Source organism: Ruminococcus bromii (assembly GCF_002834225.1).
Classification (GTDB): Bacteria; Bacillota; Clostridia; order Oscillospirales; family Acutalibacteraceae; genus Ruminococcoides; species Ruminococcoides bromii.
In genome coordinates, this window is sequence record NZ_NNSR01000028.1 from 1 (window position 1) to 56,379 (window position 56,379).

At 40.7% G+C, this 56,379-nt stretch carries 61 protein-coding genes, 1 other RNA gene, 2 pseudogenes and 3 riboswitches (1 of these 67 only partly in view); of the genes and pseudogenes, 12 read left to right on the plus strand and 52 right to left on the minus strand.

The window, feature by feature from the left end:
* Window positions 1-124: 124 nt before the first annotated feature.
* The 24 genes and pseudogenes from tnpA to RBATCC27255_RS02475 all read right to left on the minus strand — a co-directional run bounded on the left by tnpA (window position 125) and on the right by RBATCC27255_RS02475 (window position 23,028).
* Window positions 125-586: pseudogene (gene tnpA / locus RBATCC27255_RS02360) on the minus strand (IS200/IS605 family transposase).
* 333 nt (window positions 587-919) lie between these two features.
* The gene (locus tag RBATCC27255_RS02365) at window positions 920-2,032 is read right to left on the minus strand and encodes an Mbeg1-like protein (protein ID WP_101028568.1); all 1,113 of its coding nucleotides are present in this window, start codon (window positions 2,030-2,032) and stop codon (window positions 920-922) included.
* A 130-nt stretch (window positions 2,033-2,162) separates the two neighbouring features.
* Window positions 2,163-3,968 carry a DNA helicase RecQ gene (recQ, locus tag RBATCC27255_RS02370; protein ID WP_242958553.1) on the minus strand — a complete coding sequence of 602 codons (1,806 nt, stop codon included), beginning with the start codon at window positions 3,966-3,968 and terminating at the stop codon, window positions 2,163-2,165.
* Window positions 3,969-3,985: 17 nt separating this feature from the next.
* Window positions 3,986-4,360, minus strand: coding sequence for a DUF4186 domain-containing protein (locus RBATCC27255_RS02375; protein ID WP_101028569.1), 375 nt, complete (start codon window positions 4,358-4,360; stop codon window positions 3,986-3,988).
* 160 nt (window positions 4,361-4,520) lie between these two features.
* On the minus strand, window positions 4,521-4,880 hold the full coding sequence (locus RBATCC27255_RS02380; protein ID WP_147639949.1) for a hypothetical protein: 360 nt from the start codon (window positions 4,878-4,880) through the stop codon (window positions 4,521-4,523).
* 74 nt (window positions 4,881-4,954) lie between these two features.
* Window positions 4,955-6,127, minus strand: coding sequence for a DUF4428 domain-containing protein (locus RBATCC27255_RS02385; protein ID WP_101028571.1), 1,173 nt, complete (start codon window positions 6,125-6,127; stop codon window positions 4,955-4,957).
* A 12-nt stretch (window positions 6,128-6,139) separates the two neighbouring features.
* Complete coding sequence (locus RBATCC27255_RS02390) at window positions 6,140-7,696, minus strand: dockerin type I repeat-containing protein (protein ID WP_101028572.1); 1,557 nt, start codon at window positions 7,694-7,696, stop codon at window positions 6,140-6,142.
* Window positions 7,697-7,709: 13 nt separating this feature from the next.
* A complete protein-coding gene (locus tag RBATCC27255_RS02395) occupies window positions 7,710-8,294 on the minus strand; it encodes a DUF6935 domain-containing protein (RefSeq protein WP_101028573.1) in 585 nt (194 codons plus the stop codon).
* A gap of 16 nt (window positions 8,295-8,310) precedes the next feature.
* On the minus strand, window positions 8,311-8,697 hold the full coding sequence (locus tag RBATCC27255_RS02400) for a response regulator (RefSeq protein WP_101028574.1): 387 nt from the start codon (window positions 8,695-8,697) through the stop codon (window positions 8,311-8,313).
* Between the two features lie 191 nt (window positions 8,698-8,888).
* Window positions 8,889-9,290, minus strand: a complete 402-nt coding sequence (locus RBATCC27255_RS02405) for a hypothetical protein (RefSeq protein ID WP_101028575.1) — start codon at window positions 9,288-9,290, stop codon at window positions 8,889-8,891.
* A 183-nt stretch (window positions 9,291-9,473) separates the two neighbouring features.
* Window positions 9,474-10,112, minus strand: a complete 639-nt coding sequence (locus RBATCC27255_RS02410) for a response regulator transcription factor (protein WP_101028576.1) — start codon at window positions 10,110-10,112, stop codon at window positions 9,474-9,476.
* Window positions 10,090-11,397 carry a sensor histidine kinase gene (locus RBATCC27255_RS02415; protein ID WP_101028577.1) on the minus strand — a complete coding sequence of 436 codons (1,308 nt, stop codon included), beginning with the start codon at window positions 11,395-11,397 and terminating at the stop codon, window positions 10,090-10,092. The genes RBATCC27255_RS02410 and RBATCC27255_RS02415 overlap by 23 nt, the downstream gene beginning before the upstream one ends.
* Window positions 11,394-13,061, minus strand: coding sequence for a histidine kinase N-terminal 7TM domain-containing protein (locus tag RBATCC27255_RS02420; RefSeq protein WP_101028578.1), 1,668 nt, complete (start codon window positions 13,059-13,061; stop codon window positions 11,394-11,396). The genes RBATCC27255_RS02415 and RBATCC27255_RS02420 overlap by 4 nt, the downstream gene beginning before the upstream one ends.
* Before the next feature lie 291 nt (window positions 13,062-13,352).
* The gene (locus RBATCC27255_RS02425) at window positions 13,353-14,099 is read right to left on the minus strand and encodes an Ig-like domain-containing protein (protein WP_101028579.1); all 747 of its coding nucleotides are present in this window, start codon (window positions 14,097-14,099) and stop codon (window positions 13,353-13,355) included.
* A 414-nt stretch (window positions 14,100-14,513) separates the two neighbouring features.
* Entirely contained in the window at window positions 14,514-15,116 is a 603-nt protein-coding gene (gene recR / locus RBATCC27255_RS02430; RefSeq protein ID WP_101028580.1) for a recombination mediator RecR, read from the minus strand.
* 2 nt (window positions 15,117-15,118) lie between these two features.
* Window positions 15,119-15,469, minus strand: a complete 351-nt coding sequence (locus RBATCC27255_RS02435) for a YbaB/EbfC family nucleoid-associated protein (RefSeq protein WP_101028581.1) — start codon at window positions 15,467-15,469, stop codon at window positions 15,119-15,121.
* Between the two features lie 19 nt (window positions 15,470-15,488).
* Window positions 15,489-17,222 carry a DNA polymerase III subunit gamma/tau gene (gene dnaX / locus RBATCC27255_RS02440; RefSeq protein ID WP_101028582.1) on the minus strand — a complete coding sequence of 578 codons (1,734 nt, stop codon included), beginning with the start codon at window positions 17,220-17,222 and terminating at the stop codon, window positions 15,489-15,491.
* 68 nt (window positions 17,223-17,290) lie between these two features.
* Window positions 17,291-17,389, minus strand: an RNA gene (ffs, locus tag RBATCC27255_RS02445) — signal recognition particle sRNA small type.
* A 440-nt stretch (window positions 17,390-17,829) separates the two neighbouring features.
* The gene (locus RBATCC27255_RS02450) at window positions 17,830-19,212 is read right to left on the minus strand and encodes an NAD(P)/FAD-dependent oxidoreductase (RefSeq protein ID WP_015524211.1); all 1,383 of its coding nucleotides are present in this window, start codon (window positions 19,210-19,212) and stop codon (window positions 17,830-17,832) included.
* A gap of 70 nt (window positions 19,213-19,282) precedes the next feature.
* Window positions 19,283-19,380: riboswitch (purine riboswitch) on the minus strand.
* A gap of 156 nt (window positions 19,381-19,536) precedes the next feature.
* Window positions 19,537-20,211: an acyltransferase gene (locus tag RBATCC27255_RS02455; RefSeq protein ID WP_101028583.1), complete on the minus strand. Its 675-nt coding sequence runs from the start codon at window positions 20,209-20,211 to the stop codon at window positions 19,537-19,539.
* Between the two features lie 51 nt (window positions 20,212-20,262).
* Window positions 20,263-20,484, minus strand: coding sequence for a hypothetical protein (locus RBATCC27255_RS02460; protein WP_101028584.1), 222 nt, complete (start codon window positions 20,482-20,484; stop codon window positions 20,263-20,265).
* A gap of 4 nt (window positions 20,485-20,488) precedes the next feature.
* Window positions 20,489-21,094 (minus strand): phosphatase PAP2 family protein, encoded by a 606-nt coding sequence (locus RBATCC27255_RS02465; protein ID WP_101028585.1) that lies wholly within the window; start codon window positions 21,092-21,094, stop codon window positions 20,489-20,491.
* A gap of 66 nt (window positions 21,095-21,160) precedes the next feature.
* Window positions 21,161-22,411 (minus strand): GTPase HflX, encoded by a 1,251-nt coding sequence (hflX, locus tag RBATCC27255_RS02470; RefSeq protein WP_021884055.1) that lies wholly within the window; start codon window positions 22,409-22,411, stop codon window positions 21,161-21,163.
* A gap of 17 nt (window positions 22,412-22,428) precedes the next feature.
* Window positions 22,429-23,028, minus strand: coding sequence for a sugar O-acetyltransferase (locus RBATCC27255_RS02475; protein WP_101028586.1), 600 nt, complete (start codon window positions 23,026-23,028; stop codon window positions 22,429-22,431).
* Window positions 23,029-23,284: 256 nt separating this feature from the next.
* Here RBATCC27255_RS02475 and RBATCC27255_RS02480 point away from each other — a divergent pair, with 256 nt between their 5' ends.
* Window positions 23,285-23,479: a hypothetical protein gene (locus tag RBATCC27255_RS02480; RefSeq protein WP_101028587.1), complete on the plus strand. Its 195-nt coding sequence runs from the start codon at window positions 23,285-23,287 to the stop codon at window positions 23,477-23,479.
* A 49-nt stretch (window positions 23,480-23,528) separates the two neighbouring features.
* Here the strand turns inward: RBATCC27255_RS02480 and RBATCC27255_RS02485 are convergent, their stop codons facing one another.
* The gene (locus tag RBATCC27255_RS02485) at window positions 23,529-23,945 is read right to left on the minus strand and encodes a GNAT family N-acetyltransferase (protein WP_101028588.1); all 417 of its coding nucleotides are present in this window, start codon (window positions 23,943-23,945) and stop codon (window positions 23,529-23,531) included.
* 187 nt (window positions 23,946-24,132) lie between these two features.
* On the opposite strand from RBATCC27255_RS02485, the gene RBATCC27255_RS02490 reads away from it, so the two are divergent.
* A complete protein-coding gene (locus RBATCC27255_RS02490) occupies window positions 24,133-24,576 on the plus strand; it encodes a KH domain-containing protein (RefSeq protein ID WP_101028589.1) in 444 nt (147 codons plus the stop codon).
* A 51-nt stretch (window positions 24,577-24,627) separates the two neighbouring features.
* On the opposite strand, the gene RBATCC27255_RS02495 is transcribed toward RBATCC27255_RS02490, so the two are convergent.
* The 3 genes from RBATCC27255_RS02495 to RBATCC27255_RS02505 form a co-directional block, all read right to left on the minus strand.
* On the minus strand, window positions 24,628-24,849 hold the full coding sequence (locus tag RBATCC27255_RS02495; protein WP_101028590.1) for a hypothetical protein: 222 nt from the start codon (window positions 24,847-24,849) through the stop codon (window positions 24,628-24,630).
* 82 nt (window positions 24,850-24,931) lie between these two features.
* Window positions 24,932-25,264 (minus strand): cupin domain-containing protein, encoded by a 333-nt coding sequence (locus RBATCC27255_RS02500; RefSeq protein WP_101028591.1) that lies wholly within the window; start codon window positions 25,262-25,264, stop codon window positions 24,932-24,934.
* 30 nt (window positions 25,265-25,294) lie between these two features.
* Window positions 25,295-25,783, minus strand: coding sequence for a GNAT family N-acetyltransferase (locus tag RBATCC27255_RS02505; RefSeq protein WP_101028592.1), 489 nt, complete (start codon window positions 25,781-25,783; stop codon window positions 25,295-25,297).
* A gap of 156 nt (window positions 25,784-25,939) precedes the next feature.
* Window positions 25,940-26,036, plus strand: a riboswitch (SAM riboswitch).
* 54 nt (window positions 26,037-26,090) lie between these two features.
* Here RBATCC27255_RS02505 and metK point away from each other — a divergent pair.
* The gene (gene metK, locus RBATCC27255_RS02510; protein WP_101028593.1) at window positions 26,091-27,272 is read left to right on the plus strand and encodes a methionine adenosyltransferase; all 1,182 of its coding nucleotides are present in this window, start codon (window positions 26,091-26,093) and stop codon (window positions 27,270-27,272) included.
* A 318-nt stretch (window positions 27,273-27,590) separates the two neighbouring features.
* Here the strand turns inward: metK and RBATCC27255_RS02515 are convergent, their stop codons facing one another.
* From RBATCC27255_RS02515 to RBATCC27255_RS02560, 10 genes are all read right to left on the minus strand, one after another.
* On the minus strand, window positions 27,591-27,962 hold the full coding sequence (locus RBATCC27255_RS02515) for a RidA family protein (protein ID WP_015523593.1): 372 nt from the start codon (window positions 27,960-27,962) through the stop codon (window positions 27,591-27,593).
* Window positions 27,963-27,999: 37 nt separating this feature from the next.
* Window positions 28,000-29,193 (minus strand): threonine ammonia-lyase, encoded by a 1,194-nt coding sequence (ilvA, locus tag RBATCC27255_RS02520; RefSeq protein ID WP_101028595.1) that lies wholly within the window; start codon window positions 29,191-29,193, stop codon window positions 28,000-28,002.
* A gap of 244 nt (window positions 29,194-29,437) precedes the next feature.
* Window positions 29,438-29,860, minus strand: a complete 423-nt coding sequence (locus tag RBATCC27255_RS02525) for a flavodoxin (RefSeq protein WP_015523591.1) — start codon at window positions 29,858-29,860, stop codon at window positions 29,438-29,440.
* 45 nt (window positions 29,861-29,905) lie between these two features.
* Window positions 29,906-30,460, minus strand: a complete 555-nt coding sequence (locus RBATCC27255_RS02530; protein WP_101028596.1) for a DUF3793 family protein — start codon at window positions 30,458-30,460, stop codon at window positions 29,906-29,908.
* Between the two features lie 422 nt (window positions 30,461-30,882).
* Complete coding sequence (locus tag RBATCC27255_RS02535; protein WP_101028597.1) at window positions 30,883-31,839, minus strand: helix-turn-helix domain-containing protein; 957 nt, start codon at window positions 31,837-31,839, stop codon at window positions 30,883-30,885.
* 28 nt (window positions 31,840-31,867) lie between these two features.
* Window positions 31,868-32,239, minus strand: coding sequence for a heavy-metal-associated domain-containing protein (locus RBATCC27255_RS02540; protein ID WP_101028598.1), 372 nt, complete (start codon window positions 32,237-32,239; stop codon window positions 31,868-31,870).
* Between the two features lie 144 nt (window positions 32,240-32,383).
* A complete protein-coding gene (locus RBATCC27255_RS02545) occupies window positions 32,384-32,557 on the minus strand; it encodes a FeoB-associated Cys-rich membrane protein (RefSeq protein ID WP_101028599.1) in 174 nt (57 codons plus the stop codon).
* A gap of 33 nt (window positions 32,558-32,590) precedes the next feature.
* Window positions 32,591-35,083, minus strand: a complete 2,493-nt coding sequence (gene feoB, locus RBATCC27255_RS02550; protein ID WP_101028600.1) for a ferrous iron transport protein B — start codon at window positions 35,081-35,083, stop codon at window positions 32,591-32,593.
* Between the two features lie 88 nt (window positions 35,084-35,171).
* Window positions 35,172-35,393, minus strand: coding sequence for a FeoA family protein (locus RBATCC27255_RS02555; protein WP_101028601.1), 222 nt, complete (start codon window positions 35,391-35,393; stop codon window positions 35,172-35,174).
* Between the two features lie 85 nt (window positions 35,394-35,478).
* Window positions 35,479-35,691: a FeoA family protein gene (locus RBATCC27255_RS02560; RefSeq protein WP_015523582.1), complete on the minus strand. Its 213-nt coding sequence runs from the start codon at window positions 35,689-35,691 to the stop codon at window positions 35,479-35,481.
* A 315-nt stretch (window positions 35,692-36,006) separates the two neighbouring features.
* Here RBATCC27255_RS02560 and RBATCC27255_RS02565 point away from each other — a divergent pair, with 315 nt between their 5' ends.
* Complete coding sequence (locus RBATCC27255_RS02565; RefSeq protein WP_242958554.1) at window positions 36,007-36,354, plus strand: metal-dependent transcriptional regulator; 348 nt, start codon at window positions 36,007-36,009, stop codon at window positions 36,352-36,354.
* A gap of 206 nt (window positions 36,355-36,560) precedes the next feature.
* Here the strand turns inward: RBATCC27255_RS02565 and RBATCC27255_RS02570 are convergent, their stop codons facing one another.
* The 3 genes from RBATCC27255_RS02570 to RBATCC27255_RS02580 form a co-directional block, all read right to left on the minus strand.
* Window positions 36,561-37,160 carry an alpha/beta hydrolase gene (locus tag RBATCC27255_RS02570; protein ID WP_101028602.1) on the minus strand — a complete coding sequence of 200 codons (600 nt, stop codon included), beginning with the start codon at window positions 37,158-37,160 and terminating at the stop codon, window positions 36,561-36,563.
* Between the two features lie 95 nt (window positions 37,161-37,255).
* Entirely contained in the window at window positions 37,256-39,403 is a 2,148-nt protein-coding gene (locus RBATCC27255_RS02575; protein ID WP_101028603.1) for a Tex family protein, read from the minus strand.
* Window positions 39,404-39,521: 118 nt separating this feature from the next.
* A complete protein-coding gene (locus RBATCC27255_RS02580; protein WP_101028604.1) occupies window positions 39,522-40,415 on the minus strand; it encodes a formate/nitrite transporter family protein in 894 nt (297 codons plus the stop codon).
* Window positions 40,416-40,603: 188 nt separating this feature from the next.
* A riboswitch (TPP riboswitch) is annotated at window positions 40,604-40,704 on the plus strand.
* 87 nt (window positions 40,705-40,791) lie between these two features.
* Here RBATCC27255_RS02580 and RBATCC27255_RS02585 point away from each other — a divergent pair.
* From RBATCC27255_RS02585 to RBATCC27255_RS02595, 4 genes and pseudogenes are all read left to right on the plus strand, one after another.
* Window positions 40,792-41,625: an energy-coupled thiamine transporter ThiT gene (locus RBATCC27255_RS02585; RefSeq protein WP_101028605.1), complete on the plus strand. Its 834-nt coding sequence runs from the start codon at window positions 40,792-40,794 to the stop codon at window positions 41,623-41,625.
* A 154-nt stretch (window positions 41,626-41,779) separates the two neighbouring features.
* Window positions 41,780-41,980: a spore coat associated protein CotJA gene (locus RBATCC27255_RS02590; protein ID WP_242956402.1), complete on the plus strand. Its 201-nt coding sequence runs from the start codon at window positions 41,780-41,782 to the stop codon at window positions 41,978-41,980.
* Window positions 41,973-42,227, plus strand: coding sequence for a spore coat protein CotJB (locus tag RBATCC27255_RS10385; RefSeq protein WP_169923212.1), 255 nt, complete (start codon window positions 41,973-41,975; stop codon window positions 42,225-42,227). Before RBATCC27255_RS02590 ends, RBATCC27255_RS10385 begins: the two co-directional genes overlap by 8 nt.
* Window positions 42,227-42,319: pseudogene (locus RBATCC27255_RS02595) on the plus strand (manganese catalase family protein); the annotation flags it as partial. The gene RBATCC27255_RS10385 and the pseudogene RBATCC27255_RS02595, both read left to right, overlap by 1 nt.
* Window positions 42,320-42,343: 24 nt before the next feature.
* Here the strand turns inward: RBATCC27255_RS02595 and RBATCC27255_RS02600 are convergent.
* Window positions 42,344-43,231, minus strand: coding sequence for a LysR family transcriptional regulator (locus tag RBATCC27255_RS02600; RefSeq protein ID WP_101028606.1), 888 nt, complete (start codon window positions 43,229-43,231; stop codon window positions 42,344-42,346).
* Between the two features lie 178 nt (window positions 43,232-43,409).
* Between RBATCC27255_RS02600 and RBATCC27255_RS02605 the strand changes: the two genes are divergently transcribed.
* Window positions 43,410-44,744, plus strand: a complete 1,335-nt coding sequence (locus tag RBATCC27255_RS02605; RefSeq protein WP_021883415.1) for a sodium-dependent transporter — start codon at window positions 43,410-43,412, stop codon at window positions 44,742-44,744.
* A gap of 61 nt (window positions 44,745-44,805) precedes the next feature.
* On the opposite strand, the gene RBATCC27255_RS02610 is transcribed toward RBATCC27255_RS02605, so the two are convergent.
* From RBATCC27255_RS02610 to RBATCC27255_RS02620, 3 genes are read right to left on the minus strand one after another with little or no spacing between them, the layout of a single operon-like run.
* Entirely contained in the window at window positions 44,806-45,084 is a 279-nt protein-coding gene (locus RBATCC27255_RS02610; RefSeq protein WP_101028607.1) for a GNAT family N-acetyltransferase, read from the minus strand.
* A gap of 19 nt (window positions 45,085-45,103) precedes the next feature.
* The gene (gene epsC / locus RBATCC27255_RS02615) at window positions 45,104-46,033 is read right to left on the minus strand and encodes a serine O-acetyltransferase EpsC (protein ID WP_101028608.1); all 930 of its coding nucleotides are present in this window, start codon (window positions 46,031-46,033) and stop codon (window positions 45,104-45,106) included.
* Window positions 46,026-46,589: a Maf family protein gene (locus RBATCC27255_RS02620; RefSeq protein WP_101028609.1), complete on the minus strand. Its 564-nt coding sequence runs from the start codon at window positions 46,587-46,589 to the stop codon at window positions 46,026-46,028. Before RBATCC27255_RS02620 ends, epsC begins: the two co-directional genes overlap by 8 nt.
* 218 nt (window positions 46,590-46,807) lie before the next feature.
* On the opposite strand from RBATCC27255_RS02620, the gene RBATCC27255_RS02625 reads away from it, so the two are divergent.
* Complete coding sequence (locus tag RBATCC27255_RS02625) at window positions 46,808-48,091, plus strand: GTP-binding protein (RefSeq protein ID WP_101028610.1); 1,284 nt, start codon at window positions 46,808-46,810, stop codon at window positions 48,089-48,091.
* Between the two features lie 114 nt (window positions 48,092-48,205).
* Here RBATCC27255_RS02625 and RBATCC27255_RS02630 read toward each other — a convergent pair whose 3' ends face one another.
* The 4 genes from RBATCC27255_RS02630 to RBATCC27255_RS02645 form a co-directional block, all read right to left on the minus strand.
* Window positions 48,206-48,595, minus strand: a complete 390-nt coding sequence (locus RBATCC27255_RS02630; protein WP_101028611.1) for a hypothetical protein — start codon at window positions 48,593-48,595, stop codon at window positions 48,206-48,208.
* A 171-nt stretch (window positions 48,596-48,766) separates the two neighbouring features.
* Window positions 48,767-49,564: an amino acid ABC transporter ATP-binding protein gene (locus RBATCC27255_RS02635; protein WP_101028612.1), complete on the minus strand. Its 798-nt coding sequence runs from the start codon at window positions 49,562-49,564 to the stop codon at window positions 48,767-48,769.
* A gap of 12 nt (window positions 49,565-49,576) precedes the next feature.
* Window positions 49,577-50,227 (minus strand): amino acid ABC transporter permease, encoded by a 651-nt coding sequence (locus RBATCC27255_RS02640; protein ID WP_021883421.1) that lies wholly within the window; start codon window positions 50,225-50,227, stop codon window positions 49,577-49,579.
* A gap of 142 nt (window positions 50,228-50,369) precedes the next feature.
* A complete protein-coding gene (locus tag RBATCC27255_RS02645) occupies window positions 50,370-51,182 on the minus strand; it encodes a transporter substrate-binding domain-containing protein (protein WP_101028613.1) in 813 nt (270 codons plus the stop codon).
* 180 nt (window positions 51,183-51,362) lie between these two features.
* On the opposite strand from RBATCC27255_RS02645, the gene RBATCC27255_RS02650 reads away from it, so the two are divergent.
* Entirely contained in the window at window positions 51,363-52,574 is a 1,212-nt protein-coding gene (locus tag RBATCC27255_RS02650) for a recombinase family protein (protein ID WP_101028614.1), read from the plus strand.
* Window positions 52,567-53,133 carry a manganese catalase family protein gene (locus RBATCC27255_RS02655; RefSeq protein ID WP_242958559.1) on the plus strand — a complete coding sequence of 189 codons (567 nt, stop codon included), beginning with the start codon at window positions 52,567-52,569 and terminating at the stop codon, window positions 53,131-53,133. Before RBATCC27255_RS02650 ends, RBATCC27255_RS02655 begins: the two co-directional genes overlap by 8 nt.
* Before the next feature lie 23 nt (window positions 53,134-53,156).
* Here RBATCC27255_RS02655 and RBATCC27255_RS02660 read toward each other — a convergent pair whose 3' ends face one another.
* From RBATCC27255_RS02660 to RBATCC27255_RS02670, 3 genes are all read right to left on the minus strand, one after another.
* A complete protein-coding gene (locus RBATCC27255_RS02660; RefSeq protein WP_101028616.1) occupies window positions 53,157-54,164 on the minus strand; it encodes a LicD family protein in 1,008 nt (335 codons plus the stop codon).
* A gap of 151 nt (window positions 54,165-54,315) precedes the next feature.
* Window positions 54,316-55,554 carry a nucleotide sugar dehydrogenase gene (locus RBATCC27255_RS02665; RefSeq protein ID WP_101028617.1) on the minus strand — a complete coding sequence of 413 codons (1,239 nt, stop codon included), beginning with the start codon at window positions 55,552-55,554 and terminating at the stop codon, window positions 54,316-54,318.
* A 7-nt stretch (window positions 55,555-55,561) separates the two neighbouring features.
* Window positions 55,562-56,379, minus strand: partial view of an oligosaccharide flippase family protein gene (locus RBATCC27255_RS02670; RefSeq protein WP_242958555.1) — the 3' portion only. 718 nt of this gene lie beyond the right edge of the window; the window shows 818 of its 1,536 coding nt (coding positions 719-1,536); the start codon falls outside the window, past its right edge; its stop codon occupies window positions 55,562-55,564.

The following is a 56,379-nucleotide window of genomic DNA, read 5'->3' on the forward strand; positions in this document are numbered from 1 at the left end:
CAACGGGTGGTTTGCTCTAGGGCTATAAGCCCATGCTACCGGCCAGCGTCTCAAGACGCTGGCTTTCACTTGGTTCAAGCCTATTGCCTTTGCCTCTTTCGCCACCCCTTAAAGGGTGTTTGTATTACTCGCCACCCTTAAAAGGGTCTTCATATTCTCGTACACTTAATTTATCTAGTGCTATATCATGCTTTTCTTGGTCTTCTATGTATTTCCTTATGGTTGCTTCATTTAGACCTACTGTACTCACATAATATCCTTCTGCCCAAAAGTGCCTATTTCCAAACTTATACTTCAGATTTGCGTGTTTCTCAAACATCATTAACGCACTTTTTCCTTTTAAATATCCCATAAAACTTGACACACTCATCTTCGGTGGTATACTTAAGAGCAAGTGTACATGATCTATCATCATATGCCCCTCTAGTATCTCCACTCCTTTGTACTGACATAACAATCTTATTATGTCTTGCAAACTCTGTCGATACTGTGCTTATATTATTTTTCTTCTATACTTTGGCACAAACACTACATGGTATTTGCACATCCATTTTGTGTGGGATAAACTATTTGTTTTATTTGCCATTAAAATCACCTTTCTTTTTTTACAATAGACTTGAACATTCTTATTGTAATACGATTGGTGATTTTTTTGTATAACTTTTTATGCACACCCGCATAGCGGGTGGTTGTTTGTGCCACGCAAGCGTGGCACTGGGTAAACCCATTAATAAAACCCCGACACAGCATACACCGTGTCGGGATTTTTTGTATATTATGAAAAATTTTCAAAGACTGACAATACAAATTTCAAAAGTGTCAATTGACAAAACGGGAATTTCGTCTTGACAAATGATTTTTTGCAAAGAAAATGCTCCGACGCTAAAAAGTATCGGAGCATATATGAGCTTTTTTATAATTAACTGACGGTAATTTTGTTTTGACCGCCTGTTATGTCGGAAAAATTGTTTTTAGCACTTTTAACGAATGCGAAGATTGTTTTCAGAAGCATATTTCTTGTTTTGCTGTCAAGACCTGCAAAGGATTTTAGGATTGTTCCCGTGTTTTTAAGCGGATTTTTCAGCATCTCATTAAAGGTTGCGGTTTCGGTCAGCGACAAAAGGGCAAAAACCTCTTTTGTGAACTCCCGTCTTTGAGCAATTGTCAGCGATTCAACAAATTCTTTCAGCGTGTGGTCAAAGAAAACGCTGAAATTTGTAGTGCTTTTCAGCCTGATAAGACTGTTCTGCTCAATCTCCCATGAATAGATATCGTGCTGAAGAAAACCTTTTTGATTGCTCTTTACAATGGTGTAGCTCTCCTCATGCTCAAATATCATGCCGAAAATGCTTGACTGCGGAACAAAGGTGTAGATTCTGTCGTCAATTTCATAAAATCCGCTGTCCCTGATTTTGTCAAGAGAAAACCCCGGTCCGTCAAAATTGTAAATATAATCAATATGATTTCTTGAATTTTCATCGGTAAAAGCACCGGCATAAACCGCAAGATTTCCGCCCTTTGAGTGACCGCCCAGAATAAATTTTCCGTTGAGCATACGGACTGCCTTTTCAAAATAATCAAGAGCCTTTTTCTGTGACGGCAACGGAAATGTGAAGAACATATTGAAGTCCTCCTGCCAGCCGACAAGAGAAAAGTCCGTTCCTCTGTATGAAATAAAATAATTCTTTTTGAGAAATTCAAAAGTGATTGCGGAAAACTGCATACTCACATCGGACTCAACCTCGTTTACATACCCCGAAACAAGAATTTTGCCGAATCTCTTGCTCTCTGCCGTTGCTTTCAAAAGGTCGGCGTCACCCTTCCACAATAGATTTTTCTCGTAATCATCGGTTGCAAACACACGCATTGCCGCCTGTTCAAGGGTAATTTCATCAAACAGACAGGACGATACCGCACCGTCAAAAGGAAGATATGAAAGCCGTGAAAGCACAAGTGCGTCAAGCTCGTTAAAACCATCCTGCTCAAATGTCAAATCGCCGCGCCAGCTTATGTAATCAAATATGTCAGCCATACAAATGCCTCCAATCTGTTTTCTCTCCGTAACTATTGTATCACTTTGTGCTAATTATTTCAATACAATTTCGATAATTGTAAAAGAAAAGGACAAACGGCTTGCGTTCATCCTTTAACAGTATATGAAGTTATCTGAATTTTGCGATTACTTCAAGAAATTCTTTTCCGAATTTTTCAAGCTTTGTTCTGCCCACACCTGAAACTTCAAGCATTTCATCGGGTGTTTCGGGGCATTTTTTGCACATATCAGTCAGCGTTGCATCGCTAAAAATAACATATGCGGGAACGCTCTTTTTGGACGCAATGCTTTTTCGCAAAGCCTTGAGTGCGTCAAGTAAATCGGCATCGACAGGCACTTCGGGGCGGTGCGTTTTGACAACCTTTTCGGAGTTTTCAACTTTCTTCATCACAAGCCGTTCCCGCCCGAAAAGCACATCTCTGCTCTTTGGCAAAAGTTTTAGAGCCTCGGTTTCATTGTCGGCTGAAATATACTCCTTTTCGGCAAGAAAGTCAATTGTGCCGAAAATATGCCTTGCCGTAACCTCTTTCATTATTCCGTAGGTTGACTGACTGTTAAGCTCAGCTTTTAGAATTTTCTCGCTTTTACTGCCCTTTAACACATCACAAATCACGGTTTTGCCGTATCTTTGTCCTGTTCTTGCAATGCAGGACATAATTTTTTGAGCGTCAATTGTGACATCAACAAGCTTGTGAACGGAAAGACAGTTGGAGCATTTTCCGCAGTAAGCCTTTTTATCACCGCCAAAATACCGCAGAATAAATCCACGCAGACAATCGTTTGTTGTGCTGTAAAAGGTCATATGCTTTAAGCGTTCAAAATCACGCTCACGAATTTGCTCGTTTTCTTCAATTGTAAGCTCATCGTTGCCCTCGGAATTTTCAATCATAAAGCGGTTCAATCGGACATCCTTCGGACTGTAGAGCAGAATACAATCAGCCTCACCGCCGTCACGGCCTGCCCGTCCTGCCTCTTGATAGTAGCTTTCAATGTTTTTCGGCATATTGTAATGAATTACATATGTAACATTTGACTTGTCAATTCCCATACCGAAAGCATTGGTTGCAACCATAATATTTTTTCGGTCAAAAACGAAATCCTCCTGATTTTTCCTGCGTTCGTATTCATCAAGTCCTGCGTGATATCTTGTAGCCCAAAAGCCGTTATCACAGAGCAATTCGCAGACAGATTCAACATTTTTTCGGGTTGCACAATAGACAATTCCCGACCTGTCGCCACGCTCTCGAATGAGGTCAATAAGCTTTTCGTCCTTTGACGATGACTTTATTACACCGAAGAAAAGGTTGGGGCGGTCAAATCCCGTTGTAATTTCAAACGGATTTTCAAGCCTGAGAATTTTCTTTATGTCTTCTTTTACATCATTCGTAGCCGTTGCTGTGAATGCTCCGACAATCGGACGATTTTCAAGGCTTTTAATAAATGAAACAATTTTGAGGTAACTCGGTCTGAAATCCTGTCCCCATTGTGAAACGCAATGAGCCTCGTCAACTGCAACCATTGAGATTTTTATCTTTTTGCAGGTGTCGAGAAATCCGTCAGTCAACAGCCTTTCGGGTGCAACATAGATGATTTTGTATTTTCCGTGTTCAGTATTTGAAAGTACTCGCAGAAATTGCGGATATGAAAGGGAGCTGTTTATGTATGCCGCAGGGACTCCCGACTGAACAAGCGAGCCGACCTGATCCTTCATAAGCGAAATGAGAGGTGACACAACAATTGTCACCCCGTCAAAAAGTAATGCGGGAATCTGATAACACATTGACTTGCCTGCACCTGTGGGCATAATGCAAAGTGCATCTCTGCCGTCAAGCAAAGCGTCAACTATCTGTTCCTGTCCGTCTCTGAAAGAATCGTGTCCGAAGTAATCTTTCAACACGCTTAATTTATCACTCATCTTTTTGCCCTTGTCTATCATTCTTTATTGGAATTATAATCATTGTATTCCCGTTCAATCCAAGCCATAAGCAGATTTACAATTTTCTGCTGTTCGACCTCGTTAAGCTGTTTATCCTTTGCAACTCTGTACCACTTGTTAAGACACCCTCTGCAACAACAGGCACAGGCGTGCTGTGCGATAAAAACAGGGTGTCCCCTCATAGGCGTCTGCTTTCCGTCATTCGGAATATATTTTGGTGCAAGCCGTGTTCTGACAAAATCTTCTGCGTGGGAGCGGATTTTATCCATTCCCTTTTCATTTATGTAGTCGATGTCCTTTTGCTTTAAATGAAACCGACTGCGAAAATCCGACTTTTTCAGTTTATCAAGTGCCTCATCTATTGTTTGCATCGTTTATGCCTTCTTTTATTGTCATAACTTAATTATAAACAATTACTACGGTAATGGCAAGAAAAAATGCGATAGTTTTCTGTTGCAAAAAAACAACCCCCTCGACTGTTTGACCGTGGGAGTTGTTTTCATAGGGTTGCTTTTCAATTATTTTTAGAGATTAAACATCTTTGCAATATTTTTCAGCAAGAGCAAAGAACGCTTTTTCAAGCGAATCCAAGGTTTGTTCCGTCATACTGACCGACATACTGTTTTTGTCGGAAAATATGATTTCAACGATTGTAACCGTGGCGTCATCGACTGTCAGTTCTTTGTTTTTCGGATTATATTTTTTCAGGATTTCCAATGCGTCTTCGGCAGCGTCGCACAACAACTTCATATCAGTTTCGTTGATCAAAACATTTTCAAAAGCGATATAGCCGCATTTGCAGATAGCGTCAAAAAGGTAAATCGTGCCTTCTTTTCGCACATAAAAAGAACAGCAGTAGTCAAAATTTGAATGATTTTTTGAATAACTCACGGACACTATTTCTTTTTTTGCACGCATTTTTCGTTTGGAAATATTATGAAATAACGACCGTAAAGTCATATCGGTTATGTCATGGTCGTTCCGCAGAACGGACAGAATTTCGGAGGATTGCCGTCAGGCTTATAGCCGCAGGCAGGGCAAACAATCGCCGCAGAGTTTTGCGGATTAAACGGCTGTTGCGGCTGCTGATTTCCTGTGTTGCTCTGCACAGGCATTCCGTTCTGCTGATAACCTGTATTGTTCTGCATAGGCATTCCGTTCTGCTGATATCCCATATTGTTCTGCATCGGCATTCCGCTTTGCTGATAACCCATATTGTTCTGCATGGGCATTCCGTTCTGCTGATATCCCATATTATTCTGCATCGGCATTCCGTTCTGCTGATATCCCATATTATTCTGCATCGGCATTCCGTTCTGCTGATATCCCATATTATTTTGCATCGGCATTCCGTTCTGCTGATATCCCATATTGTTCTGCATGGGCATTCCGCTCTGCTGATAACCCATATTGTTCTGCATACCGTTTCTAATTTGTTCGCATAATCTCATCAACTGCATTCCGTCATCAAACGCTCTCATAAGCTCATTTCTTACAGTACCGATTGACGAATCAATATACATTGATATGTCGGTTATGAACGGATGATTTACGATGAATTTTGCTTTTAAAGAAGATATTCTTTGCGGTGATGACGATGTGTTTGTATCACGAACATACGGCTGAAGCGCAAGAGGAACATCAAGCATACCGTTTTGCCCGGAAAATGAGTTTGTTGCACCAAACTGACTGCCAAAACCGCTGTTCATGCCCTGACGGTTATCATAGCGGTCGTACTCATCGGGGATTCCGTCACGGTCGGAATCCTGCAGGGTTGTATATCCGAGTTCAAGCCAAAAGTCCTGCAGCTGTGAAAAATCGAATATTTCAGGATTGCTGTTTTTGAAATCTCTGCCTATTGTGAAATAGAATTTTCTGTTATTAAAATCAACAACAAGCTTTTCATTTGTGCCGGCACTTGCCGACTGAACAAATACCGAATATTTCTGTCTGTTCTGTTCACGCTGTTCAAGATGAGTTTTAACATCAGCTATTGTTCTGTTTTTCCAACCTGATGAAAGCGAACTTAATTTGTGCTTGCAGTCGCTGCAAAGATAGCCGTCTGAAAGCTTTTGCCTTGTGAGGGCATTTACCTTTTCCCCGCAAAGGTCACAAAATTTCTTTTCAAATAGTCCCATAAGCGTTCTCCTTTACAAAAGACTAACGATTTTCTTTTGAATGTTTGTAGCGTCTACGACAGAAATTGTTCCGTCATTATCTGTGTCGGCGAGTTTTAATTGATAGGAATCAAATTCAACATTATGAACAACATGTTTTTGAACAAGTGTTGCGTCAATAACATTAACCACACCGTCCATATTGACATCATACGGAACTGTAATGTTTACATCAAAACTAACATCGTCTTTATACAGATATATCTCATACACCCTTGTAACACACTGCGGTTTGCTTACAGTAATGACATATTTGCCTGGGAATGTTTCATAATACAAATATAAGGGTTCTGCATTACTGTTTTCCATTTCATGTTCAAAGCTGCCCTTATAAACGCCGTCAAAAGTGTATTTATCCATCTTAACAGTAATAGTGTCCTTCGGTGAGCCGCCTGTTTTGAAGTTCATTATTATTTTGGCCTTAACCTCTTGCGTCACTTTAACCGATACACTGTAAATGACATCACCGTTTTCACCCGTGACAGCACACCTGAACTGAGTTTCATCAAAATCCGTATTCGGTCTGATGCTCAAAGCATTTGTTTTTGTACCCTTGAAGGAAAATTTGCTTGATGTGGATGAGTCGTCATCTATGTTTCGCCACACATATCTTGCTATACCGGTGCTTGTTCTTCTCCTTACTTTCATCTGCCACTGATAGCTTGCGGCATTGTTGGCAGTAACCGATATAGTTTTTTCTTTGCCTTTCATAATTTCTGCCTCAGTGGACTGATGTGTAAATGATGGCGATTTATCTGCAACAACGTAATATGCCCAAATATAATATTGACCTGTGGTTTCATCCTGAAGAATTGTCGCCTGACCGTCGTCGTTGTACAAGCCACATACTGCGTTCTTGGCAACCGCATATCCTCTGTTCATATTAAAGTATAGCTGACAACAATACATACCGCTGTCAAAAGCTTCTCCGTCGTTGAGCTTTCTGCTAACTTTGTTGTTTTTGTACTCATACCACTCAATATAATCAAAACTGTAGTAAGTGCTGTTTATCGGAGTTGCCGTAGTTGAGGGGATTTTCCGCTGTTCAGGTTTCTCCAAGCCTAAAAATCCAATTATAGGAATTTCTGTCTTCTCAAGAAGTCCCGGAAAGTTACATTTTCCCGAATAAAAAGTACCGCTCTTTGAACCCGTTACTTTACATCTAAAGACAACATCTTTCCACCCTGAGTCAGGTCCTACAAGTTCTGCGTAGGTCTGAAATTTAAGATGGTCTGTAAAAACACCCGAAAATTTCGAGTTGGGTCTGTCGGTTTTATCGGAGAGGTTAACCCAGCTTAGGCTCGGATACTTTGCCTGCCATTGATAGGTAAAGGTTTCGTCTGTACTGCCGCCGTTTACTCCCACGATAATGTTAAGGACATCTCCTATGTAAACCTCGGTGTCGATATATTTGATATAAGCCTGAGCCGCCGCATTTACGGTTACGGCTGTCATAGGAAGAGCCGTTAAAAGCATAAGCACACACAGGGCAACGCTCGAAATACGCTTTGCTTTTTTCTTGATTTTCATAAAAATCCCTCCTTTATGCCCAAGGGTCATCCGAAGCGGGAGTTCGTATGTCGGAGAGTGCAAGATTGCGCCACAAGAACCATTGATTGCCCTTTCTGCGAAGCTCAATCGGGCGAGGTGAGTCCGCTCCCGATGACTGAACCTGAACCTTTGCATAACCCTCGCTCTGATAGGTATATGCATACTCGGAAACGGTTATTTTGTACGGAACATTCGGTGTATAATCGTTCTTCACGGATGAACCCTCAAAATACGAGCGAGGAATATATCCCCTGCCCTTGATTCTGTCACGCAAAAACTGAATATCCATCCCGTTCATCGGCTGAGGTCCTTTTAATACATTGAGCATTTCTATTGTGTTTTCCGGACTTTCATCATATTCAAGCAACACAAGCATTGCAAATGCCGCTGTTGAAAGAGGTGACGAAAAGTCAAGCTCCGGCATTTTTTTGAGTTCATCTGCATTTTTCGGATAATCGGCAAATACAAATGTTTTGCTTTTGTACCTTGCATTGTTTACTGCTCCCGAAACAGCCTTTGTAACATTGTTTTTTACAGCCTGATTTGTCATATTTTTTAAGCTGTCAAATATACCCATAAACAGTACCTCCTTTTTAAAGTGCGTCAAGTGCGGCAGCAAGATAATCTGCCGTTACGGATGAATAAAAAAACGAGCTTATTTTTCCGAATTGTTTTGCCTGTTTAACCCTGTCAGCAAGATCGGGGTATGACTGTTCATCACAAAGCAGAGCCGTTTTGCAGTTTGGCAAATGTTCTTTTATTTTCTCACAAAGCTCAAGCCGCTTCTCGACAGTTGAATTGGCAAGTCTTGTGACATCCATAAGCAAAACATCAACTCTTTGTGCAATGCACAAATCAAGAATTTCTCCGTCCTGATTTGGCGAAACATTTTCAATGCAGAATCTTCCCTTCCTGACAAGTGCATTTTGAATAGCCTCACTAAGCAAATTGTTCTGAACACTGAGCAAAATTTTCTTCAACGGACATCACCCCTTTTCACCTATATCTTTCACTTATATTGTACAATTTTGCGGTACAAGATGAATGTGCCAAACGGCATATTTCACAACATAAACAAAAAAACACAGCCGCCCGATTGCTCGGACAGCTGTGAACTTGTGCTAAAAATATCAATGGTGGGTAATTAAAAGGGGGGTAAATAATAAAATAATTATGCTTTGTTCTTAACAGCACCGATAATGTAAAGTGCAGGAATAACAAGACCGCAGATAAGAGAGAACACATTAAACTGTGAGCCGCCTATCATACTGATAATTTCGCCTGCAACACACATAACCGCAACAATAACGCCCCATACAATACATGTGTTTGCCTTGTTCGGAAGTTTTGCATTGATAATGCCGATAATACCTGCAACAAACTCAGCAACCGCACTGATAAGTGCGAAAACGCCGCCGACATAAAGCATAGTCATATCGTATGTACCGTCGTTAAAAGCTGCAAGTGCGGCGATACCGAGAACAGCGATGATTGACACGATCAATGCAATAGCACCGAATACAATCATAAGGATTCCCGTTACTTTAAGAAAAGTTGAACCTTTTGCCTCCATAGTTTTTCCTCCTGTCATTAAATAATAAATTCTATGCGCCCTTGCCTTTAAATATTAACCTGACAAAGGGAGCATTTTGTACAAAAGATATCACCGTCCAAGCAGTTATATCCTGTAATTGTATTATACTGTTTTAACAGCAAAAAAATATGTGCCAAACGGCACATATTCAGAAAAAAGTATTTATTTGTCGTCATTTTTGTTATCAAGGATTACAATTCCCGCCTCTCTTGCCTTTACGGCAAGCTCTGTTCTCGACTTAAAGCCTGTTTTTTCAAGCATATACTGTATATAGTTTTTGACAGTACCGGGAGCAATGTAAAGCCTTTTTGCAATTTCCGTGTTTGTATCGCCGCTTGTCAGTTCACGCAAAACCTCAAGCTCTCTTTCCGTAAAATCCGTACTCATTGCATTGCCGAATCTGATTTCGGGAGTTGTGTCGGGGAACACACGCTCACCGTTCATTGTTCTGTCCATAAGCTCAATGATAGGTTCGGGACTTACCTCTTTGTACCAAAAGCTGTCAACTCCTGCCAGTCTTGCCCGCTTCAGGTAGGAATATTCAGGCATTGAGGTAACTATGATTATCTTGATTTTCGGGAACTTCTTTTTAATTCTTTCAGCCGCCTCAAGACCGCTTGCACCCATGGCCGTACAAATATCCATTAAAATCAAATCAACATCTGAATTTTCGCAATGATAATCCGCCATATCGGCATTGCTGATTGAGCCTGCCAGCGTATAGCTTTCACTTTGATTTACATACATTTCAAATAAAGTTCTCGGCATTGACTGATCTTCAACTATCAGTACTCTTGTCATATTGAAGCACCTCACTTTTTGGAATTGTGATTTCAAGAACAAAAATTTCGGAAGTCGATATTTTCATGCTTCCGCCGATTTGCTCCGCTTTTTTTCTTACGGAAGAAAGTCCGCCGCCCTCGTTAATTTTTCGGGGAGGTTTTCTGCCGTTATTCTTGAATTTAAAGATATAATTTTCACCGTCGTCAAGACTTTCAAGAAGCATTTTATCCGCCTTGGCGTGTCTTGCGGCATTGTTAAGACATTGCAATGCTGCAAAGGTCAGCACCCGTGCAACCGCATTATTGTCTGTCGGAAGATTGCCGGCTATTTCAAGCGTTATGCCCACCAGCCTTGCGGCATTTTCAATATCCTTAGCAAAGTTTTCGTCTTTGCGGTCGTTCTCTGCGGTGTTTAAAACAGCAATATTGTTTCTCCACATTTCAAGCAATTCTTTATTATTTTCAGGCAGATTATTGTTTTCGAGATACTTTCTTGTTGCTATGAGAGTGCTTCCGAGCCTGTCATGAATTATCTCCTTTGTGCGGAGAATTTCTTCTTCTCTTGTCAGGTCACAGACCATTTCATTGTATTTTTTCAGATGAACATTAACCTTTTTCAGCTCGCCTATCTCATATTCCAAAATTGAAGTCAGCTTCGTAAACTCTGTTATGTCGGTTGCGACAAGCTGAAAATATGACTTTGAAAAAATTTCCGTTTCCGACAACGAAAAGCTGAAAACTCTGCCGTCATTTAATCTGACTGTAAATGTTCCGTCATTTTCATATTGAGAAACCTCTTTTATCTTTTCTCTGAAAGGCGCTGCAATGTTAAGCGATTTACCCGTAAGCTCAAGGCATATACTCTCCATAAGGTTATTTTTCAGCACAACAAGTCCGTTTTTATCAAAATAGCAAAGTCCGGCAGGCAGACCGTCAAAGCTCTCCTTGATTGACATTGCGGAAATATTGTTGTTCCTGCAGCGGTGAAGCCTTGCCGTTATGTACACAGACATTGCCGTGCAGTATGCCGTTATACCGACAGACAGAGCAAACGGCATTCTGCCGAAAAATTCAGCCATTATGTTAATTGAATTGTCATAGTAAATTTTACTCAGAATCTGAGTACTTACCAAAAACATTGCCGATGAAATCACCGCAATAGCAACAGCCGAAACCGACCTCCACAATTTGATTTTATACAGAAAAGACACTGTTGCGTTGTGGATTGCCATACAGGTGACAACAAACTGTACGCTCATCAGTGCAACGCAAATGAATGAACGCATTTCAAACACGGGAGTCATATGCCGTCACCTCCGCTCTGCATACGAACAAACACAAACAGCGTGTCGGCGTCATATTCCGTGGTGACATTTCCGCCGAGTTTTGTAATATCGTCAAGTAAATCATCGGGAATTTTCATTTCATTTTTGCTGTCACAATTGATTTTTAAATCAATAAATTTATTATCAGCCTTTAAATTAAACAGCAACGCATCTGTGCAATTCATTTTGAGTCTTATAAATTCTCCGATAAATTTGAAGATTGCAATTGACTTTTCAGCGGATATTTCTCCCGATACATTGCTGAAAAACGAACAGGAAATTCCGTAAACAGAAATGTACTCGGCAAGTTCTCGGATACTGTTTTCAAGCTCAAAAGCATTCAGCATTTTTCTGCTTTTTGCCATAATGAACAGATTGCTTATTCTCTTGATGTAAACATTCACAACACAGGCACGGGCATAATTGACCGAAATATCTCCGCTGTTATTTTCAATGTTTTTGAGTATATTTTCAAGGTCGCAAAGCTGCGGGCGGATAAATTCGGTTATGTTGTCATAGAGCTTGTTCTGTTCGGTTACTGCCGCTCTGCGTTTTTTCAGCTCTGCCTCTGATTTCAAGATTACATTGTATTCTGAAATCTGTTCCTTAATCTCCGAAAGCTCTCTGTTAATTCGGTTAATTGCCGATATGTCTTCCGTCCAAACTGCCTTACCGCCTTTTATATTATGCTTTTTAAGAATTATATTTTCATCAATCACAACGCTGTTACCGTTTTTCAGAACAACATTTTTTGAAACATTTGCCGCATTTTTTGAGCGGTATTTCATATTGCCCTCATTGTCAAATATGAGAGCGTTAAGATTTGACGCATTGAAAAAATTGCCGTAACCCGTATTTGACGGCACAAGACCTATCTGAATAAGGCTTTCCCATAAAGCAATTGATGCAAAACAGAACACCTCGGGAACATTGTAAATTCTGAGTCCCGAATATCCGTGATTCAGATTGTTCCAAACGGTATAAATTATTGCGACAAGAATTATTACAATCGGAATCCACAGCTTTTTGCGTGTTGCGGAAATTCTGCATTGATTGATTGAAAGCACAATTGACGAAAGCACAAGTATAAAAATCCACACTACAATTACATAGTAAACAGGACCGTAGCTGTATTGTTTGTTCCAATTGTGAAAATCGGGTTCAAATACAAAAGCAAGCTGATGTAAATCGTTTGTCATAACAAGCAGCACAAGAACGGCGGCAGGTATAATCAAAAGATATTTTCGGTTATTTGTATTTTCAGGCTTGCCTATATTCAGCGTTGCAAAAAACATCATAAGCGGCAAAAACACCATTGCTATGTAATATGAATACCAAAGGTACCGTCCGTATGTGTTGATGTCGGCAGGGCTGTTGTATTTTATGGCACGAAGAGCCATCCACAAGAGCATAAGCGTTGCGGATATCACAAGGCAGATTCTTATATTCTTCTGAACAATGCGATATGAAACAGACACACCCCAGCCTATAATAAGCCCCGAAAAAATAATAACATCAAAATTTTCCATATAATTATCTACTGAGGAAGTAAGATGAGAAAAAATTCTCACCGCACCGCCAAACAGGAATATAATTATCCCGATAACAGTCAGAAGTTTTGTTTTGTCTACTTTGCGAACCATATGCCACCAACCGGTTAATTTTAAATAGATTTTATGTGAATCGCCAAATTAAGATTGTATCACTTTATTACATAATAACACAAAGATATTGATTATACAATTGAATATCTTCTTAAAAAACAAAATTAGGGTTGATAAATTCCGACTCTGTATCAATATCGGCACCGACAGACAAAGTCATACTTTCAGATAAAACACAAAGACCCCTTATGACAATTATTATGATATTGCCATAAGGGGGTTATCATTTATTCATTTTTACTGCTGTTCATAAAACAAATCTGCTCAGGTTTAAATTTTGTTTTTTCGTTTTTTCATATAGATTACAGCTGCGGCAGAAATTATCAGAGCAAACAAAATTGCTGTCAATATTATTCCGCCTGTTTGAACTGCGTCTGCGTTGTTGTTGATTTGAGTGCCGTTGCCTGAGGAGTCAAGCGGGGTTGTTTCAGATGCAGCCGAATCTGAAGAATCAATGGGTTTTGTTTCAGATGCAGCCGAATCCGATGGGTTCGGTACGGTCGGTTTGGTCGGGGTAACAGCTGAATTGTCAACAATTACATTTGCGGTATCGGTAATACCGTTTGCCGCTGCAGTAATGACAGCTTTACCCTCCTTATGACCTGTAACAACACCAAAATTATCAACCGTTGCTATGCTTTCATCAGATGAAGTGTATGTAATCTTACTGTTTATCTGTGAAGCAACTGGCTGAACAGTCTTGTCAAGTTTTTGAGACTCATCAACCTTTACGGCAACATAAAAAAGTTGGTCGTCAGACGCTGTTGAACCACCGAAGTTATCAATTGCAATTGTGATTGAATCAACACCGGTAAAGTTAATTTTTTCTCTTGAACGGGCTGAAACGCAATTATTCTTACTGCTCCAGTTGTTATCGTATTCAAGCTTCATATCAGCACCGTCCGCTTTATATGCGTGATTCTGACTGCCTGTACCTCTGTCCGTAGCGGTAGCAACATCAAGCTGTGAGGTGTCGATTATCTGAACTCCTCTTGTACCTGTGTTTGTGTCAACCATTGAAGATGAAACATATTCTTCCGAAGCCGTAAGAGTGGTTAGATGTCTTTCCTCATTATAAACAAGTTATCAATTACATTGCCGTAATTATTGTGCAGTTTTTGAAATAAAAGTTATTTTATAATAATCTTCACAAACAACAAAAAGCACCTTACATATTCGTAAAGTGCTTAATCTGCTTCTTCTGTTTTAACCGTTCTTGCTCTCGGCTTTTTGGGAGCGTCAGACTTGACCTCTAAAAAACCGCCCCTTTTACGGAGCGGTTAAGATTTATGCAGGAATATATTCCGATTTTCTCGGAATTTTTAAAAAAGAATTAACAATAGGTAAATCAACATCATAAACGGCGGTTAATTTTCGCAGTAGCTTCCGCCTTTTCACTGCTGTAAACCCTACTTTGGAAAGTGAGTGAAATTAAATTTCATTCCTGCCCTCAAGAGCCTTTGCAAGGGTGTATTCATCGGCATATTCAAGATCGCCGCCAACGGGGATACCGTAGGCAAGCCTCGTCACCTTTACACCAAGTGGCTTTAAGAGCTTTGAAATATACAAAGCCGTTGCGTCACCCTCAACAGTCGGATTGGTTGCCATAATGACCTCTTCAACCGATTCCTCGTTAAGCCTTGAAAGCAGTTCTTTTATAGTAAGATTGTCGGGGCCGATACCGTTAAGCGGCGAAATTGAACCGTGGAGAACATGATAAACGCCCTTAAATTCGTGGGTGTTTTCAATTGCCGTAGCATCTCTCGGAGTTTCAACAACGCAGATAACGGAATGATTCCTTGCGGGATTTGCACACACGGGACAAAGGTCTTTGTCTGTAAGATTACAGCATTTACTGCAATAGTGAATCTTTGTGTGGGCATCCATCACCGCACCTGCAAGCTGTTCTGCTTCAGTCTTTGACAGATTGAGAACATAATACGCAAGCCTTTGAGCGGTTTTGTTGCCGATCCCCGGCATTCTTTCAAACTGCTCCACCAAATTTTCAAGCGGAGCAACATTATATCCCGACATAATCAGAACATTCCCGGAATGTTAAGTCCGCCCGAGATTGTTTCCATTTTGCTCTCTTTTTCCTTGGCGGCTGCTCTGATTGCTTCATTTGCGGCTGCCATAACAAGGTCTGCGAGCATTTCTACATCTTCAGGGTCAACAACCTCGGGTGAAATTTCAACCTTTGTAAGTTCCATTTTGCCTGTCACGGTAACCTTTACCGCACCGCCGCCTGCTGCTGCCTCATACTCTTTTGCCTCAAGCTCCTTTGATGCTGCCTCCATATCGTCCTGAAGCTTCTGAGCCTGACGGGCAAGCTGCTGAATGTTGTTTGCTCCGCCGCTGCCGTAACCCTTTGGTAATCTTGCTTTCATAATTTTATCTTCCTTTCGGTTATTTTTGTGTTATTATTACATCGCTTCCCTGCAAGCTTTCAACAAGCCTGTCAACGGGATCGGTTTTGTCTTCCTGTTTTGCACTCGGTCTTTTGTACGGACCGAGGTTATAGTGCTGACCTGTTGTTTCAAAAATAAGCTGACGGATTTCCTGCCGTCTTTCGTTATTTTTGAGAAGTTCAAAAGCCATTTCGTTATCTGTGTCAATCAGCATATATTTTCCGCTTGTGTAAGCAGAAGAATTTGCAAATGCCGCCGCAATTGCCCTTGAAACAGGTTTCATATTATTGACTACCTCCGCCCAATCGGGGAAGGGCTGTGCGTTGTTATAGATTGCGTCAAGGTCAACGCTCTGCCTTTGAACTGCTTTTTTAGGTGCGGAAGCTGTCAAAACAGGCTGTTCCTGTGCAGGCTGACCCTGAATTTTCGTTGTCGGAGCAACAGGCTCATCCTTTTCCGTTTCAACAACAGGCTTTACTTCCTGCACTTTTTCGGGTTCGGATTTTTGAACCTCCGGTTTTGGAGGTTCACTCTGAACAGGCTGTGACACAGCTTGTACCTGTTCGGGAACACAGTTTACCCTTATTCCCTTTTTAACTGCCTTTTCAAGGGCGGTTACCCTTGCGGTCAAAGCCTCAACCGTTCCGTCAAGCTCTGCCGACGACAGCTTTACAACCGCCATTTCAAGCTCTGTTCTGTCGCCTGTTCCCCTACCCATATTCTGATATGCCCTTGAAAGCACATCCATATAATAAACAATGTCGGCAAGTGACAGATAATCCGACTGGACTTGAGCCTGCTCAAACTCATCGTCAGCCATAATAATGATATCTCTCGGATTTTTCACCGACTTTATCAGCATAAGCGTTCTGAAATGCGAAAGCAGTTCATCGCAGAGCCTTGCCATATCCTTGGACTCACCGTAAAGCCTGTTGACAATTTCAAGAGCCTTTGCGGTATTCTTATTGATAACGCAGTTAGCAAGCTCAAAAAGATAGGTCTTTCTTGCAAGTCCTGCGGCACTGCGAACAACATCTTCATCAATGTCTGAGCTGATTGCAATACATCTGTCAAGAAGAGAAAGAGCATCCCGCAACGCACCGTCGGCAACAGATGCGGCAAGCAACGCTGCACCATCGCTCAGCGTCACTCCCTCCTGACTTGCAACATAGAGCAGTCTGTCTGCTATTGCACGGGGTGGGATTCTGTGAAAATCAAAACGCTGGCATCGTGACAGAATTGTCTGCGGAAGCTTGTGAACCTCGGTAGTTGCCAAAATAAAAATTGCGTGCTCGGGAGGTTCTTCAAGCGTTTTGAGCAAGGCATTAAAAGCCTCGGTTGTGAGCATATGAACCTCGTCGATAATGTAAACCCTGTATTTGCACTTTGACGGCTTAAACTGAACCTCGTCAATAATCTGGCGAATATCGTCAATTTTTCTGTTGGAGGCGGCATCCATTTCGGTAACATCAAGAATACCGCCGCTGTCGATGCCCTTGCATATTTCACATTCACCGCAGGGATTTCCGTTTACGGGATGAAGACAATTGACCGCCTTTGCAAGAATTTTTGCGCAGGTAGTTTTGCCGGTACCCCTTGAACCCGTAAAAAGATACGCATGGTTAAGACGGTTGGTGCTAAGCTCATTTAAAAGAGTTGTGGTTATATGCTCCTGTCCCGAAACATCGGAAAAGGTTTTAGGTCGCCATTTTCTGTAAAGTACCTGATACAAAAATTCACCCCTCAATCAACAAAAAATGCAAGCCGTCAGCCGAAACAACGGCAATCGTACAAATGAGTGAACGACAGACTTACTGCATCGCATCGGCAATACTGCTTAATGCTGCTCGGTTCCCCGCCTGACATGATTCACAGACCCCAATCGCACAGGGCCTGTCGCTCACTTAATTGCACGCTTTTTGACTTCTTGCAATTCTGAACTGAATTATTCATTTCTTTGTTCGTAAAAAGAAATATATTGTACAAAAGAACACCATTGCAAGACAAGCTGATTGTTCAGTCTGCTTTACAACGAACTTATTATACCATAACCGATTGATAAAATCAATAGGTTATGGTTATTTTTATTGTTTGCAGTCACAGAAAGATATCGTCTGTTTTGCAGCGGCAAACCTTGTTCACCGCTGCAAATGAATACACATTTTTGATTAAATCATAAGTTATGTGAATAAACAAAATGTTACATCAATGCGGGCGTCCAATGAACGCCCCCACAGCATAGACTGCATAAACACTTGCAATTTTGCACTCGGGCATAATATGCTGTTTATTATGCAATCTATCTTCACGAATTGGGAACGGCGGCTCGCCGTCAATTTTTAATTTGCTAAGATTTCCCTTGCAACGAATACACCGCCGGCGCTGGCATGAGAAAGTGAATGTGTAACGCCGCTGCCGTCACCGATGATATAAAGTCCCTTGTGGGGCGACTCGAGATGCTCGTCAACATCAACTTCCATATTATAGAACTTGACCTCAACACCGTAGAGAAGTGTGTCATCGTTGGCTGTGCCGGGGGCAATTTTGTCAAGAGCATAAATCATTTCTATGATACCGTCAAGGATTCTCTTTGGAAGCACAAGACTCAAATCGCCCGGTGTTGCATCAAGAGTCGGAACAACAAGTCCTTCTTTGATTCTGCTCGGATTGCTTCGGCGACCTCGAATCAAATCACCGAAACGCTGAACAATTACACCTCCGCCCAGCATATTGCTAAGACGGGCAATGCTTTCACCATAACCGTTGCTGTCCTTGAAAGGCTCTGAAAAATGCTTGCTGACGAGGAGTGCAAAGTTTGTGTTCTCTGTCTGCTTTGCCTTGTCCTCATAGCTGTGACCGTTTACTGTGATAATGCCGTTTGTGTTTTCGTTTACAACGCAACCCTTCGGATTCATGCAGAATGTACGCACATTGTCCTCGAACTGTTCTGTGCGGTAAACAATCTTGCTTTCGTAAAGTTCGTCTGTGAGATGTGAAAAGATTGCGGCAGGGAGCTCCACACGAACACCGATGTCAACACGGTTCGACTTTGTGGGAATATTAAGGTTATGACAAACATGTTCCATCCACTTGCTGCCGCTTCTGCCGACCGAAACAATGCACTTTTTGCACTCATAATTTTCATCAGCTGTGTCAACAAGGTATCCTTCCTTATCATTGCCGTTCTTGAGTTCAACATTTTCAACAGGTGTATCAAAGTAGAAATCAACCTTGTTTTCAAGGTAATCATAAAGATTTTTAAGCACAATGTAGTTGATATCCGTACCGAGATGACGGACTGATGCGTCAAGAAGATTAAGCTTATTCTGTAAGCAAAGCTTCTTAAAGCTTGTGCCTGCTGTGGAATAAAGCTTTGTACCCTCTCCGCCGAACTTCATATTGATTTTGTCAACATATTCCATAAGCTCAATAGCTTTTTTCTTGCCGATATGTTCGTAGAGCGTGCCTCCGAAATCGTTTGTTATGTTGTACTTGCCGTCCGAAAACGCACCCGCACCGCCGAAACCGCTCATAATGGAACAGGTTTTGCATGAAATGCAATTTTTAACTTTGTCACCGTCAATCGGACATTTTCTCTTTTCAAGAAGATGACCTTTTTCAAATACGGCAACCTTTATTTCAGAATTGTTTGTTACAAGCTCATATGCAGAAAAAATTCCGCCCGGACCTGCTCCTACAATAATAACATCGTACTTTTTCATTATCATTTTCTCCTTTATTTGTTGTGGGTAACATTTAAGGGCAATAAAAAAACCGCCAAAACATAATACTACGCCCCTTAACGGGGATTATAGTAAACTGTTTAAGGCAGTTTGTAGAAACACCCGTCCGTATTACGGGCTTATACAATCCAACTTCTGCACACGGCAGAAAATTGTTCTGATAAAAGTCATCAAAACCTTGGTTATTGTAACAAATAACATCACAATTGTCAACAAAATAACGCAAAAATTTAAAATCTGTTATTTTTCCTTTATCGCATAAAAACTACACAATAATTATGCTTGCCGACAAATGCATAAATATTATTCAAGCTTTTCGGCAACCTCGCCAAGACGCTTGTAGATGCTGTTTTCGGGAACATAACCTCTTACAAACGAAAGCGGATAGATGTTGGTGTTTCTGCCGATTACCGAACCGGGGTTAAGAACGCTGTTGCAGCCTACCTCTACATGGTCACCGAGCATTGCACCGAACTTTTTAACATTTGTGTCAACCTTTTCGCCATCGCAAAGAACGGTTACAAGGCTCTTGTCACTCTTAAGGTTTGATGTGATTACACCTGCGCCTGTGTGTGACTTGTAGCCGAGAATACTGTCACCGATGTAGTTATAATGCGGAGTCTGAACACCGTCAAAAAGAATTGAATTTTTAAGCTCTGTTGAGTTGCCTACAACTGCACCTTTTCCGACAATTGCGTTGCCTCTGATAAAGGCGCACTGTCTGACCTCGGCATCTTCGCAGATAATGAGCGGTCCGCCGAGATATGCGGAGTCAAAAACCTTTGCACTCTTTGCAACCCACACATTTTCTTCCCTCTGTTCGTAGATTTCGGGATCAAGAGTTTTTCCGAGTTCAATGATAAATTCGCTTATTTTCGGAAGAGCCTCCCACGGATAATCAACGGTTTCAAGCAAGGGCTTTGCAATAGTCCTGCTGTAATCAAACAAATTTTTTGCCAGTAATTTTTCGTTTTCCATTTTTAAAATTTACTCCCAATATATATTATTCTTTCAAAGAATTTTACGGTTTTATACCTCAACAAAGAACAGCCAGTAACCGCTTGCGTCCTTTCCTGCAACGAACTCAACTCCTCCGCTTATGTACTTTGAAAATACATAGCTTTTGCCGTTCTGAGGATTTGTCACGGTGGCACAACTGCCCTCGTGAACCCAACGCTCGTTGAAAACATTTATTCCCTTGATGAGAAATTCTTCTTTTGAGGTTTTGCCGACAAATCTGTAATTTTTCATAAAATCAGCCTTCTTTAACCTTTTGCGGTGACAGCCTGTTGTCAAGACCTGTCTTTTTAAACACAAGCACAACGACAACGGCACAAATCACACCGAGTAACATTCCGCAGAGAACATCTGACGGATAATGAACATAGTTATAAAGTCTTGAGAACACAATCAAAAGTGCAATCACAAGTGCCGGTATTCCGAACCGTTTGTCCTTGATAAGCATAACGGTTGCCGCCGCAAGCGACGAACAGCTGTGTCCCGACGGAAAACTGCTGCCTGACGGAATGGCTATGTTAAGCCCAGAGCCGGGATTCAACTCAGACGGTCTTGTTGAATAATCGATATTCACCATAAACGGCCGTGGTCGGTTTATAAGATTTTTTATTCCGATTTCGCCGATAAGAAAGCCGATTGCCATTGCAACAAGCATCATAACTCCCATTGAGCGAGTTTTTTTGAAAATTATAAACACAATGCCGACTGCAATCCAGAAAAGTCCCATTTCACCCATATAGCTGAAAAAAGCCATAATCGGATCAAGGAAAGAGCATTTAAATGTGTTCTGAATAAATTCAAGAACCGAGGTGTCAAATGATTGAATCATATCAAAGAATGACATATCATTTTCCTTTCACAATAATTATAACAACCAAAAAACAGAATGTCAAATTAAATAAATTTTAAGTTATTCACATTCATATTTTGCAAGTTTAGCATAAAGTGCTTCGTCAACAACAGCCTCAACCGAAAGTCCTTCGGCAACATATTCTTCATAAATGAGAGTGCCTTTGTTGCGGATTTCATTTGCAAGACCTGCCTGTGCAAACGGCAGAAGAATTTTTACTCTTTTCATTCTGACGGGAAGATTGTTCTCAATTGCATTAAGAAGTTCGTCTATGCCCGTGCCGTTCTTTGCACTTATGCGAACACAGGCTTTAAAGTCCTGTGCAAGCATTGTTTCGTCAAGCAAATCGCACTTGTTGAGAACGGTTATAATCGGTGTGTCACCGCAGCCGAGGGATTCAAGCAGGTCGGTTGTAACCTGCATATGTGTTCTCGCCTCGTCACTTGATGCGTCGCATACATTTAGAATAATATCCGACTGTGCCGCCTCTTCAAGGGTTGAGCGGAACGCTTCAACAAGGTGGTGCGGAAGTCTGCGAACAAGTCCTACCGTGTCAATCATCATAACGGTTACACCGCTCGGAAGCTTCAACGCTCTTGATGTGGGGTCAAGCGTTGCAAAAAGCTTGTCCTGTGCAAGCACGCCTGCGTCAGTAAGGCAGTTCATAAGAGTTGACTTGCCTGCGTTTGTGTAACCGACAATCGCACAGGTTATTACACCGTCCTTTTTTCTGCGTGAACGCAACATTTGACGATGCTTTTCAAGGTCTGAAAGTTCTTCTTTCAGGCTTTCAATTCTTCTGCGGATGTGTCGTCTGTCGGTTTCAAGCTTTGTTTCACCCGGACCTCTTGTGCCGATACCGCCGCCGAGTCTTGACATTGCGATACCTTTGCCCGTAAGTCTTGGGAGCATATATTTAAGCTGTGCAAGCTCAACCTGAAGCTTGCCCTCTTTTGACCTTGCTCTCTGGGCAAAAATATCGAGAATAAGCGTTGTTCGGTCAATTACTCTGACATCTGTTTCAGCCTCGATATTTTTAATCTGTGTCGGAGAAAGCTCGCTGTCGAACACAAGCAAATCTATCTCCTGTGATTCGCAGATTTCGGCAATCTCGGCAAGCTTGCCTGTGCCGACAAAAGTACCCTTTTCAATTTTTTGCAGATTCTGCGTTACCGACAAAACGGGATCTGCTCCCGCACTTTTTACAAGTTCAAAAAGTTCGTCAAGTGACGCCTGTGCGTCATATTCGCCCGTGTCAACACTGACGAGCAATGCACGGGTAATTTTTTCTTCGTTACTTTTAAGCTCCATAAAATCCTCACTTGAAGTTATTTATTCATACTTTTGTCAAAACAGGTTTTCATATCCTCGTCCGTGATTTTTCGGATAGGCTTGCACGGATTCCCCACGGCTACGCAGTCGGACGGAATATCCTTTACAACAACGCTTCCGCCGCCGATTACAACATTACTTCCGATTGTGACTCCCGGCATAACCTGAACTCCTCCGCCAATCCACACATTGTCGCCGACGGTAATCGGATAGGCATATTCAAAGCCTGCGTTTCTTCTCGGATAATCAACAGGATGACCTGCCGTGTAAAATCCGCAGTTTGGTGCAACAAAAACATTGTCGCCGAATTTCACCTTTGCACAGTCGAGAATCACCATATTGTGGTTTGAATAGAAATTCTCACCGAGTTCGATATTGTAGCCGTAGTCGCACCAGAACGGAGCGGTAATGTAGAAATTTTCCTTTGTACTGCCGACAATTTTCTTTATAAGAATTTTTTGAGTCTCTTCATCTTCAAACGGAAGATTGTTGTACTCTCTGCAAAGATTTTTAACCGAACAGCGTTCGTTACGAAGCTGTTTCTCACCCATTGCGTTATACATCTGTGAATTAAGCATTTTTTCTTTTTCAGTCATAGTTTTCTCCGTTAATAAATCACATAACAAAATTTACATAACAATGCTTATTATATTATAATTTCACCTTCAATACAAGTAAATTCGAAACAATTTCACTTTTCAGCTGTCAACAAAATCTATATTTTCAGAATCATAGGGAGGATAATGGGACAGCAGGCTTTTGTATAATATAGTTACATTGAAAATATCAATGTAATTTGCAGGAAAACAATGAAATTATTAAATGCAGTTTTGTTTTTGAGGAGGAATTTTTATGGAAAAAAAGAAGAAAACTTTCACATCAACCGAAGTAAAACGCAGATATAACGAAAAGGTTTACAGCCAGATTTCATTTTCTGCACCGAAAGACCTTGTTGAAGAATTCAGAGAGATATGCAGAAATATCGGAATTTCACAGGCAAGCGTTTTCAAAAGGTTTATCGCCGATTTTGTTGAAAAGTACAGATAATCAAAAAGCGGGTGAAGCAACACTTCATCCGCCTTGTTTTGTCAGTTTGTTAAAGATTTTTAATCATCTTAATGTGTGGGCAATGCTCATCAAAATAGGTTTCACCCACCGACACATAGCCCTGCTTTTTATAAAAATTTTCAGCCTGAACCTGAGCCGAAACCGTAACGGCAGTACCGCCGATTTTTTTGATTTCGACCTCGCAGGCTTTCAAAATTTCAGCTCCGAGATTTTTGCCACGGTACTCTTTTTTTACGGCAACCCGTCCGACAATATATTCGCCCTCGTTTTCTGACAAGAAGAATCTTCCCACAGCAACGGGATTGTCACCGTCAAACATAACAATGTGCGTTGCAATCTCGTCAATGCTGTCAAATTCATCCTTGAATCCCTGTTCTTCAACAAAAACAAGCGTTCTGATTTTGACAGCCTCATCAGGCAATTTGTCAAAACATTTTATCGTCATAAGAGCACCTCCGAAAAATCAATATTACCATTATAAATTTCTCCGCACTGAAAGTCAATAAACGACACGACTCAATTATCTTTATCAACAAAACAATCAGAAAATAATTGTACAGTTTGCTAATATAATTGAAAATTAAAATGCCGTATAATATTGATATACTTCTATTGATTGTAGGTTGATATGTATGTGGAAAGAACTTCGTACACAGCATGAAATTGACAATTTCATGAAAGAAATTATCGGATTTCACGACAGTTGCATAAAAGAAATGAAATATTCAAGCGGGGCATATGTTGATAAAAACCTGTCAATGCTTCCCACAAATACAAAACGAACACTAACTGTTCTTATTCAGCGACAATTTGATGATATTTCCGCACTTGAACTTGAGTTTTCAGAACTTGAGTATATAAGAATGTACCCTGTAAATCCGGATTTCACCTGTGAAATATTGGACGCATCATTTTTCATAAAAGACGGTCTTATTTATTGGTGCGATAACGGTGATGTAAAAGATGATAATATAAACAATTATAAAGGTACAGTTATATGTTCAAAAAAAGTTCGTTGGAGAAATGCAAGCGAACTTATCGGTGAAAATGAATTTTATAGAAGTACAAATGAATAATACCAAATAACAGTTTAAAAGCAACGAAGTTTCCGCTCCGTTGCTTTTTTGTCAACCTATAAAATCGGTAAAAGATTTTTGTGCTATATCCGATACGATTCTCTGCATTTCACAACGGGAATTTGCGTTTCTCGCCCTGTCAATGCATCTGTCACGGTACTTTTTCGGCATACTTGCCAAGGCAAGCATTGCGTCGGAATTTTCACCGAGAGCCATTGTAAATCCGAGCGGCAAGTCCCATTTTTCACCGAGTTTTTCTGCATTTCTGTTCACCGTAATCACCCCTGTTTTAGTTTTTGCTCAGGGATTTGAGATACAACAGAAAATAATCGGAAATCATAAACCGAAAATAAAATTACTTCTGCTCTGCAACAACTGCAAAGAACACAAGGTCAGAGTCGCTGTCATTAATAAGGCTGTGTGTATGACCTATCGGGCAATAGTGGCACATGCCTGCCTCAACCCTTTCATACTCGCCGTCCATAAGCACCTTGCCTGTTCCCTCGATGATGTAGAACATTTCGCAGTTGCCCTCGTGAGTGTGAAGTCCGATTGACGCACCGCTTTCAAGGCGACCGTGCATAATCATATTTCTGTCATCCGTGAATTTCTTTACGGCATACGACTTTTCTCCGCCTTTAAAATTCGGCAAAATCTGTTCTTCCATATGTTTAAAATCAATAATCATATCTCGTGTCCTCCTGATTAAATTGAAATTTTAAAGTTCTTTATAATAAGGACAGATGTCCTCATAGTGACCGTCTTTCATCAAAAAGCCTTTCGGAATAACTCCGAGTTTTACAAAGCCAAGGCTTTCATAAAGTTTTCTTGCAGGTTTGTTGGTTTTTACAACAGCGTTAAACTGCAAAATTTTGAAACCGTATTTTTTAGCACGCTCAAGGCAATCCGACACAAGCTTTCTGCCGACACCTTTTCCCCTTGCAGAAGAAGAAACTGCATAGCTTGCGTTGCAGATATGACCGCATCTGCCGATATTATTTGGATGAAGAATATACATTCCGAGAACTTCACAGTTTTCATCGACTGCAACTGCGCAACAGCTTTGCTCTGCAAAAAACTTTTTACCGCTTTCAAAATCAAGTTCTTCAGTCTGCGGAAAGGCAACTCCGTCCCTTACAACTTCATTCCATACGGAAATCATACCCTTAATATCATTTTCCCCGTATTCTCTCACGGTAATACTCATTTGCAGTCACCTCGGGTTAATTTTAGCACTATAAGTTAAAATTTTCAATCCAAACGGCTGAAATATTTACTATTTTTACCTTTTTAAAATTGCAAATTAATCTTGAAATTTGTCGAAAGATACTGTATAATCTATTTATAGAATTGAATAAGAATGATCTTATCAAGAGTGACTGAGGGGACAGGCCCTATGAAGTCCGGCAACCTGCGTATGCAAGGTGCCAAATCCTGCGGTATTTACCGAAAGATGAGTAAACACAGCACCTTTCGGAAGAACGGTGCTTATTTTTTTGGAAGGAGTTTTCTAAATGGCTAAACATTTATTTACATCCGAGTCTGTAACGGAAGGTCATCCCGACAAAGTGTGTGACCAGATTTCCGACGCAGTTCTTGACGAAATCCTCTCTCAGGATAAAAACGCCCATGTTGCCTGTGAGGTTACGGCTACAACAGGCATGATTCATGTTATGGGTGAAATTTCAACCGACTGCTATGTTGACATCGCAGATGTTGCAAGAAAGGTTGTAAACAACATAGGTTACAACGATCCGAAGTGCGGTTTTGACGGCAACACCTGTGCGGTTCTCACATCAATTGACGCACAGTCACCCGACATTGCAATGGGCGTAAACGAAAGCCTTGAGCTTAAAGACGGCGAAAGCGATACCGACAATCAGATTGGTGCAGGTGATCAGGGCATGATGTTCGGTTATGCGTGTGATGAAACACCCGAACTTATGCCGATGCCTATTTCTCTTGCCCACAAGCTTGCAAAACAGCTTACAAAGGTAAGAAAAGACGGCACTCTTTCATATCTCCGTCCCGACGGCAAGACTCAGGTTACTGTTGAATATGACGATGACAAGATTGTCGGCATTGACACGGTTGTAATTTCAACACAGCATGATGAAGATGTTACACTTGAGCAGATTAGAAAAGACATTATCGAGTATGTTATCAAACCGATTATCCCTGCTGAGCTTATGAACGAGAACACAAAGATTTTCGTAAACCCGACAGGCAGATTTGTAATCGGCGGCCCGGTCGGCGACTCAGGTCTTACAGGCAGAAAGATTATTGTTGATACCTACGGCGGATTTTCTCGTCACGGCGGCGGTGCATTCAGCGGTAAAGATCCGACAAAGGTTGACCGCAGTGCCGCTTACTACTCAAGATATATTGCAAAGAATATTGTTGCCGCTAAGCTTGCCAAGAAGTGCGAAATTCAGCTTGCATATGCAATCGGTGTTGCAAAGCCTGTTTCAATAATGGTTGACACATTCGGCACATCAAAATATTCAAACGAAGAACTGGCAAACGCTGTTGAAAAGGTATTTGACTGCCGTCCGCAGTCTATCATCAGACAGCTCAAGCTCACGGAAACAAAGTATCTCCCGCTTGCCGCTTACGGTCATATGGGCAGAGAAGAACTCGGTGTTGAATGGGAAAAGACAAATAAGGTTGACGAGCTTTTAAAGGCTGTCGGCTAATAGAATTAAATTGTTCGATAATTTCGGGAATAAGGTTTGTGCACAAACGCAAATTCTTGTTCCCGATTTTTTTATTTTAAAAAATATTGTTGATAAATTGTACAAACAATTACAATGCTACGCTCGGGCATGATATGCTTTGTGGGCATTACAAACTATCTGCACAAATTGGGTACGGCGGCTCGCCGTGCGGGCGTCCAATGAACGACCCTACCGGATTGTGGTATTCATAATTAACACAAAAATCCCGATTAACTTTTTACGGTTAATCGGGATTGTGATTTTTTATGTAGATATTGTTTTAATTCTTAACCAGAATTAAACTTCTGCAATAACCTCAACTTCAACAAGGACATCCTTTGGAAGCTGTTTTACTGCAACACAGCTTCTTGCCGGCTTTGATGTGAAATACTTGCCGTAAACCTCATTGAAAGCACCGAAATCTTCCATATTTTTTAAGAAACAAACTGTCTTAACAGCTTTTTCAAGTGAACTGCCTGATGCCTCAAGAACATTTTTAAGGTTTGTGCAAACCTGTTCTGTCTGAGCCTCAATTGTTGCAGCCTCAACATTGCCTGTTGCAGGGTTAATTGCAATCTGACCAGATGTAAAAACAAGACCGTTTACCTTTACAGCCTGTGAATACGGACCGATAGCATCGGGAGCATTTTTAGTATAAACCTTTTCCATTATAATGACCTCCTGTCAATATATTAAAAATTACTGATTAAACAAGCTTAAAGCCTGCGTCAACAAGTGCGTCGTGAATTTCTTTAATCTGAGCAAAATCTCTTGTTTCAAGAACAACACGGAGGTAACAACCGTTTACATCCGTACCCTCTCCGCCTCTTTCGTGGTGGATAGAAATTACATTTGCACCCTTTTCTGCAATAATATTTGAAACGGCAACAAGCTGACCGGGCTTATCCTGAAGTTCAACGCAAACAGTCTGCTGTCTGCCTGTCATAAGAAGTCCACGCTTGATAACTCTTGAAAGGATTGTAACATCAATGTTACCGCCTGATACAACGCAAACAACCTTCTTGCCCTTAACGGGGAGCTTGTTGAACATTACAGCAGCCAAAGGAGCTGCGCCTGCGCCCTCGGCAATCATCTTCTGTGACTCAATAAGCTTGAGAATTGCAGATGAGATTTCGTCATCACTTACCGTTACGATATCGTCAACATACTTCTTAACATATTCAAATGTATGCTCACCCGGTTCTTTAACCTGAATACCGTCGGCAATTGTAGAAACGCTGTCAAGATGAACAGGCTCGCCGTTCTTGATTGACTCAACCATTGAAGGAGCGCCCTCAGCCTGAACACCGTAAACCTTAATGTTAGGATTAAGGCTCTTGATTGCACAGGCAACACCCGAAATAAGTCCGCCGCCGCCGATTGCACATACAACAGCGTCAACATCGGGCATTTCGTTCATAATTTCGATACCGATTGTACCCTGACCTGCAATAACATTTTCATCGTCAAACGGATGGATAAATGTGTAGTTCTTTTCATCACGAAGTCTTAAAGCCTCGTTATAAGCATCATCATAAACACCCGGAACCATACAAACCTCGGCTCCGTAGTTCTTAGTAGCCTCAACCTTTGAAATAGGTGCACCGTCAGGCAGACAGATAAGCGACTTGATACCGTACTTTGTAGCGGCAAGTGCAACACCCTGAGCGTGGTTGCCTGCAGAACAGGCAATAACACCTCTTGCCTTTTCTTCTTCGGTAAGCTGAGAAATCTTGTAACCTGAACCTCTTACCTTGAATGAACCTGTAATCTGAAGATTTTCGGGTTTGAGATAAATATCACAATCATCACAAATACCCCTTGCCTGAACGATATTAGTCTGTCTGATAACATCCTTCAAAACATATGATGCGTGATAGATTTTGTCTAATGTAAGCATACCAATTACTTCCTTTTCTATATGTATCCATTGCTTATTTTAATACAACAAGGCTTTAAAATCAAGTTTTTTTGGAATAAACAAAGGGAATTTTTGCAGGATTTTTTAAAGTCTTATTCATAATTCGCAAGCAGAATAAAAATAATAATAACGAACAAATAAAAACACCTGCTTACAGGTGTAAACAGGCGTTTCTATGAAATTATGAAATTGGTATTAACTAATTGAATACTTACAGCCTAAGTTAAGCGAGTGATGCGCCAAGCTTTTTGCAAGCCTCAAGGGCGTCGTCATCGGGAGCATCGTTACAGATAACGCTTTCGCAAACAAGGTTTGCACCGTCACCCTTACAGGTGTCTTCCCAGTTTCTCATCCATTCGCCGTCACCCCAGCCGTATGAACCGAAGAGGGCAATGCTTTTGCCGTTTAATGCACTTTCACATTCATTGAAAACAGGCTCAAACTCGCTATCCTCAAGAACCTCCGCCCCCATTGCAGGACAACCGAATGCAATGCCGTCAAAATCGGCGACCGATGAAGAATCAAAATCGTTTACATTTGCAAGAGTAACTTCTGCGCCAGCGGACTTTGCACCCTCGGCAACGGCTTCTGCCATCTGCTCTGTGTTGCCTGTACCGCTCCAGAATACTACTGCTACTTTACTCATATTTCTGTACTCACCTTTCAGTTTAATAGTTAATTGCACCTTAAATCAGTTACACGCAACCGTCAGCTTTTGGATAGGTGTGCCTTGTAACCACTTAGAGTAATAGATGTCAGAACATTTTTTGAATTTGGCAAATTCTTTGACTGCTTTTTCTTCATTACCGTAAACCTTCCAGCAGCCTGAACATTTACAGCAATTTCCTTTATGAAGAATAAAGCCGCGGACATCTTCGGGAGGATAACCGAGGAACAATCCGATTTCGTGCGGGAACTCAGTTGAGTCTTTAAGACGGTGTCGAAGCTCCCTTATACAGCGTGCGGCATCATGTGAATGATACCCCTGCGATTTAAGCAGCTTACACGCATATTTATCGGACAAATCAACAGCAAGCTTGGACGGGCGAAAAATATAGATTAAAGCCTTTCCGTTGCTGAATTTCAGTGGCAAAACTTTTATTCCCTTTTTGCAGAACATTTTATTCAGCCTTCTTACATCACATTCGCACTCAAGCCGTGACGAGTACGGACAGTTGAAAAGATTAGCCGTTTTTATTCCTGCAAGCGTTGGGGAACAATGCTTGATAATTAAATCCTCTGACATCTTTTCCTCTAAAAATTGAATGAATGATTTGAATAGAGTTGAATTGAATAAATACACCACAGTGATTATCCGATAACTGTTTTATAGTTAGCTTTTGCTAACTTGATTCCATAAGCAAGACTTGTTTGTTGTCTTTATCTTACAGTTAAAATATACCATCAATCAATGTTGTTATCGGCTCTCAAAAGGTTTTCTACGCTCCAAACGGACAAACAATTTCAGCAAAGATTTAGGGACAGCAAACGCTGTCCCTGAAAGGAGAAGAGATATTATGAATAATTACCCGGCAAAGTAATCATCAAATACTCTGCGGATATTTCCGCAGTCTGTCAGAAAAGAATATAGGCGTATCTTTTCGACAATGTTATTATAGCACTTTACAAAGTCTTTTTACTGCTCTTTACGGACATATAAGGCTCTGTTCAGACGAGAGATTTTCTGTACTCATTCGGTGACTTGTTCATCACCCTTCTGAAAGCACCCGCAAACTTACTGCCGTTGTTGTAGCCGACAATTCCTGCAATTTCAAGCACACTTTTGTCGGTGTTTTTCAAAAGCGAGGCGGCCTTTTGCATTTTACAGTTCGTTATGTAGCCGTTAATCGTGTCGCCGTAGACACCCTTAAAGCAAATTTTAAGAGAAGTTGAAGAGATGCCGAGCATATCGGCAAGCTCCGTAATTGTTATATGCTCGTCAAGGTGAGCAAGCAGATATTTTTTTGCCTCTTTTGCGGCGGTAACCTGTGAGCGTGAAAAATATCGTCTTTCCTCACTCTCTCCCTTGTAATCAAGACCGCTCAAAAACAAAAGAAGTTCAAGCACCTTAACCTTGTGATAGCCCTTTCGGATATTTTCGGGAACGGAATAGAGTTCCGAAAAAATATGCTCAATGCTGATATTTTCACGCATAATTGAGTACGGCTTTTCGGAACAGAATTTCATTTCAAGCTCTTCGGGGCTGACAAAAACATCGTCAAGAATACACGAAAAACACCTTGGCACACGGTTCATATCAATTGCAACCGACACACCGTGGTAGTGGCTCAGCGGACAATATCTGTGTCGGATGTTCTCCGTGTTCTTCTGTATCGACAAATCTCCTGACGCAAGGTAAAGATATTCGCCGTTTTTGTATTCAAACTCAATTCTACCCTCCTGACAATGCGTGATGATGAGCATTTCTCTTCCCTTTGCAAGATTAATGTCACAACTTTGCATATGTACATCGTAATACACAAGCTCAATGCCTGAAAACACAGGGTATACGGTGATTTCACAATCGCCCGTGCTGTCCTGTGAACGGTATATACTGAACGATTCGCCGTGTTCAACGGTCTGTATCATACCGTACGGATTATCAATTTTCTGCAATACTGCCATAAGGTCGCCTCTCTTCTCCTAAAAAGCCTTACTCCACCTTCATAACGGTGTATGCGCCTATACCGTTTACTGTCTTTTTGAGGACTTTATCCTCAATTTCTCTTTTCATTCTGACCGTAACCCTGCCGGAAGAAACATCGGCTTCCGCCCACACACCGTCAATTGAATTAAGTGAGTTTTCTACTCTTGCGGAACAGTTTTTACAGACCATTCCGTCAACAACAAGAGTTTTTTCATAGAGATAATGCGACTTATCCTTATCGGCAACCTTGTTTTTCTTAACGCTTTCGTCACTTGCACCGCAACATCCGCTTGCAAGCTTTTTCTTGTAACTTCTGATTACGAGAACCACAAACGCAATGAATGCCACGGCAAGCAATCCGTAAAAAACATACTCCATATTTATCCCTCCTTTTATTTTTTACGATTCAGAATATAGTTCTGAATACACTTTACACCGTAAAATTTCTTCAACACCAAATTCATAATTTCAATAACAAACAAAAAAGGGTGCAGCTTTTTGGACTGCACCCCTACAAAACATTTACCTATGATTATGGCAGTCACCGCGGTACGCACAGTGCGCACAGTTTGCACCGCAGGAGGATTTGCCCTCTTTTTTGTCTTTTACCATACGGGCAACCACAAAAGCAATCACGGCAATAACAATTAATGCAACAATGATTGTGCCGATATTAGCCGCTAACCATTCAAACATTTTTATTCCTCCCATTGTTAATCAATAAATTTATTACTTCTTAGCCGGCTTAACCTTAAGAGTTGTAGCCTCTTTGTAAGGTCTTACAAGCATATAAATCATAAATGCAAATACTGCAACGGCAAAGATAAGACCGATTACATTAAGACCGCCTGCAAAGATTGAGCCGAACTGGAATACCATAAATGCAATTGCATAAGCAAATACACACTGATAACCAACTGCGAACCAGAACCACTTGATGTTGTTCATCTCTCTCTTGATAGCACCCATAGCGGCAAAGCAAGGAGCACAGAGGAGGTTGAAGAGAAGGAACGAGAAACCGCTGAGGCCTGTAAACGCAGTGCCGATTTCCGTCCATCCGCCCTGATAAAGGATACCCATTGTACCAACGATGTTTTCCTTAGCAACAAGACCTGTGATGGATGCAACGGTTGCCTGCCAGTTGCCCCAACCGAGCGGTGCAAAAATCCATGCAAGACCGTTACCGATTGCGGCAAGAATTGAGTTTCCGATTTCGTCCTCACCGAGCATACGGAATGTACCGTCAACAAATCCGAAGTATGTTGTGAACCAAACAAGGATTGTTGAAAGGAGAATGATTGTACCTGCCTTCTTGATGAATGACCAGCCACGCTCCCACATTGAACGGAGAAGGTTGCCTACTGTCGGAAGGTGATAAGCCGGAAGCTCCATTACAAACGGAGCGGGATCGCCTGAGAACATCTTTGTCTTTTTAAGCATAATACCTGAAACTACGATTGCAGCCATACCGATGAAGTAAGCCGATGTTGCAATCCACGGTGAACCGCCGAAGACAGCGCCTGCAATCATAGCGATAAACGGCTGTTTAGCACCGCAGGGAATGAATGTTGTTGTCATAATAGTCATACGGCGGTCACGCTCATTCTCGATTGTACGGGATGCCATGATACCCGGAACACCGCAGCCTGTGCCTACAAGCATTGGGATAAACGACTTACCCGAAAGACCGAACTTACGGAAGATACGGTCGAGTACGAATGCGATACGAGCCATATAACCGCAGCTTTCGAGGAAAGCAAGGAAAAGGAAGAGTACAAGCATCTGCGGAACAAAGCCGAGAACCGCACCTACACCGGCTACGACACCGTCAAGGATAAGACCGTTGAGCCAGTCTGCACAGTTGATTGCATCAAGACCGTTGCCGATAAGAACAGGAATACCGGGAACCCAGACTCCGTATGTTGCGGCATCGGGAGCACCGTAACCCTCTTTATAATCTGTGTTGAGGTAGTTTGAAACAGCCTTTTCAAGAGCAGATTTCTTAGTGTCGGGAGTTTCTGTAATTTCAAGAGTTTCTTCATCCTGAACAGAATATGTAACACTTGCGTCTGAAGGTGTGAGATTTACGAGTTCTGCAAGAGCAGCCTTAGCGGCATCTTCGGAATAATTTTCAGATTCAAGGTCAACAGCTTCGGCAATGTCGTCATTTCCGTACTTAGCATTGAATGCCTCGATAATTGCATCTGAATCGCCGTAGGTTTCTTCAGCCTCGGCAGCCTGTGATGAACCTATACCGAAAAGGTGCCAACCGTCACCGAAAAGACCGTCATTTGCCCAGTCAGTTGCGGCAGTACCTACTGTCTGCATTGAGATGTAGTAAACAAGGAACATAATAACCGCAAAAATCGGAAGGCCGAGCCAACGATTGGTTACAACCTTATCAATCTTGTCCGATGTTGTAAGCCTACCCTTGTTTTTCTTCTTATAACAGCTCTTGATGATTGAGGCAATGTAGATGTATCTCTCATTAGTGATGATACTCTCTGCGTCATCATCAAGCTCTTTTTCAGCCGCCTGAATATCTTTTTCAATGTGGTCAATAACATTCTGCGGAATGTCAAGCTTTGCAAGAACCTTGTCATCACGCTCAAAAATTTTGATAGCGTACCAACGCTGCTGTTCCTCGGGCATATCGTGAACCGCAGCCTCTTCAATGTGAGCGATTGCGTGTTCAACTACACCGTTAAAGCTGTGCATGGGGATTGTCTTTGCTGAGCCTGCAGCTTTGATTGCGGCCTCGGCAGCTTCCATAATGCCTGTGCCTTTAAGAGCCGAAATTTCAACAACCTTACAACCAAGCTGTCTTGAAAGCTCATCAATGTTGATTGAATCGCCGTTCTTCTTAACAAGATCAATCATATTGATTGCCACAACAACAGGGATACCGAGTTCTGTAAGCTGTGTTGTGAGGTAAAGGTTTCTTTCAAGGTTTGTACCGTCAATAAGGTTGAGAATCGCATCGGGGCGTTCACCGACAAGATAGTTACGGGCAACAACCTCTTCAAGAGTATAAGGTGAAAGTGAATAGATACCGGGCAAGTCCATGATTGTAACATCCTTGTGCTTTTTGAGCTTACCCTCTTTTTTCTCAACAGTTACGCCGGGCCAGTTACCGACAAACTGATTGGAACCCGTGAGTGCGTTAAACAAAGTTGTCTTACCGCAGTTAGGGTTACCTGCAAGAGCAATTTTAATTTCCATATATCAGTTATCCTCTCTTAGATTAGCAAAAGCTAACCGTAATGTTATAAAAATACGGGATTTCTCCCGTAGGATTTATAAGTATAAATTACTCAACTTCAATCATTTCAGCATCGGCTTTTCTGAGCGAAAGTTCATAATTTCTTACAGTAATTTCAATCGGATCTCCGAGCGGAGCAACTTTTCTGATGTAAATTTCAGCACCCTTTGTGATGCCCATATCCATAATTCTGCGTTTGACAGCGCCTTCACCGTGAAGCTTAACAACCTTTACGGTTTCACCTACTTTTGCCTGTTTTAAAGTTTTCATAACAGTTTCCTCCATCTAAAATTGAGCATAAAGCCGTATAAAAACACCTCTCGGAACAACTCCGCCGTGTGTTTGTTACATAGAATCAAATCATAATTTTACGAGCCATTTCTTCGCTGATTGCAACCCGTGTTTCCTTTACATTAACAATAACATTTCCGCCGAGTGACGAAATAACGGTAACCTCTCCGCCGGCAACAAAGCCGAGATTTTCAAGGTGCTTTTTAACCTCGGGAGAACCTCCGACTTTCTTTATAATATTGGTTTCACCTGTGTTAGCAAACATCAAAGGCATCATAAAATCAATCTCCTTTAAGTTAGCAGATACTAACAATATTCGTTAATCAAAGGTTAGCTCTCGCTAACCGATTATATGGTACTATAAAACTCGAAATATGTCAATAGGCTTGCGAAAAAAATTTATTTTATTTTGAATTTTGGCAAATTGAATATTTCACATCTGTAATTCAGATATTATTTTTGTTGATTTCGGTAAATCATTTTTTCATAATTATTGAAAGCGTAATTTATTTTATTGATTTTTTGTTCATATCATGATATGATTAGACAATGTAAAGGAGTGCAGACTATGCAATTAAAAGAATCAGGTTAAATGTACCTTGAAACAATATATGTTCTTTCAAAAAAGAGCAATTATATAAGATCAATTGATGTATGTGAAGAAATGGGATATTCAAAGCCGAGCGTCAGCCGTGCCGTTGGTCTTCTCAAAGAGGGCGGTTATCTTAAAGTCGGCGATGACGGCTCGCTTATTCTCACCGACCTCGGCAGGGAAATTGCAGAAAAAACATATGAAAGACACACCGTTCTTTCAAAGCTCTTTGTTAAGCTCGGAGTTAATCCCGAAACTGCCGCCGCAGATGCCTGCAAAATGGAACACATTATCAGCGACGAAACCTTTGCCGCATTGAAAAATCACCTTGAAAATCATATGCAGTAAAAGGCTGAATAATTACCGAATATTACACACAAAAGGCTGACGAGAAATCGTCAGCCTTTGTTTTTACTCAACTGCTTTCAATAAGGCGATACACTTTTTCGATTGATTCAACAATTCGACACGCTTAAATAAAACGCAAAAATAACAATAGTACAAATTATTGCAACCGCCTTTTTCATAAGCACACCTCGTCATTGTAAATAACATCAAATGAACTTTGTTAGCCAATTATCCAAGAATTTCACCTGTTCAGCTGTATGAAACCAATGTTCACCGCCATTCATAACAGTAAGGTCAGCGTTTATCTTCTCTGCAAATTTATTGATTATATCAAATGATGTAAGGTTATCATTTTCACCGTATAAAATTGAGGTGGGAACATTCCAAAAAATTTGGTTTTCACGAACATAGCAAAGATATTCCCAAGATAAAGTTTCACCAAATTCAGTAGAGATTGTTTTCTTATCACGAAGTTCATTCTCTGTTATATTCGCCCATTTCATCATATTGGTAATGAGGTTTTCCATATCTACAACAGGCGAAATAAACATAGCTTTGTCAATCTGTTTATCTGAAAAGGCATTCATAGAATAAAATGCACCTATGCTATTCGCAATCAGAACTATATAATCATAATTTTTGCAATAATTATCGAACAGATTTGTAAATTCCTGTTTTGCATCCCACGGTGTTTCTGATTTATAGTCAAAGCCTATAACATCATATTCAGGTAGCAAAGGCTTGTAATGCTCCGATTCTGTAGCATTACCACCCTTTCCGTGTACATATACAGCCAGTTTACGCATTTAAAATTCTCCTTTTGCGGAACAATATCAACGGTTGCGGAATAATGCAAAGGTGATTTGCGGAACAATAGAACTGTCTTTTTGCTTTATTCGCATTAAAATTTCATTGTGAGAGAAATTCTGTTCTTTTCGGGATCAACTGAAAGAACCTTTACATTTACAACATCACCGACTTTGAGAACCTCGGCAGGATGCTTGATGTACTTATCGCAAATCTGCGAAATATGAACAAGTCCGTCCTGATGAACACCGATATCGACAAATGCGCCGAAGTCGATTACATTTCTGACCGTGCCTTTAAGCTCCATTCCCTCTTTCAAATCCTTGATGTCGAGAATATCGCTTCTAAGCATTGGCGCAGGCAGTTCATCACGGGGATCTCTGCCCGGTTTGGAAAGTTCTTTTACAATATCATCAAGGGTCGGAAGTCCGATTCCGAGAACATCGGCAAGTGACTTTGTTCCCTTTGCCTTTACTCTCTGCTGAATATCGGAGAAGTTGCCTGATTTTATTTCTTTGTCAGAATATTCAAGAAGTCCTAAAAGTTCTTTTGCACTCTTGTAGCTTTCGGGGTGAACGCCTGTGTTATCAAGCGGATTTCTGCTTTCGGGAACACGCAAAAATCCTGCACACTGCTCAAACGCTTTAGGCCCGAGTTTCGGAACTTTCTTGAGTTCTGCTCTTGATGAGAACGCACCGTTTTCTTCACGGTAAGCAACAATATTCTTGCACACGGTTGCGTTAAGTCCAGACACTCTCGATAAAAGTGCAGGCGATGCCGTATTAAGATCTGCACCAACCGAGTTTACGCAGTCCTCTACAACACCGTCAAGTGTTTCACCGAGTTTTTTCTGCGGCATATCGTGCTGATACTGACCGACACCGATTGCCTTAGGCTCAATCTTAACAAGCTCTGCAAGAGGATCCTGAAGTCGTCTTGCAATTGACACGGCACTTCTGAGTGTGAGGTCAAGGTCGGGAAGTTCTGTTGCGGCAAGCTTTGATGCCGAATAAACCGACGCACCTGCCTCGCTGACTACCATATAATAAACGGGGTGGTCAGCCTCTTTGATTGTTTCGGCTGTGAACATCTCGGTTTCCTTGCTTGCAGTACCGTTGCCGATTGAAATAATATCAACATGATGCTTTTTGATAAGGCGGAGCAAGGTCTGCTTTGATTCCTGAATTTTTTTGTCTGAATGTGTAGGATAAATTACGGTTGTATCAAGCACCTTGCCTGTGCTGTCAACAACGGCAGTCTTGCAGCCTGTGCGATATCCCGGATCAAGTGCAAGCACGGTTTTGCCCTTTACAGGCGGCTGCATAAGCAGCTGCTTGAGGTTTACGGCAAAAACCTTCATAGCATTTTCGGAGGCGGTATCTGTAAGGTCGTTTCTGACCTCACGCTCAATTGAGGGATAAATAAGCCGCTGATAAGCGTCTGTGCAAGCCTCACGGATAATGTCTGAACAAAGCTGATTTTTGTCTGTAATCATTGCTCTGAAAATTGAATTAAGCGGTTTTTCGCTGTCGGTTTCAACGCTGACTTTGAGAAATCCCTCTTTTTCACCACGATTCACGGCAAGCACTCTGTGACCTGCAATCTTTTTAACAGGCTCTTTGTAGTCATAATAATTTTTGTAAACGCTGTCCTTTTCTTCATCTGTTGCAACAGACACAAGCACACCGTTTGCGTTTGTAAGATTTCTGATTCTCTTACGGATTTCCGCATTATCCGACACAAGCTCTGCAATGATATCCATTGCGCCCTGAATTGCATCTTCAACGGAGGTAACTCCCTTTTCTTCATCAATATAATCAACTGCCGACTTTGACGGATCAAAACCTTTTTCCTGCTTTAAAATATCGTTAGCAAGCGGTTCAAGTCCCTTTTCCTTTGCAATTGACGCCCTTGTCTTTCTCTTTGGACGGTACGGGCGGTAAATATCCTCAAGTTCGCTTAGTGTGGCAGCCTTGTCAAGTGCAAGGTTGATTTCATCCGTGAGCTTTTCCTGTGCGTCAATGAGTGAACGGATTTCATCTCTGCGCTTGTCAAGTCCTCTTAAATATTCAAGCTTTTCGGCAAATTCACGAATCAACTGGTCATCCATTGAACCGTGCATTTCCTTTCTGTATCGTGCAATAAAAGGAATAGTGTTGCCGTCATCAAGCAATGTGATGATGTTTTTGGCATACTCCTCTTTAATATTAAACTGCTGTGAAAGAATCTGTGAATAATCCATTATATCCTCCATTTTTGTTTTGTAAGGCTTATTATAACATACTTTTAAATAATTTGCACTAAAAAGAAAAAGAGCAGTCAAAACGACTGCTCTCATGAATTATTTATGTTTATGTATTTTAAGCACTTTTCTTTTTGCGAATATAGGCAAAATAGAGCGGAAGTCCTACAAAAATCATACCGCCGATTATGTTGCCGATTGTAACGAACAGCAGAGATTCACAACCCGAAAGATTTGCAAGGCTCTGACATTGCTGTGCCGTAATGCCGTAAAGCTCCTGAGCTTTTGCAACATATTCGGGATTCATTGCCGCCATAACACCTGTCGGAATATAGAACATATTTGCAACGCAGTGTTCAAATCCGCAGACTACGAATGCACAAATCGGGAAAAATACACCGAAAATCTTACCTATTGCATCTGTTGCGCCTGTTGCCATAACGATTGCAAGGCATACGAGAATGTTACAAAGTATGCCGCTGATAATTGCCGTTGCAGGATTGATTGTTGTTTTTGCAAGTGCAACCTTGATTGTAAAAGCACCGAGTCCGCCGTTTGAATAATTGAGCTGTCCCGAAAAAAATATCAGCAAATCAATAATCATTGCGCCGACAAAGTTTGAAATATAAACAACTACAAGATTCCTTAACATTGAAGCGACTTTAATTTTCTTTTCAAGTGTCGGAATAATCATAAGGCAGTTGCCTGTAAAAAGTTCACTGCCTGTGAACACAACGAGCATAAGTCCTACAGGGAAGATTACGCCTGCAACCACTCTTGCAAGCCCCACATCGGCAACTCCGTGCATTGCAACATCACTTGCCGCACCGCCGAATGCGATAAATGCGCCTGCCATAAGTCCGAGCAAAATCATTTTCGGCAGAGAAAGCATTGATTTTGTTACACCTGATTTTGACACCAGCGACGCAATTTCAGCCGGTGAATTAAATCTGCTGTCCATTAAAAAACCTTCTTCAATTAGTTTATCAATTGTTGCAAAATTTACTGCCATTCGGCAATAAACCGCAAAATCACAGATTACATATTAGCACAAAAGCAAAGTGTTTGTCAATTAATATGCGATTATCTGTAACATTGCACACAAAAGACTTTACAAATTGTCAAATACAGTTTATAATTATACTGTAGATATTACACAACCTAAAGATGTGTAATATTCGTAATCAGAGTGAGAATAATCACATACAAAACGGGAGCTGTTACCGGCTGAGAGGAAATTCGATTTCGACCGTCAACCTGATTTGGATAATGCCAACGAAGGGACATATCAAGCTTGAAGTGTACGCACTTGGAGTATGTCTTTTTGGCATACTCTTTTTTTGTTGTGTTTTTTCTCCGAGAGAATTTTATTTTAAGGAGTAGTTTTCATGAAAACGAACGGTAAGAAAAATGCACTTATTATGTGCGAATGTGCAATTATGATTGCACTTGCGGCAGTTTTAAGCTTTGTAAAAATCCTTGAACTTCCCTACGGCGGCAGTGTTACCGCATTCAGCATTGTTCCGATTGTAATTATCTCATATCGCCACGGTGTAAAATGGGGATTGCTTTCGGGATTTGTATTCAGCATTATTCAGCTTATTCAAACTGCGTCAACCCTCTCATACGCAACATCATTTTTGGCAGCCGTAACAATCATTCTCTTCGACTATGTAATTGCATTCACGGTTATCGGCCTTGCAGGCTTTCTCAGAAACAAGGTCAGCAATCCGTCTGCCGCTGCCGTAACAGGCACGGTAGGAGTTTGTGCTTTGAGATATATCTGTCATGTAATTTCGGGCTGTACCGTATGGGCAGGTGTTTCAATCCCCTCAACCGACGGACTTCTCTATTCACTCAGCTACAACGCTACATATATGATTCCCGAAACAATAATCAATGCGGCGGCTGTATTCTGGCTTTTCGGCTGTCTTAACTTCAGAAGTGAAAAAATCAGCGTTGCAAAGAAAATTGAAAAGAACCTTACGGAAACAGTTTCGGCATCAATTTCAATTCTTTCACTTATGGTTGCCGTAATTATTGACGCTGTTGCAGTTTTTGCATCACTTCAGAATCCCGACAGCGGTGTGCTTGATTTTTCACTCATTTCAAACACAAACTTCACTCTTGTAGGCATCGTTTCGGCAATCGGAATTGTGCTTTGCGTAGTTTTTGCGATCATTGCAAAGGTTACTTCAAATTCTGCCAAAAAGGTTAATTAACATTTAATCGGATATTCACGGTAAAACATCTCTAACAGGGCTGACGGCATTGCTGTCGGCTCTGTTTTTTTATTATGTAAACACAAGTTTGAAACGGGCATATTATGAGAATGAACAGCAATGTTCATAAGTTTGAACAAAAAGGAGAATTAAATTGGATATTAAAGAAATTATTTCTCAGCAGTACGGAATACCGAGTCTGCCAAAGAGAACGAGTGAGGCTATGGCATATGTTCCCTTTCAGCAGTTCGACTCCCCAACCTACAGCCCGTTGCAGGGACTTGAGTCGGGTACAATGTTTCCCGTTCTCAACAAACCATTCTACGGAAAGAAATGCGGTGAGGGACTTGACTGAAAGAGAAATTCTTTTAAAGAAAATTTCAACCTACGAATTTGCCGCACTTGACCTTCAGATTTATCTTGACACTCATCCGCACGATACGGCAATGATACAAAAAATGAACGGTTTCAAAGAAAAATTGAAACCGCTTGTTGAAGAATATGAAGAAAAATTCGGTCCTTTGAAAAAGAGTATGACAAGCACCAATATGTGGTGCTGGATAAAGGGACCGTGGCCGTGGGAAAACGAGGAGGATTGCTGATGTTCGTCTATGAAAAAAAGTTACAGTACCCCGTCAATATCAAAAAACCGAACGCAAAGCTTGCCAAGATTATCATAACGCAATACGGCGGTGCGTAAGGCAAAATGTGATACTTTTTATTTTCGTATAACATCCCGATAAAAATCAATAAACGCATTAAGTGCAGGAGATTTCCACTTGTTTTTGTGGATAAGCAACTGCGTCCACACCGAAACATCACAATCGTTGACGGGAAGATGTTTTATCTCTCCCGAATTGTAGTAATCCTCCGTGATGAAATCAGGCAAGAACGAGATCATTTTGCTGTTTTTGATTAGAGAACAAATTTGTAGAGGGTTTCCTATTTCCAAAACAGGGTGAATTTCAATCGATTGTGCGGCAAGTTCATTGTTGAGCAATTTTCTGTAGCTCATATTACTTTCGGTCAGTACAAAATCCTCGGTGCATAATTCTTTTAGCGAAATATTTTCTTTATTCAAAAGTGGATTGTCAACTGATGCAAAGAAGTGAACCTTTTCCTCATGCTCTGCACAAATTATAAATTCCGAATCATAAATGTGGCTGTCAAGAGTAAAAATCAAATCAACCTCATTTTTGCGTAACATATCAAACATCTGCTCTGTACCGCTTTCGACAACGACAAGGTGAATATTAGGAAAATGCTTTCTGAACTCAAGAAAATCATCTTTAAAAAACCGGTTGCAGACAGAACTTGACATTGCAAGGCGAATGTTGCCCTCAATTGTTTCGGGGGTACGCAAATCTTCAAGCATCTTTTCGTGAGATTCAAGAATTTCTCTTGCGTGTTGCAGAACCGTTATGCCGTCGGAAGTCAGGCTGATTCTGTGGTAAAAGCGGTCAAAAAGCACCGTGTTAAGCTCGCTTTCCAACTGTTTTATCTGTGATGAAACGGTTGACTGGGTATAGCCGAGCTTTTCCGCTGCAGCAGAAAATCCCGAATATTCGCACACAGCTACAAAGGTTTTAAGCACATTGGTATCCATAACTAAATCCTCTTTTATACGAACGATATCTTCGTTATTATAGCACAGCTTTATCAATTTTACAAATGGTATTTTATTTGCTATACTACTCTTTGTATTGCAAAATAAACAAAGGAGCAGTATTTATGACGAAAAAATATTGTGTAGATAAAATAAATTCGGCAGGAGGACTTGTGTTGTGAATCGTGAAAAATTAGGAAGCCGACTCGGATTTATAATGCTTTCGGCAGGCTGTGCAATCGGTTGCGGAAATGTGTGGAAGTTTCCGTGGATGTGCGGACAATACGGTGGCGGAAGTTTTATGCTTGTGTACATCATCTGTCTTATTGTTTTGGGAATTCCGTGTTTGATAATGGAATTTTCGGTGGGCAGAGCGGCACAGACAAGTCCGATTAAAATGTACCGCAAACTTGAAAAGCCAAAGCAAAAATGGGGCGGTTTCGGTTGGGCATGCCTTGTGGGCAACCTTGCAATTATGGCTTTTTACACAGTTGTTTGCGGTTGGATAATTTACTACTTCATAAATTTTCTGACGGGTAACAACCGTGACCTCGGATTTACCACAATGATTGCAAATCCGTCAGTCAATGTTATTTTTATGATGATAACGGTTGTTATCGCCTTTGTTATACTCTCGTTCAACATTCAGGGCGGACTTGAGAGGATAACAAAATATATGATGATTGCTTTGCTTGCACTTATGATTGTGCTTGCAATCCACAGTCTGTTTTTGAGCGGTTCGGGTGAGGGTATGACATTTTACCTCAAACCCGACTTTTCAAAAATCAACGGTGATGTTGTTGTGGGTGCGATGAATCAGGCATTTTTCTCGCTGTCAACAGGTATGGGCGGTATGGCTATTTTCGGAAGTTATATCGGCAAAGACCATTCACTTATGGGCGAGGCAATCAATGTTATCTCTCTTGACACACTCGTAGCTCTGCTTGCAGGCATAATCATTTTCCCTGCCTGCTTTACTTACAACCTTGAAGTTAATTCAGGTCCGAACCTTTTGTTTGACACAATGGCAACCGTGTTCAACAATATGCCCGGCGGAAGAATATGGGGTTCGCTCTTCTTCCTGTTTATGGTGTTTGCGGCAATGTCAACCGTTTTGGGTGTTTGCGAAAATATTCTTGCAATGATTCGTGATTTGACAGGCTGGTCAAGAATAAAAGGCAGTCTTATTTGCGGAATTGTAGTGTTTGTGCTTGCACTCACAACGGCTCTCGGATTCAGCGTTCTTCATTTTCAGCCGTTTGCAGAGGGTACAACATGGCTTGATTTTTGGGACTTCATTGTTTCCACAAATGTTCTTCCTCTCGGTTCTCTTGTGCTTGCTCTGTTCTGTTGCAACAAGTTCGGCTGGGGTTGGGATAACTTCATTAAAGAAGCCAACATGGGCATCGGTATGAAAGTGCGTTCGTGGATGAAACCGATTTTCAAATATGTAGTTCCTACAGCTATCGCATTTATCTATGTTTACGGACTCGTCACCTTTAAATGGCAATAAATAAAATTTGATACACAAAATAAAATCCGTATGGAGCAATCTTCATACGGATTTTTTCGGTTTAAATATTCATTTCCTTGTATTCTCTGTAGGTTTTGAATCCTACGGAATCGTAAAACTTCATTGCACCCTCGTTAAATTCCCACACATCAAGTTCCAGCCTGTCAAAGCCTCTGTCCTTAGCCTCTTGTTTGCAGAAATTTATCAGCTTGGTTGCAACACCCATTCTGCGGAAGTTTTCATCAACTCCGAATTCTGCAATCTGATAGAATTTTCTCTGCAAACCGTACGGAGATTTCTCCTTGACTATGTATTCAACAGTTGCAAATCCGCATTCAATTTTCCATTAAAGCGTAAGCTTAAATCATCCAATACCAATACTTGTCCTGATTGTTTTCCGAAAGGTCGGGGCTGAACTGGAGTTCGGGGTTTTTAATGCTTACTTTCATACCCTCGGTAATTGAGTTCACAATAAAGGCATTACCGCCGATTGTTGCACCCTTGCCGATTACGGTTTCACCGCCGAGAATAGTTGTACCCGAATAGATTGTAACATTATCACGGATAGTAGGATGTCTTTTAACACCTTTAAGCTGCTGACCTTTTCTTGTTGACAACGCACCGAGGGTTACACCCTGATAGATTTTTACATTCTCGCCTATCTCGGTAGTTTCACCGATTACGATGCCTGTACCGTGGTCGATGAAAAAATACTTGCCGATTGTCGCACCCGGGTGAATATCAATTCCCGTAAGTCCGTGTGCATACTCCGAAAGCACTCTCGGAATCATCGGGATTTTAAGCTTCCACAATTCATGTGCCACTCTGTAAACCGTGATTGCAAAAAATCCGGGATAGCAAAGAATGATTTCATCCGTACTGTATGCGGCAGGATCGCCGTTAAAGGCCGCAACAACATCTGTTGCAAGGTAATCGCGGATTGACGGAATCTTTGAGAGAAACTCATAAACCAACTTTTCTGACTTTTCCATAACCTCATCATATGAAAGGTCGTTGCACTTTTCGCAGCCCTTTAAAGCCTTTGCAATCTGTTTTTTAAGGTTGTACTGAATAAATTCTATTCTGTCGCCTACAATATAGCCGATGTATTCTTCTCTTACTCTGTTCTTGTCAAAGTAGCCCGGAAACAACAGCTTGCGGATTTCTTCAAGCACATGAATAAGCACAGATTTGTTGATAATGTTATCCTCCGAAAGTCTGCAAGTCTGTTCATGCTTTGAATAGCTTTCGAGAATTTCATTGACTGTTTTATTTATATTATCATTCATATGAATACTCCTTTTTCAAAATCCTGTTTAATTCACTTACGGGAAGTCCGACAACATTAAAATAGTCGCCGTCAATCTTCTTTACAAGCAGAGAACCTTTGCCCTGTATTCCGTATGCACCTGCCTTGTCAAAAGGCTCGCCCGTTGCAATGTACTCCTCAATTTCCGAATCGGAAAGTTCAAAAAATTCAACAAGCGTTACATTGGAAAATGATTTTGCAACACCGTTTTTGACGGTACAACAACCCGTGATAACCTTGTGCTGTCTGCCCGAAAGCAGCTTTAACATATTCTCGGCATCTTCCCTGTTCTTAGGTTTGCCGAGCATTTTTCCGTCAACAAAAACTCCCGTGTCACAACCGATTACAATATCTTTTTCATAGCCGTTTTTTGAAATATACAATGCCTTTTTGACGGCAAGATATTCGGGACGCTTTTCAAGCGGAACATTGTTCTCAACCGTTTCGTCAATGTCTGCGGGAACAATTTTAAAATCGGTTGTTATAAAACTTAAAAGCTCTTTTCTTCGTGGTGAAGCAGATGCAAGTACAATCATAATCTATCTCCGTAAAATTACTTTTGACTATTGTAACATAAAACCGAAATAAATAAAAGATGATTATACAAAAAACACAAAATGTACAGCAATAATCAGCTATTCGGATTGACCGCACTCCGCACTTTGTATTGACAATAATTTTGCAAAGTGCTATATTTAAGGACAGCGGTAATCCGCATAAAATAAGCACAATTCAACGAAGGGAAATGAAATATATGGCTAACATTAAGCTTCCTGTTCCCGTAACGCTTCTTACAGGTTATCTCGGTGCAGGCAAAACTACTCTTATCAACCATGTCCTCGGCAATCAGGAGGGCTACAAATGTGCCGTTATCGTAAACGATATCGGTGAAGTAAACATTGACGCAGAGCTTATTCAAAAGGCAGGCGTTGTTACTCAGAAAGATACAAACCTTGTTCCGCTTACAAACGGCTGTATCTGCTGTACTTTGAGCGTTGACCTTATCAACCAGATTACAGACCTTGTAAAGTCAGGCAAGTTTGACTACATTCTCATTGAGGCAAGCGGTATTTGCGAACCCCTTCCGATTGCACAGTCAATCTCAGTTCTTGAGGGCGATAAGGAAAACAATATACCGGAGCTTGTCCGTCTTGACAACATTGTTACAGTTGTTGACGCACTCCGTATGGCAACGGAATTTGGCTGCGGTGATGATCTCCTCAAGGAAGATGTTGACGAAGAGGATGTTGAAAGTCTTCTTATCCAGCAGATTGAGTTCTGTTCAACAATCATCCTCAACAAGGTTGACAAGGTAACAGAGGAACAGCTCAAGAGAGTTAAGGCTATGATTAAGACACTTCAGCCAAAGGCACGAATTATTGAATCACAGTTCGGCAAGGTTGAAGTTAAGGATATTCTCGATACAAAGTGCTTTAATTTTGAAGAAACAGCCGCATCCGCAGGTTGGGCTCAGATTTATGATAAGGATGAAGATGACGAGGATACAGACCGTCACGGTCATCATCACCACCATCACCACCACGATGAAGACCATGACGAACATGAGCATCACGATCATGACAATGATGAGGACGGTCTTGACCACTCTCATTGCGACCACGAACACGGTCATTGCTGTCACCACGACCACGATCATGAGGACGGCGAAGAAGAATACGGCATCGGTTCATTTGTTTACCACCGCATTCGTCCTTTCAATCAGGACAAGCTCCAGCAGTTTGTTGAGAACTGGCCAAAGAGCGTAGTCCGTGCAAAAGGTGTTCTCTGGTTTGATGACAAGAGAGAAGATGTTTATGTATTCGAGCAGGCAGGCGTTCAGATTACTGCTACGGAACAGGGCAAGTGGCTTGCCGCATTCCCAAAGAAACAGCAGAAGCTCTATCTTGCAGAGTATCCCGATATGGCTGAAAAGTGGGACGAAAAATACGGTGACAGAGAAATCAAGCTTGTATTCATCGGTCAGCATATGGACAGGCACGCAATTGTTGACGCACTTGACGAGTGTCTTTCAGACTGATAAAATCTTATAAAAATTGAGGGCAACGGAATCCGCTGCCCTTGTTTTTTTGTTGGATATACAAAAACGGCAGTCCGATTTGGACTGCCGAAATTTTTGCACCGTTAAGTTTTATTACTTTGATGACTCTGTTGTTGATGCCTCAGGCTTGAAGTTAGCGTCAAATGTGAAAACGAGCTTTGTACCATCTTTTTCCATTGTAATAACACCGTCTTTGAGTGTGTATGGAATGCTCTCGCCGTCTGCTGTAAAGTTCTTGTCATCGTATGTGAGCTCCTGCTCCTGACCGGCTGCAGAAAGCTTAGCCTTGCCGTCTTCTTTAAGAAGAATGTAGCCTTTGTCCATACCGACAGCGGCAAGAGTACTGCTGTCAAAGCTCATACCGCTTGCTTCTGCACTTGTAAGCTTGTAATAGCCGAGTGTTGAATTACCGCAAGCTGTAAGTGAAAGCACCATAAGAAGTGCCATAACAGCCGCAACGCTGATTGTGAAAATTCTTTTCATTTGTTTTTCCTCCGTTTTCCTTATCGGGATTTCTCATTTTTTCAGGCTTTGTGCCTTTGTCAGTGAATGACACGATTATTATAGCACAATGGCATAAACTTTTCAAGGTTATTTGTAAAAATATGTAAAAAAGCACCCTTTCGAGTGCTTTCCTAACCTAATATTCAGTTATCAGTTGAACCTTGACAAAAATACCTGGGTTCTTGGATTTTGCGGATTGTTGATTACCTGTTCGGGAGTGCCTTCTTCGGCGATTACACCGTCAGCCATAAAAATGATCTTGTCGGCAACATCTCTTGCAAACTCAATTTCGTGAGTTACAACAATCATTGTGCTGTCGGAGGTTTTAAGACTGCGGATAACATTAAGCACCTCACCCGTGAGTTCGGGATCAAGTGCGGAGGTAGGCTCGTCAAAGCAGAGCACATCGGGATTGAGTGCAAGCGCTCTTGCAATTGCAACACGCTGTTGCTGACCGCCGCTGAGATTACAAGGATATGACTCGCTCTTTTCGGAAAGTCCTACCCTTTCAAGCAAAGACTTCGCATTGTTCTTGATAATTTCAAGTGCCTCTTTATAGCTTTTTGCGCCCATATATTCGCCTGTCTGCTTTATCTGCTCTTTTGCGGCAAGCTTTGGAGCAAGCATAATATTCTCGATAACCGTATATTGCGGAAACAGGTTAAATGACTGGAACACAAGTCCGAAGTGAAGCCGTCTTTTTCTGATTTCGCTGTCGCTCTTTGCAGAGCTGTCATTGCTGTCAAAAAGCACCTTGTCATTGACGGAAATCTTGCCGTTGCCCGGAGTTTCAAGAAAATTAAGACACCTTAACAGCGTAGTCTTGCCAGATCCCGATGAGCCGATAATCGCAAGCACCTCACCCTTTTTAAGAGAAAAGCTGATATCTTTCAAAACCTCTGTTTTGCCGTAGCTTTTGCGGATGTTTTCAACATTTAACAAAGACATAACCTTTCCCCCTTAACCCTTGTAGTAATCAAGCTTTTTCTCGATAAATGAGAAAAGCAAGGTAAGAATTCCGCAGAATGCGAGGAAGAATACTGCCGAATAGAAAAGCGGCCAGATGAGTCCCTGCATTGAGAAGTCCTTTGCTCTCATAAGAATTTCCGGAATTGCGATAACGCTTGAAAGCGAAGTATCCTTTACAAGAGTAATAATTTCGTTGCCCATGGGTGCAGTAATTTTCTTTACAACCTGCAAAAGAACAACCTTAAAGAAAATCTGACCCTTTGTCATGCCGAGCACCTGACCTGCCTCGTACTGTCCCTTTGGAACAGACTCGATACCGCCACGGAAGATTTCAGAAAAATATGCGGCATAATTGATTATAAATGCGATAAGTGCGGCATTCATTCGTGCAAATGTCACACTGCCGTTTGACACAAGCGGCGGAACATAGAACACTACGAAAAGCTGGAGCATCAGCGGAGTACCTCTGATTATCCACACAAATGTTTTTGTCAGCCATTTTAACGGCTTGAATTTTGACATTGAACCCATTGAGATAATAAGTCCGAGCGGAATTGCCGCAAGCAGGGTTACAATGAAAATTATACAGTTTTCTCCGAATCCCTCAAGCAACTGACCGCTTACATTAAAAAATTGATCCATTTTATATACCACTCTATCCAAGTATTTTCAGTTTTGAATATATCAAAAGGCTTACAAATTTGAACCTGTAAATTTATAATCAATAAAAAGCACAACGGGCGAACATAGTCCGCCCTGTATGTACAAGCTTATTTTAATTAAATTATTTCTTTTTTACAAGAAGAAGATCCTGAAGGCTGTACTTCTCTGCAATCTTATCAAGTGTGCCGTCATCGGCAACTGCCTGAATAGCATCGTTAAGCTTTTTGAGTGTTTCGGGGCTGTCCTTACGAAGTGCAATACCGTACTGCTCAGGTGAAAAGTCCTTGCCGTCAACAACCTTGAGGTCAGAATAATCCGAACCGCTCTTGAGTGTACCGATTGACATTACATAGTCGATAACCGCAACATCTGCTGTGCCTGACTTAACCTCGAGAAGGGCCTTAGCCTGTGCGTCAACTGAAACATACTTTGCACTTGAGAAGAACTCGTCTGTCTGAGCAACAGTTTCACCTGCTGACTTCTTCTCTGCAACTACTGTCTTATCCTTGAGGTCATCTGCTGACTTGATTTTGTCTGCAACATCAGATTTTGCAACCATAACCTGCTTGTTTTCCATATAAGGAGTTGAAATATCCATTGTTGACTTTCTGTCGTCATCAATTGTAAGACCGTTCCAGATGCAGTCGATTGTCTTTGAGTTAAGCTCAACTTCTTTTGAATCCCAGTCAATTTTCTGGAACTTTGGAGTAACGCCCATTTTCTCGCAAACTGCCTCTGCAAACTCAGTTTCAAAACCTGTAAGCTTGCCGTCTGCATCGAGGTAGTTCATCGGCTCAAAATATGTAACACCGATAACAAGCTCTCCCTTGTTTGAGATATAATCCCAGTCCGTTGCAGAAGAACCGCAACCTACAAAAATTGACGCTGACATTGCACCTGCAAGAAGTACAGAAAGTAACTTTTTCTTTTTCATAATTATTCCTCCGTAATCTGATATACTCTCTACCTATGTTCTGCAAATCACCTTGCAAAACAACCTCTGTATATTATACATTAGTGCGTTAGCAAAGTAAAGTGTTTTCGAGAAATTTGCCGAAGAATTTTCTTCCAATCGCAGGCATATTATTGCATAAAAGAATTATTACTGCAAGAGGTGGCTAATTTGTCTGATTATTACAACCAAAATCACTATGCGGCGGCATACATAAGGGTGTCAACCGAAAATCAAACGGAGCTTTCACCGTCAAGCCAGCTGAAAATCATCAGAAAATTTGCAGATGAAAAAGGCTATCTGATTGATGAGGATTTCATTTTTCGTGACAACGGAATTTCGGGAAGATATGCCGACAAGCGACCCGAATTTAACCGAATGATAAGCCTTGCAAAGCAAAAGCCTCCCATGTTTTCAGCTGTACTTGTCTGGAAATTTTCACGATTCGCCCGCAATCAGGAGGAAAGCATTTTCTATAAATCGCTGTTGAGAAAAAACGGTATTGAAGTCATCAGCGTGTCCGAACCCGTTGATGACGGACCTTTCGGCAAGCTGATTGAACGCATTATCGAATGGTCGGACGAATACTATTCGATTCGGCTTTCGGGTGAGGTAAGGCGAGGAATGACCGAAAAAGCCGAGCGTGGCGGCATCGTCAGCATTGCACCCTTTGGCTATAAAGTGACAGGCGGAAGGCTTGTGGTTGACGCTGAAAAAGCCCGGATCGTCAGTAAAATTTTTGCCGATTTTTTGAATAATAAAGATATAAATATGATTTGTGACAACTTGAACTCAGCAAAAATTAAAACTTCCAAAGGCAATAATTGGGATTGCCGTGCCGTTGAATACATTTTGCAAAATCCCGTTTATGTCGGCAAAATCAGGTGGAATCCAATCTGCAAAACGGGCAGAGATTTCTATAACGAAAATTTGATAATTTCAAACGGCATTCACGAACCGATTGTTGATGAAGTAATTTTTGAACAAACAAGGCAAATATTATTCTTGCAAAGAATAATAGGCAAAGAACATTCCCATAAACAAACTGAAATCAGACACCTTATTCAAAATCTTGTCAAGTGTTCAAACTGTAATTCAACCCTCGTTCCGATTAAAAATAATTTTCTCCAATGCTCCGCCTACATTCACGGCAACTGCCATTCATCGCACAGCGTAAGAATTGAAAAGATTGAAAAAGTTGTAATTAAAGCAATCAATATTCTTATAAAGAATAATTTAATCAATGATGCTTTCACGATTAAAGAAACTTATCCCTTAAAAACGCAAAACGACTTACTATCCATAATTATAAAAAGAATAATATTTGACCGCAAAGCCTCCCACCTCAACATATTTCTCAGTCAAAATAAGTAACATTCTGCCATACGGCGGTCCGGACGGTGAGTTGGGTGCATCATTACGATATCTGAGTCAACGATTTGCAATGCCATTGCCAGAACTCAAAGGCACTCTCACCGACATAGGCACAGAAGAACTTAATCATCTTGAAATGATCGGTGCAATAGTATATCAGCTGACGAAAGACCTCACCGAGGATGAAATCAAGGAACAGGGATTCGGTGACTATTTTGTTGACCACACAACCGGAATTTTCCCACAGGCGGCAGCAGGTTTTCCCTATACAGCTGCATCAATGCAGGTTAAAGGCGATCCGATAACCGATCTGCACGAAAGTATGGCGGCTGAGCAAAAAGCCCGAACAACCTACGATAACATCCTCAGATTCTGCGATGACTACGATGTAAAAGATCCGATTCGCTTTCTGCGTGCCCGTGAGGTTGTCCACTATCAACGCTTCGGCGAAAACCTCCGCCTCTTGACCGATAAACTCAACGAAAAGAACTTCTACGCCTTCAACCCCTCATTCGATAAAAAATGCTTTAAAAATGAATTGAAAAAGAAGAAAAAGTAAAAAATATGCACAAGTCCAAGTATTTATGGGCTTGTGCATTTCAATAAGCTTACGAATTCAACCATTTTACAAAATTTATCTGCGGCTTTTTTACTGGTCCATGAATTTTTGTCTAATAAATAAACTTGCATTTCTCCCTTTTTATATTTAGATATAGTCACCCATTGTAAAACCGACCTTATATTTTTTTCATTTTGATCATACTTTTCTGACAATTCTTTTTTGTATTCGCTATAATCCTTATGCAAATCAAAAATAATATTTCCTAATTCATCGGTATGTCCACCTCTTTTATTCTCAGGAGGTGGCGTCATATAATCACCATACACATTTTTTAAATACAAATCATAATCATCAAATGTATTAAAATATTCATCTTCAAATTTTATCTTTGTGAATTTTTCAAGAATTTTTTTTGGCTGTATTACCGAAATCTCCATTGAATACCATACAGCAGCCCATTGATTATATTTCATCGGATCGAGCATAATTCTATGTTCGTTGATTTTACAAATCATTCTTCTTATACACCTTGGAATGGCATAAATTAGCTTGAGTTTATAATTCATCGGTTCATTAACAGCTTTGGCATAGGCATCATGAAGTAACAATCTGTTCAAACTCAAAGCCTTTTTTTGTTTTAATTTCTTTTTTGGAGCATCACTTACTCCCACTGCCGGAAAAATATCCATACACATACCATAATGAATATCAAATTTGTAAGCCTTAACAGGCATAGATGTAGTTCCGTTTGCTCTTATCTGAGTCCACATTTCAGAATAATTCTTATCTGTTTTGTAGTTTTGGACAAAATACTTTTCGCCCAACTCACGCTGTGCTATTTTCAAAAACTTTTTATAATCCGAAAGTGGCATATATATATCTGTATCGTCATCCCACGGAATGAATCCACCGTGTCTGACAGCACCAAGTAAAGTACCAGATGAAATCATATATTTAATATTATTATTATCACATACCCTTACAACATCTTTCAGTATTTGTAAATCAAATAATTGTACTTCCCTCAACTAAGGCATTATTATTCTCCTTTCGAATTATGAATTAAAACTTTGTACAGTTTAACAAAATATAATTACCTGCTTTGACGCTTTTACAAGTCAACATAAAAATTTTTTATAGATTTACTTGGATAGTATAAAAACATTCTATTTAAATCATTTAATCCCTCATAAAAATATCTCTGGTATACACTTTATCTTTAACATCATCAAGAATTTGGCTATATCTGTTAGCAACAATTGCGTCACTTTTAGCTTTAAATTCTTCTAAATTATTGACAACACGGCTTCTGAAAAAAGATTCCCCATCATTCAATGTTGGTTCATAAATAATAACTTCTGCACCTTTTGCTTTAATTCTTTTCATGATACCTTGTATTGAACTCTGTCTGAAATTATCACTATTACTCTTCATCGTTAATCTAAAAACGCCGATTGTAACCTTTTTTTCTTTTGAGGCATCGTACTGACTTTCACTATCATAATCGTAGTATCCTGCCATTTTCAGAACTTGACTTGCTATAAAGTCTTTTCTTGTCCTATTAGATTCAACGATTGCAGAAATCATATTTTGGGGAACATCGTTATAATTTGCCAAAAGCTGCTTTGTATCTTTAGGCAAACAATATCCACCATATCCGAAACTTGGATTATTATAGTGGCTACCGATTCGTGGGTCAAGACATACGCCGTCAATGATTGCCTTAGTATCAAGATTTTTCATTTCGGCATAAGTATCTAATTCATTAAAGTAGGACACTCTAAGAGCCAGATATGTATTTGCAAATAGTTTAACCGCCTCTGCCTCTGTAGAACCCATAATCAGTATATTTACTTTATCAGCAATAGAACCTTGTTTCAATAATTTGGCAAATAAATTTGCTGCTTCAACAACTTTTTTGTCCGATAAATCCGTACCGACAATAATTCGAGAAGGATATAGATTATCGTATAATGCCTTTGATTCACGCAAAAACTCAGGACTGAAAATTATATTATCAAAATCAAACTCTTCTCTTATATGCTTAGTATAACCTACCGGTACCGTTGATTTAATAACGATGATAGCTTTGGAATTGATTTTTATTACTTGTTTTATAACATCTTCAACAGCAGATGTATCAAAATAGTTTTTCTTTGGATCATAGTTTGTTGGTGTAGCTATTACAACAAAATCTGCATCTTTGTACGCTTTTTCACAATCTAAGGTAGCATACAGATTTAGATTTTTTCCCTTGAAATATTTTTCGATATATTCATCTTTTATCGGCGGTATTCTGTCGTTAATCAGTTTTACCTTTTCGGGAATGATGTCAACAGCAATAACTTCGTTGTGCTGAGACAGCAAAGTAGCGATAGACAAGCCAACATACCCTGTTCCGGCCACAGCTATTTTCATTTTTTATTCACGCCTTTCGCTTTTTTAATTTATTCATCAGGTTTCTAATTGGCACACGAATAGCATCCTTCTCATAATCATTCATAGAGAAAAACCAACTGCCAATTGAGTATAATAACGCATATATCAAAACAGCAAACAAAAATGCACTCCATGAATAAAAGCTTATAAAATTTGACACAACAAATGTCATCACACACAATAAGGCCGGAATCCATGACATACATAAAATATTTTTCCAAAACAAAGGAATATTGATTTTAGTAACCTTATAATAATATATATTCATTATTATTCCCTGACCTAATACATAGGATACACAAGAGCACAGTGCTGCTCCAAAACCACCCCAATAAGGAACTATAAAATATGTGGATACTGCATTTAAAATAGCTATTGCTAAATAAACCAAAGAACGGAATTTATGCTTATTTTGTGCTATAACAATTGTTAATCCTGTGTTTTGAATATACGGAATTACCAGAGGAATCATTGTTAATAGAGCTATATAATAAGATTCGCCATAACTTTCACCCGCCCACATAATTAAAAAGGGGTGACCAAAAGCTATAAAACCCGAAACTACTAATGCCAACAAAAGATACTGTAATCTTCCGATTCTGATAAACACTTCCGACAAAGCCTCAGTATTATCACCGTCCAAAGTAACCATTGAATTGATTTTAGGACCAATTACGCCAGATACAGCTTGCGATAACTGCATCAATATATTATTAAATGTTGAACCGACATTATAAATAGCAACAACTACAGTTCCCACCAATGCACCTAAAATGACCTTGTCCGTCGCCCAAAACAGCATAT

What these genes read in the sequence shown, in the direction of transcription:
- RBATCC27255_RS02635 (WP_101028612.1), bottom strand. Translation starts at nt 49,564, where the DNA reads ATGTCTTTGTTAAATGTTGAAAACATCCGCAAAAGCTACGGCAAAACA.
- RBATCC27255_RS02645 (WP_101028613.1), bottom strand. Translation starts at nt 51,182, where the DNA reads ATGAAAAAGAAAAAGTTACTTTCTGTACTTCTTGCAGGTGCAATGTCA.
- RBATCC27255_RS02525 (WP_015523591.1), bottom strand. Translation starts at nt 29,860, where the DNA reads ATGAGTAAAGTAGCAGTAGTATTCTGGAGCGGTACAGGCAACACAGAG.
- RBATCC27255_RS02625 (WP_101028610.1), top strand. Translation starts at nt 46,808, where the DNA reads ATGGCTAACATTAAGCTTCCTGTTCCCGTAACGCTTCTTACAGGTTAT.
- epsC (WP_101028608.1), bottom strand. Translation starts at nt 46,033, where the DNA reads ATGAATGATAATATAAATAAAACAGTCAATGAAATTCTCGAAAGCTAT.
- RBATCC27255_RS02500 (WP_101028591.1), bottom strand. Translation starts at nt 25,264, where the DNA reads ATGATTATTGATTTTAAACATATGGAAGAACAGATTTTGCCGAATTTT.
- RBATCC27255_RS02565 (WP_242958554.1), top strand. Translation starts at nt 36,007, where the DNA reads ATGTACCTTGAAACAATATATGTTCTTTCAAAAAAGAGCAATTATATA.
- RBATCC27255_RS02490 (WP_101028589.1), top strand. Translation starts at nt 24,133, where the DNA reads ATGTGGAAAGAACTTCGTACACAGCATGAAATTGACAATTTCATGAAA.
- RBATCC27255_RS02545 (WP_101028599.1), bottom strand. Translation starts at nt 32,557, where the DNA reads ATGTTTGAATGGTTAGCGGCTAATATCGGCACAATCATTGTTGCATTA.
- RBATCC27255_RS02435 (WP_101028581.1), bottom strand. Translation starts at nt 15,469, where the DNA reads ATGAAAGCAAGATTACCAAAGGGTTACGGCAGCGGCGGAGCAAACAAC.
- RBATCC27255_RS02570 (WP_101028602.1), bottom strand. Translation starts at nt 37,160, where the DNA reads ATGCGTAAACTGGCTGTATATGTACACGGAAAGGGTGGTAATGCTACA.
- RBATCC27255_RS02420 (WP_101028578.1), bottom strand. Translation starts at nt 13,061, where the DNA reads ATGGTTCGCAAAGTAGACAAAACAAAACTTCTGACTGTTATCGGGATA.
- RBATCC27255_RS02530 (WP_101028596.1), bottom strand. Translation starts at nt 30,460, where the DNA reads ATGTCAGAGGATTTAATTATCAAGCATTGTTCCCCAACGCTTGCAGGA.
- RBATCC27255_RS02480 (WP_101028587.1), top strand. Translation starts at nt 23,285, where the DNA reads ATGGAAAAAAAGAAGAAAACTTTCACATCAACCGAAGTAAAACGCAGA.
- RBATCC27255_RS02460 (WP_101028584.1), bottom strand. Translation starts at nt 20,484, where the DNA reads ATGAAAAATTACAGATTTGTCGGCAAAACCTCAAAAGAAGAATTTCTC.
- RBATCC27255_RS02640 (WP_021883421.1), bottom strand. Translation starts at nt 50,227, where the DNA reads ATGGATCAATTTTTTAATGTAAGCGGTCAGTTGCTTGAGGGATTCGGA.
- RBATCC27255_RS02630 (WP_101028611.1), bottom strand. Translation starts at nt 48,595, where the DNA reads ATGAAAAGAATTTTCACAATCAGCGTTGCGGCTGTTATGGCACTTCTT.
- RBATCC27255_RS02365 (WP_101028568.1), bottom strand. Translation starts at nt 2,032, where the DNA reads ATGGCTGACATATTTGATTACATAAGCTGGCGCGGCGATTTGACATTT.
- RBATCC27255_RS02585 (WP_101028605.1), top strand. Translation starts at nt 40,792, where the DNA reads ATGAAAACGAACGGTAAGAAAAATGCACTTATTATGTGCGAATGTGCA.
- RBATCC27255_RS02475 (WP_101028586.1), bottom strand. Translation starts at nt 23,028, where the DNA reads ATGACTGAAAAAGAAAAAATGCTTAATTCACAGATGTATAACGCAATG.
- RBATCC27255_RS02425 (WP_101028579.1), bottom strand. Translation starts at nt 14,099, where the DNA reads ATGGTTGACACAAACACAGGTACAAGAGGAGTTCAGATAATCGACACC.
- RBATCC27255_RS02375 (WP_101028569.1), bottom strand. Translation starts at nt 4,360, where the DNA reads ATGCAAACAATAGATGAGGCACTTGATAAACTGAAAAAGTCGGATTTT.
- RBATCC27255_RS02560 (WP_015523582.1), bottom strand. Translation starts at nt 35,691, where the DNA reads ATGATGCCTTTGATGTTTGCTAACACAGGTGAAACCAATATTATAAAG.
- RBATCC27255_RS02450 (WP_015524211.1), bottom strand. Translation starts at nt 19,212, where the DNA reads ATGAAAAAGTACGATGTTATTATTGTAGGAGCAGGTCCGGGCGGAATT.
- RBATCC27255_RS02455 (WP_101028583.1), bottom strand. Translation starts at nt 20,211, where the DNA reads ATGGAAAACGAAAAATTACTGGCAAAAAATTTGTTTGATTACAGCAGG.
- RBATCC27255_RS02620 (WP_101028609.1), bottom strand. Translation starts at nt 46,589, where the DNA reads ATGATTGTACTTGCATCTGCTTCACCACGAAGAAAAGAGCTTTTAAGT.
- feoB (WP_101028600.1), bottom strand. Translation starts at nt 35,083, where the DNA reads ATGGAAATTAAAATTGCTCTTGCAGGTAACCCTAACTGCGGTAAGACA.
- RBATCC27255_RS02405 (WP_101028575.1), bottom strand. Translation starts at nt 9,290, where the DNA reads ATGGAGGCAAAAGGTTCAACTTTTCTTAAAGTAACGGGAATCCTTATG.
- RBATCC27255_RS02485 (WP_101028588.1), bottom strand. Translation starts at nt 23,945, where the DNA reads ATGACGATAAAATGTTTTGACAAATTGCCTGATGAGGCTGTCAAAATC.
- hflX (WP_021884055.1), bottom strand. Translation starts at nt 22,411, where the DNA reads ATGGAGCTTAAAAGTAACGAAGAAAAAATTACCCGTGCATTGCTCGTC.
- RBATCC27255_RS02465 (WP_101028585.1), bottom strand. Translation starts at nt 21,094, where the DNA reads ATGTCATTCTTTGATATGATTCAATCATTTGACACCTCGGTTCTTGAA.
- RBATCC27255_RS02505 (WP_101028592.1), bottom strand. Translation starts at nt 25,783, where the DNA reads ATGAGTATTACCGTGAGAGAATACGGGGAAAATGATATTAAGGGTATG.
- RBATCC27255_RS02415 (WP_101028577.1), bottom strand. Translation starts at nt 11,397, where the DNA reads ATGACTCCCGTGTTTGAAATGCGTTCATTCATTTGCGTTGCACTGATG.
- ilvA (WP_101028595.1), bottom strand. Translation starts at nt 29,193, where the DNA reads ATGCTTACATTAGACAAAATCTATCACGCATCATATGTTTTGAAGGAT.
- RBATCC27255_RS02385 (WP_101028571.1), bottom strand. Translation starts at nt 6,127, where the DNA reads ATGGGACTATTTGAAAAGAAATTTTGTGACCTTTGCGGGGAAAAGGTA.
- RBATCC27255_RS02535 (WP_101028597.1), bottom strand. Translation starts at nt 31,839, where the DNA reads ATGGCAGTATTGCAGAAAATTGATAATCCGTACGGTATGATACAGACC.
- RBATCC27255_RS02580 (WP_101028604.1), bottom strand. Translation starts at nt 40,415, where the DNA reads ATGGCAGTAAATTTTGCAACAATTGATAAACTAATTGAAGAAGGTTTT.
- RBATCC27255_RS02410 (WP_101028576.1), bottom strand. Translation starts at nt 10,112, where the DNA reads ATGACAAGAGTACTGATAGTTGAAGATCAGTCAATGCCGAGAACTTTA.
- recR (WP_101028580.1), bottom strand. Translation starts at nt 15,116, where the DNA reads ATGTCGGGATATAATGTTGCTCCGCTTGAAAATTTGGTGGAGCAGTTT.
- metK (WP_101028593.1), top strand. Translation starts at nt 26,091, where the DNA reads ATGGCTAAACATTTATTTACATCCGAGTCTGTAACGGAAGGTCATCCC.
- RBATCC27255_RS02665 (WP_101028617.1), bottom strand. Translation starts at nt 55,554, where the DNA reads ATGAAAATAGCTGTGGCCGGAACAGGGTATGTTGGCTTGTCTATCGCT.
- RBATCC27255_RS02600 (WP_101028606.1), bottom strand. Translation starts at nt 43,231, where the DNA reads ATGGATACCAATGTGCTTAAAACCTTTGTAGCTGTGTGCGAATATTCG.
- recQ (WP_242958553.1), bottom strand. Translation starts at nt 3,968, where the DNA reads ATGAGTGATAAATTAAGCGTGTTGAAAGATTACTTCGGACACGATTCT.
- RBATCC27255_RS02555 (WP_101028601.1), bottom strand. Translation starts at nt 35,393, where the DNA reads ATGAAAACTTTAAAACAGGCAAAAGTAGGTGAAACCGTAAAGGTTGTT.
- RBATCC27255_RS02575 (WP_101028603.1), bottom strand. Translation starts at nt 39,403, where the DNA reads ATGGATTATTCACAGATTCTTTCACAGCAGTTTAATATTAAAGAGGAG.
- RBATCC27255_RS02515 (WP_015523593.1), bottom strand. Translation starts at nt 27,962, where the DNA reads ATGGAAAAGGTTTATACTAAAAATGCTCCCGATGCTATCGGTCCGTAT.
- RBATCC27255_RS02395 (WP_101028573.1), bottom strand. Translation starts at nt 8,294, where the DNA reads ATGGGTATATTTGACAGCTTAAAAAATATGACAAATCAGGCTGTAAAA.
- RBATCC27255_RS02390 (WP_101028572.1), bottom strand. Translation starts at nt 7,696, where the DNA reads ATGAAAATCAAGAAAAAAGCAAAGCGTATTTCGAGCGTTGCCCTGTGT.
- RBATCC27255_RS02540 (WP_101028598.1), bottom strand. Translation starts at nt 32,239, where the DNA reads ATGGAGTATGTTTTTTACGGATTGCTTGCCGTGGCATTCATTGCGTTT.